This is a genomic window from Nereida sp. MMG025 (assembly GCF_021654165.1).
In the GTDB taxonomy this organism is placed as follows: domain Bacteria; phylum Pseudomonadota; class Alphaproteobacteria; order Rhodobacterales; family Rhodobacteraceae; genus Nereida.
This window is the reverse complement of sequence record NZ_JAKFZN010000006.1, coordinates 1-57,671: the sequence shown is the minus strand read 5'-3', so window position 1 is coordinate 57,671 and position 57,671 is coordinate 1. Positions and strand designations below refer to the sequence as shown.

The window sequence follows — 57,671 nt, the reverse complement described above, 5'->3', positions numbered from 1 at the left end:
AGTTCCGGCGAAGTAACGCTGTCCACAGGCGGCTCAATCGGCGGCACACTCGACAACAATGCAACCTTCAATTTCAACGATGGCGACCTTGGTGTGGTCGACAATGATGGCACTTTTGTTCTGAACAATTCAGGCACGACGGACGGCGCGTTCGACAATGGCGGCACTCTTGCAAGCGGCGGCGCGGGAAACACCCTGACCGTCACCAACGGGGATTTCACAACCAGTGGCGACATCGACACCACCGCGGGGGACATCACCATTGTCGCTGACACCATCAACATCGATGCGGGCGCAACCTTTGATGGGACCGATGATCTGGATGGCTCGGTCATCCTGAACGGCGCGATCAACAACGCCGCCGACATCGACATCACCGGCCCCTTCAGCCTGACAGACACGCTGACAAATACGGGCACTCTGGACGTGACTGGGGCGCTGACCTCTGGCAGCGCTTTACTCGACAATGATGGCGGAACACTGACTGTCGGAACAGGGGGCACCGTTATGGGATCAGGCGGGTTGACCAACCAGAATGGCGGAACACTGACCGTGGAAAACGGCGGGCAAGTCAACGATACCGTGACCAACACCGCAACCTTGAACCTGACCGACGGCACAATCGACACGCTGGATAACAACACGGGCGGCACAGTAAATGTGAACGGCGGCACAATCTCCAGCAGCGCCACCAACGAAGGCACACTTGATATCCAAACCGGAACGCTAACCGTAGGAACGGGCACAGGCACCATCACAAACGAAGCCAACGGCACATTGATCATCGGCGATGGAACACAGCTTGCCGGTTCGGTGGACAACCAAACTGACGGAACCGTCGACTTGCAAGGTGACGTCACAGGCGACGTCGCCAACGCAGCAGACGGGACGGTTGATGTCAGCACCACGTCCACAATCAACGGGCTGGTCAACAACAGCGGCGAGATGAACATCGCGGACGGAACAGACCTGACCGTCGATGGAACCTTCACAAACCAGGCCAACGCAGATCTCAATCTCGCTGGCGACATCACAACAACGACCGTTACAAACAACGGTGATCTGGTCCTGACCGACAGCGCGGCCTCTATTGACGGTGCACTGACCTCGGGGGGCAATGTTACCACAATGGCCGGCCAAACGCTGACCGTGACCGACCTGACAACGATTGTCGGGGGCACTTTGACAAACGATGGCACGCTTGTGGGCGACATCACCGTCAATTCAGGGGGCACATTGGCGTCCTCGGGCACATCCGTGTTCGGCGATGGGACACAAACCCTGACCAACAACGGCTCGGCCAACTTTGATCTGAACGGAACAGTTGACGGCAACTTTACCAACTCCGCAGGCGTCGCAACGATGGACGCCGACATCACTGGCGGGATGCTGGTCGAAGGCGGCACCGTGCACGTCAGCGATGGCAACACGATCACTGGCGACCTGACAATGACAGGCGGCACACTCGATCTGATCGACAATCCAAACCCAGACAGCAACTTTGCAGGAGGGGCAGAACAAACCACCCTGAACGTCGGCGGCAACGCGGACCTGAACGGCACACTGGCCTTTGACATCAGCCTTGGCGACGCATCGACACTGGGTGACAGCATTGCGGTCTCCAACAACATCTCGGGGAATGTGGACCTTGTGTTCAACACCGACGGACTTGATGGCAACATCGATAACGTTGACCTGATCAACTATGGCGGCACAAACGGGTTGACCATCGGTTCGATTACAAACTTGCCAGAGTTCGGGCAATTTCAATACTTCATCGACGATACAGGCGGGGCATTGACCCTTCAAAGTCAGGTGAACAGCGGTATCGCAAGCCTTGCGTCAACTGTTGGCCTGACACAGACAATCGTTGGTTCGATCATCAACCGCCCGACCAGCCCCTATGTCACCGACCTTGTGACCGATCCAGGTGATCGACCATGCGGCGCAGGTGCTTGGGCACGGGCAACAGCGGGTTCGGCAGATGCCGATGGGTCGTTCTTTGATCAGCGTAACGGTTCAGGCGGCTCGTCGCCTGTAACGACAAGCTATTCTGGCCTGCAAGCCGGTGGCGATTTTGCCTGCTTTGATGAGCGCTACGGTGGGTTTGATATGGCATTCGGTGCCATACTTGGCTTTAACACCGGCGACAGCACGAACCTAACGCGCGCACTTGATCCGCTGACAGGCCTGGCAACCGGAGCGGTTGAAAACCGCACAGACACAGACTTCGATCAAACCTACGCAGGTGTCTATATGACAGCTGCGCGCGACCGCTTCTTTGCTGACCTGCAAATCCGGTTCGAAGAAACCGATTTCTCCTCGACGAACGTGGCCGTCGGATCAGGGTCGGGCTTTGATCTGACAGATTCCAAATATACCACCACAGGGACGACTATTTCGGGTGCGGTCGGATATTCGTGGCCCATCAAGAATGTCGAAGGCCTCACCTTCGTGGGGACAGCAGGGTTTTCCTATTCGGACTTCGAGACCGATCTGATTGACATTGGCACAGATGGCAGCCTGCAACTGCTTGATAACACACTCGAACTGGGGTTTGTCTCGGGCACACTTTCGAAATCACGTGTGCTGCCTGATGAAATCAGTGCAATCAACTATTTCGGAACGCTCACGGCCTATAATGACTTCGCGTCAGATCCCGAAGCGATCTTCACAGATTCCAGTGGAACGGAAACACCAATTACCCTGTCCAATCTGGGCAGCTATGGTGAACTCAGCGTCGGCGTGAATTATATTCGTCTGCTGAACGTCGGATCAGAAGGCAAAGCCCGTCAGCTCAGCGCTGCAGGCCGTATCGACTACCGCCAAGGCGGCAACCTCGACAGCCTTGGTGTTACAGCGCAGATCCGCCTTCAGTTCTGATCGCATTTACGGTTTTCAGACCAACCAAAGGCCGTCCTTCGGGGCGGCCTTTGACGTTCAACCTCCCCTACCCCGTTGTGCCTAAAAAAATCCGCCCCAAAGGGCGGCACCTAACCGTCTTCACTGGCGGTTTGGGATCATACCATTTTAGTTGGCGATCCTGTGGTGATAACCCCGTTGTGTGATGTTTTTGATCCGATGTGCGCAACAGCCTTCCCATCCACTGTGCTGACAGGGCTTCCCGAGACAATGACCGCGCCGCAGGCGGTTTTATCGCCCACCCGAGCGATAGGAAGCCCATCACATGTGGACTGCGTCGAAACGCTTACAATCGCATTTGGCCCATGTGCGGGGCATACGTGTACATCTGTCAAACGTGCTGCTGGCTTCATCTTTTGTCTCCTTCGTTTCTTGTCTCACCCGTCAAAACGCCGCAAGAGACACGCTCCTACCGATTTTGCTCTGCAAAGGCGCGAAAGCGCAATGATTGCACTCTACGGCCCGCTCAGCCCCCCCGCGGGGCGGATTAGACGCTAACTTGCGCTGTCTTCCATCGGACAGTGCGATACAAACGGGGATCCCGCACCTGCCGCTGCTTCTAAAATCGCAGGGATCGCGGGGATCGCAGCTGCGCCCGGTGACGCACTCCCAACATGCAACACAGGGGCGACATTAACCGCGCCACCTTGAACGACCACCGCCGCGCCACCTGACACAAGTGTCACCTTGCTGGCATCCAACACGATCTCACCACCGGCTTTGATCGTCAGATCACCGCCTGTTTTAATCGAATAATCACCCGAAACATCCGCACCACGGCTCGCATCTGTCTTCTCGGCCCAATCGCCTTTGACGGTCACATCCATCTTGCCATCAATGCTTTCCAGACGGTTTGCAGCCACATCAAGATTGGAGTTGTTGCCAATCGACACATTGTCATCAAACTCAACACGACGCTTGGAGGAGTTCTTGACGTGCACGTCAAGGTTCTTCTGGGCGTGCATATAAATGAACTCTTCGCCCGACTGATCCTCAAAGGACAGCTCGTTGAATCCCTCACCCTGATGGCTTTTCGTTTTGAAAACCGAACGGGACTTGTTCGCAGGCAATTCCGCAGGGGGCATGTTGACAGCGTTATAGACACAGCCCGTGACGATCGGCTTGTCAGGATCGCCCTCCAAATGCTCGACAATCACTTCCATGCCGATGCGCGGCACAACCATACCGCCCCAACCACGCGCGGCCCAATTCTGACTGACACGACATCGCATCGAATACGCCTTGTCCAAATCCCAATGGTAACACACCAGAATGCGTCCAAATTCATCGCAATCAATCTCGCCGTCCCCGACAACATAGGCGGTCTGAGGGCCCTGAATACGCGGCACCGGCGTGACGCGCTCGGGGCGCAACGGCGTGTCATCAGGCATAAGGGTATATTCGGCCTGATATGCCCGCTCATCCCCGCCCACATCGCCCGTACGATAGGCTTGGGACCGGAAACGATGGGTCGTCTCAAGACAGATGTAACGCTTGCCGGTTGCATTGGCGACCTGATCGCCTGTCAACGAAACACACCAACCGGCCCCCAAAACAGGAATATCGCCCTTCGCATGATGACGCGGGCCCTGCCCCGCTTCCATCTGCTGGCGGCGGGAGGCAACATTCATACCTTCACCCTGATCCAGATAATCGCCCGGGTAATCATAACTCAGAATATCACCGCGGGCGTGACCGGCATCTTCCAATACCTGCGCCTCTTGAGTGGCATGGGGGGTCTTGAAGTTATACTCCGTCAACAGCACCGCATTGGTCGAAACACGCGCACCACCCTGCCAGTGCCAGAAATGCTCTTCGTCATGCATTTTCTGACCCTGCACGCCCCAAAAGGGTCTGGAGCCACCATCAACCTCAGGCAAGGAGGCCGCCAAATCCACCATCACCAGTGAATGGTTTCCACTGGTGTGCTTATAACACCACGAAATCCCAAAACGCTCCATCAAACGCGCCATAAAGGCAGCATCGCTTTCACCGTATTGAACGGTATATTCCAGCTTGGGGTATTCGCCGCTCAGGGCCTGCTCGTAATGGGGGCTTCCCAAATCAGCATAATCGCCCATCACCTCTTCGATGATTTCAACAACTGTCTTGTTATGAAAAATACGTTGATTACGGCGCAGACCCGCCAGATGCATCCAGGGACGCAATACCAGATCATAGCGGACACCACCGTCCGCAATGCCACCATTCACAGCCTCACAAACGATCCCGTCAAAATAGCGCGTGCCCTGCGCCATCTGGATTTCAACTGTAGCATGGGTGCCCAGAAGTGCGTTTAGGTCAAGCTGCGGCTGGTCAGACAAAGCCTCGACGCGCCATTCGAACGCCCGCGACATCGTCTCGGTGCCATCCATGCGCAAAAGCGACAAAGTATCACCGCCCAACGATGTGGTCAGCTTCCCACGACGTTCATTTTGGCTATGGGCACTCATCAAGACTTCTCCCAAAGATCCGCTGCTGGCCAAAAATACTGTGGGCCAACCTCACCCCGTAAACTTGCCACGTCAGCCGCTTTGTCACAAGTGTCAACTTGTCAAAACACTGTTCTGACAGATGTCGGCGGACTTAGGGGGCCTCCAGCTTGGCGCGAATTTCATCAAACAAGCTGTCCATCAAGTCGGCAGACAGGTTCTTGCCTGAAATATGGATTGAATATCCTTTCGAATCGCTCCCCTTGCGCAAAGTGATCCCGCTGGACAAACGCACGCTATCAGCGCTCACCCACCCCGCTTTGGGTACATGCACTTTGGGGCGTCCACCGCGGGCCTTGCGCCCGCTGCCCTCGTCCATGCCATCCAGCGTGGCTTCGATCAAATCCCATTCGCTCGCAGCATCAGACCCCTGCCCCGTGTCCAGCACTTCGCGCAAGCGTTCTTCGGCACCATCACGCAAGGCGCTGGCAATCCGCAGCCCGTCTTTCTCGCGCAGGTTCTCGGGAAATTGCAGAATATCCCCAAGCTCCTCAAAGATCATTGCAAACGAACGGATCTTTGATCGCTTCGCTTTGGACGCAGCGGGAAACATGGCCGCAACTGCGGCTTCGGTATTGGCAAAAACCCCTTGCTTGGCGGCAATGGCCGCAATGCGCCCGCGCTCGTAATGGGTAAGCTGTTGGCGAATTTCGTTTTCTTCGACCATCGCCGCAAAACGATCAGCGTCCTGCGCAGGCGCGCGTTCGATGGCACGCACGGTCGCAAAACTCTCAACGCCTGTTTTTTCGTATAGGCGGCGCAAGACAAACAGACGTCGATAGCCCGACAACAGGCCATAGCGCGCGGTCGGATGCGCCCCTTCAGCCAAGGCATAAACCTCAACAGGAAGCCGCATGCCGTTTTGCGCGATCGAGCGCTCCAATTCGTCCAAGGCCTCCCTGTCCATCACGCTGCGGTCACGCACCATGCTATCGGCGTCGATCTCGCTTAACGGGATGTCCAGCATGACCAGCCCATCCGCCTGCGCCTTGCGCAAGGTCTCGGCATCTGCTGCGTTGCGCGCTTGGGCGGCCCGCGCGGTGGGGTCAGCATATGTTAAGGCTTCTGCGGTTTCCTTGGCTACCTGAGCAATAGGTGCCCCCGCTTTGGATTTCGCGGGGTCAGGGGTTTCGCGGCGAAACTCCTCTTCCAACTTGCTCAGATCTTCCGCCGAAGGCGCTTCTAGTCTGCGTCTCTTAGCCATTTACCTCACCTCCTGCCCGGTTTGCATATCGCGCCACCAACTGCCCAGAATAACGGATTTCACCTCGGCCCACGTATGATCAAAAGTCTCCCGCCCCCGCACATAAGTATCGCGATTGAATTGCCTGTGATCGGCCTCATAAATCCCGTTCACCTGCTCGGCCGCCTGACCGACCATTGCCGTCAATTCTTGACGGTGTGCTGTCATGAAATCCCCGAAATAGGCCTGAATGACATTCGCCAAATCCGCCTGCTGCGAGGCATCATAGCGCGTAATCAACGTGCGCACGGCGTCCCATTCGAACTTGATTTCAGGCAGCCCGTCCCTGCGCCGCACTGCATTTTCACCGCTCTCAATCGACGAAAACGTCGAATAAAGCATGTCGAAAAAGCGCCCGGTCGAATCAAATTCAAGGAAAGACGCGCCCATCGGAACCACCAGGATATCCGCTGCGGCCAAGGCATTGATCGTCAGATACCCAAGGGCAGGGGGCGTATCCAGCAAGATGATATCATACTCATCAAGAACCCCGTCTGTCTCAAACGCATTGGCCAGAGCGTCCCAAAGCGGCCAGGATCTACTTTGAAGCCTCCAGACAGGAATCTGGAATTCGGCCCAATAAAGGTTCAGCTGCGCACCAATCAGATCGATGTTGGGCCAATGGGTTTCCTGGATGAGGTTTCGCGGCGAAACTGTCATGGCCTCTTTGATCGTCTCATCAAACAAGCCAGAGGCCTCAGGGTCCTCGCCCTGCATGCGCATCTCGGCTTCCATATGGCGGCCAAAGTCCTTTGCCAGCAGTGGGAAGGCCGTCTGCCATTCGTCTTCGACCTGTCCGCCCATGATTGAGGTCATTGACCCTTGGCTGTCCAGATCAACGACCAGAACCTTATACCCGTCCAGCGCAGCGCTCATCGCAAGATGGGCGCAGGTGGATGTTTTGCCGACACCGCCTTTGAAGTTTGCGACCGCAACGATCTTTGCAGGCACGCCATCGGGGCGCCAGCTTTTATATTCCTTGTTCGCTGCACCTTCTGCGTCAAAGAAGTCCCTCAGTTGCATGATCTCTTCGATGGTGAACCACTTGGTTCCGCCGCTGCCTTCGCCTTGGGGCAACTCGGGGTTGGCCTTGAGAACACGGCGGAAATGTGCAGGGGCCACTGGGATCAAATATCGGCAAATCTCCCACGTCGGAAAGCGGCGAAGTCGTTTCTTGCCATCCGGGGAATACCCGCGCTTGGCCAGATCCTCGCGTCCCTTTGCCCCGAAGGCCGCGGCTTTCGCGAATCGGGCCGTGTCTATAGGCTCGGACAGGCGTGCTGCGGCGTCGGACGGATTAATCCCAAAGTAGGGGGGGAGGGTTGTTTTGCCCGTAGATGTCATGTGACCTCACAGATGTACGTTGTTTTTCCGTATTTACGCAGTAAGTTCGCACATGGCTGTTGATTTGTGAACGTTATTCTTGGCGATCCAGTCGATCAGTGTCTATTCAAGCGAATAGAGACAAAAAAGAAGCACACAAAGGTTGTAGAGTCTTTCAGGTTCTTTAAGGACTTTAGCTGCGAAAAAAAATTTATTTTCAATAGGTTACGCCATTTTTGGTGCCAGAATACGGGACCAAGCGGACCAGGATACGGGATCAAAGGTACCCTGATTCGGGAGGAGCGGACCCGATTCGCGGGAATAAGGGTGCCAGACTTCGGTTTTGGCTGAATTAGACACTTAGTCTGCTGTATCTTTCAGAGTTGTCCACAGGTTGCGCCTGTATTCGGGTACCTTTTGCAGACCGCCAGAATTGAAAGGAACCAGTTTGCGGGATCAAGAAAAGGCCATGTTCTGGCACCCAAGCCACGCTTGCGATCAGGTGCCTTTCGCGCGATAATAGGGCAGACGCACGCAAGAGGCGCATAAAAGAGCAAACCCGTCAGCCCCGTGATCAGGGGCACAGGGACGTGAGGACTAAGGCATGAACGATGATATTGACCGTCAGGCGCTGACGGGGGCATTGCGGCGCAGTGCCGTCAAAAAGAACGTGGCGGCCATCCATGTGTCAGGCAAGCTGACACTGCTGCAACGAAAGCTGTCAAATGTCTTGCTGCTGAATGCATATGACACCCTGACCACCCAAGCGACGCACCGTATTGACGCGCGCACCCTGTGTATGATGATCGGTTACAATTCCAATGACATGGACACGCTGAAAGGATCGCTGCGCGGGCTGGCCGAAACTGTCGCGGAATGGGACATGCTGGATGCGCAAGGCGAGCAGGAGTGGGGTGTGTCGAGTTTGCTGTCTTATGCCAAGTTGAAGGGGGGTGTGTGTGAATACGCCTATTCACCTGCCTTGGCGGACAAGCTGAATGATCCCAAGGTGTTTGCCCTGATCAATCTGAACATCCAGCGCCGCTTTACCAGTGGCCACGCGCTGGCCCTTTATGAGAACTGCTATCGGTTTGTGCGCACGGGCAGCACAGGCTGGTGGAGCCTTGATCTGTTTCGCAGGCTGATGGGGGTTGGCGACAGCGCCTATTACGAGATCTACAAACACCTGAACGCCAAAATCATCAAACCAGCGGTGGCGGAGGTCAACAAAACCTCGAACATCATTGTGACCCCCGAGATCAGAAAACAGGGCAGGGCGGTCAGCGATATCCGCTTCAAGATCCGCGAGAACCCGCAGCTTGCGATCCTTGATATTGATGATGGGGCAGGGGTGCGCAATGCGCCCGTCTATGAGCGGCTGCGCGAACAAGGTGTCAGCGACCGTCTGGCGCGCCAATGGGTGACCGAGCATGGGGAGGCCTATGTGGCCGAAAAGCTGGCCTACATGGAAGGGCAGGGCGATCAGGTGCGCAACCGAGTGAGTTATTTGACGGCTGCGATGAAGTCGGATTTCAAGGCAGGACCGCAGACGGCCGTTGGCGGCTCTACAGGGCCACTGAGTGGGCGTGCGGCGCAACTGAAGGTCGTGCAAGAGTTGGTGGCTGCGCGCAGTCCCACGCAGCGGGACGCAGACAAGCGATTGTTTGTCGAAAGCATTTCGGATCCCGCGCATCGTGCGGATTTTGACAAACATGGCTGGATGTCGGGCCTATGCGCCGACGCCATCCGTGCCTTTTGGGAAGACTTCGCCCCTGATGCCTTTGACGGGCTTTAGGCCAGCGGGATCATCCCGATACGCAGGGCGCCGTCGGTGTCCCTGAAGAAGGCAACGGGGTATTCGTAGCCCGGTTTGTTCGTTTCAGGGTTAATTCGGTACAAAGGCGCAGGCAAAAAGCGTGCAAGTTTGCCATTTGCCATCAGTTCCAGGCGGTTCTGGCCCAGGGCCTTGAGGTCGGGTTGGGCAAGCGGGCCCGATCCCTCTCGTTGGCCTGTTACGATGCTTTCGGCTTCGCTGGCCACGATGAATTCATCGACAGAGTCGTAATTCATAATGTCCGCCGTATAGGTCCATGCGGGTAGAAAGTAGGGCTTGATCCGTGCGAAATCGCGCGAGGCGAGGGCGGCGTGCACGTCTGTGTATGTATCGGTGAGCTCGGCGCGCATTTCTGGCGTGTCGCGCAGGGGCTCTGCCGTTTCCCATGGGGCGGCCGGCAGGGTGTCTGGCAACATGAAGGACAGCTCGATGCGCCGCGTTGGGACAGATGGGCCGTTTTCCTGAATGAGATCGCCATCTGTTGTTTCAAACGGGCCGATGGCGCCGAAATCGGGGCGGGATGCTCCGCCAACGGCCATTCCTGCGGGGGTGCTGCCACGTTGTTCCAAAAGACCCGTTTCCGGATCGAACGCAAGGGACAAAAGCTGCACTTCGTCACGTTCGCGGGTCATAAGATTGAGGCGATACATGCTGATGTTCAGGCCGAAATTCGGATTTGGCGCTGCCCCGAGCACGCCGTCATGGGCGCTGGTGACAATGGTTGCCGACAGGGTGTTGAGCCCTGTGCGCAGATAGGTGTTTATGGGCATCGTGAAGTTGTCAGGGCGCGCATTGGACGCACGCGAGAACGTCACATCGTTGATGCGCACCATGTGCCATCCCCCGCTGACCATCAGTGTCATGTAGAAATCGATCGGGTCGGATGAACTGCTAGCCATAAGCGAATGTCCTGAAAACAGAGGGAGTGTGGCGATGCCTGCGAGAAGAGAGCGACGGGATGGATTTTCCATAGGGGGCATCAATATTTTTGCCATGGAGGATTGGAGGAAGTGACTTTTGGAACGGTAGGATCAACGATGAACCTGTCATCGGGATGCGGTTTGGTGAAGTCCATTCCTGAGTCGCTCCCGGTGCCCGCGACGGATTGACTGGCTTCGACACCTGTACTGCCAGAGAGCCCCTCGATGCTTGGGGCATCGTCGTCATCGCCCCGTCCAGAGTTGTCGCGCCCGATCGAGAGATCCGCATATAGGACAGCGCGTGCGCGGACACCTTCGAAGAAATACCGCCACTCGCGGCTTTCATCGCTTTTCTTGCGCATTTCCCATGTCCAGCTGGTGTGCACACCGCCTGCAGCCCCTGCCGAGGCTGTTGCGCGCCAGACCTTGGCTTCGGCGCGAATGGCGATTACGGCAGAGCCAGTGATCTGCACCTTGCCCTTGAGCTCTTGTTTGTAAGCGCCCGCGGTAAAAACATCCTCTCCATTGGCTACCATTTGATAGGTGCCGCCGACTTCGACCTCGTGTTCAAGTTTGCCGCCTGCACCGACGGTCAGATCGCAGCGTGCCTCGCCGCGGAAGGCGCGGTCGGACTTGTTGGCCTCTTCCCGAGCGCGGTTCAATGTGCGTGCGGCCGCAGGGGTGAGAAGGATGGCCACAGCAATCTCGATCAAATCGATTCGACCTTCGACCTTCAATTCGACAGAGCCAGTCACGCTGCCAAATTTGAGATCCAGATCGGGGCTTGCGCTTTTGGCCTTTAGTTCGATGCCTGTCGCGCCGATGGCGAAAATCATATCGAATTGCACGCCTGAGCCGACGTTGACCGATGTTCTGGGATCGCCGCCCGACGCGGAATCGGCGACGAACCCGCCCATCCGCTGGATCATGCTACCGACCATTTTCTTCATGCCGGATTCACCTTCGGGTGAATAGCTTTGAAGCTGGCTGCTACCGACGCTTTCGGCTTTGCCTTCGGCTTTCACTTCGAATTCCGAAGTGCCGAATTTGCCCTTGATATTGCCTTCTATTGTCGTGTTCGCCGAAATGCCACCCAGTGGGCGGAACTGTATCATGATGCCAGCCTTGCCTTCGCCTGTCAGTTTGACCTCGGGAACAGGGATCACAGTGAGGGACGCCCCCATACCCGCTTCGGGCATGCACATGACAGGGGTGAAGGTCGCCCCTTCGCCTGGATTGGCAACTGAAAATCCTGTGAGCAGCGCATCTACCGCAAAGGCCGCGGTCACGAATTTGTCGGGTAAAAACAGGGCTAGAAAATTGTTCGATGTGGTGACTACCCCGCCGCGGGCGCTGATCATACTCTCAGTTTGAGAGGTCGGCAATTTTTGTGTGCCGCCCAGAATACCGCGGGCGTTCAAGCCCTGTTCAATCGCAGGGGAAAGGCCGCAGGGGTCGGCCTCGATTTTTGTATCAACGCGTCCCACAAGGTTGCGCCCCTGCATGCGATTGGCGATCACATACATTTTGGTGGGGTCGCTGGATCCTGCAACGGGCCATGTCAGTTTGCGGCTGGAATCATCGGCATCGATAATTTCACCACCTGTCATGCAGCATGGCTCGCCCGGTTTGCAATTACATACGGCCGACGCAAATTCCGGGTCACTGGCCATTTGTCCAATGTCGGCTTGTTGCTTGGCTTCGCTGACGCGGCCCATGTGATGATCTATGATGCTTTCGTGCATCTGTCGCGACTGTGGATCAAGGCGGGGGTCCTGGAGCGCACGTTGACTGTTCATCAGCGGCACCATCGAATCGCCAACGCCACCGCCGTTTCCTGCAACCCAGAGGATTGCCTCATCTACTGTCAAATCCGCCATAGCAACTGTCCTTTGATCAAATCAAAGCACGAAATGTAACGAAACACAATTTCTTGCGGATCATCGCGGCGGCTGGTGGCAGATGAACATTTCGCTGTCTTGTCCCATACAGAAAAATACGCCGACACCTGCGATATTTTTGCCTGTCTGGGATGACACATACATAATCGGGTGATCCGAAGCGCGGACCATTCGCATATTGCTGCCAAAGCTGAGACGCGCGGTTTGAAACGCGCTACGCGAGGGTAGGGGGCGCAGTTCTTCACCTTCGCCGCCGCTGAGCGGAGGACCTGACAACGTCGCGTCAAGGGCTTCCTCTTCGCGGCCCTTGTAACCGCGCACGTAGGCAAAACGGTCGATGACTTCGCGCATCTGTGCGGCGTAAAGCGCGCGATCATTGTTCACATGTGCAGTGTAGAAGCGCGTGTAGGCGTCGTAGAGCTTGTCGCGCATTTCGGGGCTGTCGGTCAGCACAGGGGCGTCCTCGAAGGGCGGGGTGAGTGCTGACGGGTCGTCAATGTCCACGGTAACTGTCAGGCGGCGCGAGAATTCGCTTGAGGTGCGCCCCGAACTGAACGGGAACGGCTGTGGTTCAATGCTCAGTTGCGGTTGGACCGTGACGGTGCCTGCTGCGAGAACGAGGGGGCGGCCTGTGGTCAGGTTGGTATCGGACATTTCAAGGCGTTGTGTTTGTGGATTGAACCGACCGTTAAAGAGGTCGATGCGGAACACCTCGCGTGTTTGGGTCTCATGGCGGATCGCCAATTCGAGCCTGACGCCATCATGGGGGGTGAAACTTTCGGTTTCGACGTTGAAGGGTTCATAGTCGATGGTGATCGTGTTTTCCCCGTGGCGCATGACTTGTTCCATGCTCGGGTTGGCCTGAAAATCGCGTAGCCTGCCGTGGTAGGCGACGGGGGCGCCGTTGATATAGACGCGGGCAAACATGTTTTCGGCGCGAACTGAAAGCGAATAGTAGTTGTCGGGGCGATCAAACATGGTGGTGTCCTGTGCAGTACTGCGCGTGGTGGTCATAAAGATGATTGCAAGCGCAATGAGCCACGCCGCTGTCATATGAGAGAGTGTATTTCGGCTTATTATACGTCGTACCATGTGTCCCCGTCTCCTGCTGGTTCCAAAAGAATGGCGGTGAAACTGTTTTCACCCACATTGCTGCGAACGGCGGTGCCATCGCTGGACGATGTTTCGATTTCTGTGGGATCGGTATCATTGCCAAAGGTTTCTTCTGCTTCGACCTCGACGCGGGTGCCCACGCCCGCCTCAGCATATCCTGATACGATAAGGCCCTGAAATCCGTACATTTTTTGCCATTTTGTTGTGCCGTCCTGTTCGATTGCTCGGCCGCCAAAGTTCCAGCCTGTGCGTGCGCTGACGCCGGCGCTGGCGTAGGCGCTGATGATCCATGTGTTCAGTTCAACTTCCAGCTTTGCTTCTATTGTACCCGTGAGTTCCAGGCTGGCGGTGAATTGCAGTCCGATCTTGTCAAATTCAGCTTCCAGCTCGTCGCTGTCGCAAAGTTCGATTGTGGCTGCGGACAGGACCTCGAACGCCCCTTCGCCGTCACCGGAGATCGTGATTTCAAAATAGGCCTGGGCGCGCACGGCGTTGCCGTCACGTGCGAGTGTGCGGCGAATGGTGCCGCCACCCGGCACGTAGCGCAGCAAAAGTCCAAGAAGATCAATGGTGCCGGTGATGCCTGGATTGAGGCGAATATGGAACGGATCGACAACCAGCTCCAAATTGGGGCTGCCAGATTTAGGTTCAATTGCGATATTGCTGATGCCCACCGCGACCGTAAGCGACAGATCGAGCCCAAGCGCGCCATTTCCCGTTTGGCTGACTGTGCGGTTGAACGGGTTGTGCGACTGGTTGGCCGAAACCGAGTCCATTGAGCTTTGGATCTTATCCAGAAAATCGAACAAAGGGTGATTAATCGGGCCTTGTTCGGGGACGGACCGTTCGCGCGAGACAATGCCAGCCGATCCACTATAGGTGATCGACTGGTTGCCCACTTCCCCTTCGATGTCGATTGAGCAGCCTGCAGAAAACGTCGGCATACGGGTCAGGCTGAACGAGGCCCCGATGCGCCCTTGCATCTGCGCGTTAAAGGACGCGTGCGGGATGGCCATGACCTCGACCCCACGCGCGGTGGGGATCATACTTTGCGACGGGTTCACCTGTGCGGGACCGTGTTCACGGTAGGTTTTTGCCATGACCAACAACCCGCACAGATAGATCACGGTCATTGCCTGAGGTGGCAGCAAGGCGGAATAAAACGCCGGCATCAGAAACGGAGTGGTGACGGTAATATCGCCCGATGACAGGATGCCCTGGTTATCATGATCGGCGGATCCGATCATCACGGCCTTTGGCAGGGCATACCCGCGATGGCAGGGGTTGAAATCAGTCAACGTGACTTTGGCTTTGGCAGACGGGCGGCCAGCGTAGGGATCTTTGGCAACGACATACAGGCGTTTGGGCGCGCCCTCTTCTACGGGCCAGATGACATTGCGGCTGGCGTCGTCTGCATCTTCGACCTTCAGCTCTCGCAGGCAACAGGGCTCTCGCGGCGCGCAATCGGGGCAGACGGCGGCAAAGTCGGAATCTGTCAGCGCTTCTTGTGGACCGTTCGCAGCGTTGATGTCGTCGACTTGGTTCATCTGCGCTAGCGACGTCTGAGCTGCACTCTGCCAGTTTTCGCCGCCAATGGGTTCTGACCGCATTGTAGAGTTTGCTCCAGCCAGAATTCCGTATTGCGGCAAATCCATCTGGCCGTTGTTCGCCATGCTTCTGAGATAGCTTTCGGCGTTGCTCATAAAGTCGATTTGATCTTCAAAAGTTTCAAACATATTTGGCGCTAATTTCTGACAAGAGAAAAGGAAAAACGAATAATCATTTACGCGCGCGCCCGCTGAGGTTTTTTCTCGGCGCTCGGGCGGGGGTTGGTGACCATCCATTCAACAAGGTCGTTTTTCTTTTGCCATGCAAGACGTGTCTGGTTGTTGAGGATGGCGAGCGCTTCGGGGTGTTCGTCCCAGAATGCTTCACCGAACACCATGATTGCCCGCGCTATGATCGTTACTTGTCTTTGCGTATTCATATTGAATCGCTTGCCAGCTGCGGGGGCGGATTGCGCCACTTGGCGATAGGTTGCCCAAGGTCGATCCTTGAATTCAAGGCTCATCTTACGGGCCAGCGCGCGCTCTGCCTGTTTGCGTTGCAATCTTTCAAAGATCTGGAGTTCCCGGGGGGTGATGCTGAAAACACCGCGTGTTGTCTGCTCTTTGGGACGCGTTAGCGTAACCTTGGCCAGCCGCCCTTGAAGCCCTTCATCCAGATCAAAAGGCGTTGTCATTCGCGCGATCGTGGCGTGATCTGGCAGGATCGTTCTTGCGCTTATTGGCACATAGACCGCATGCAGCGGTTGCATCAGGCGTGTGATGTTCCCCGCGGATAGGGCGGCGATGCCGCTTAGGAAAACCCGAGGGTCATAGAACCGAAAATAGACGGGGGCGGGGTCTTGGTTGGGCAAATGCGCCATGGTAAAATGACGCAGATGGCGCCGCAGTTCTTTCAGGCTTGCGGTGCTTTCAAACAGGAGCCCTGTGTGGGTTCCATGCGCGCGCTCAAGAATATGATCCAGCATGGCGCCCCCTTGGATCAGTTGAACCAGCCAAGGCCCCGAGGCCAGGGTGCCTTCGTCAGTGGAGGTGTAGAGGCTGACATGGGGGTTGCCAGACGCCGCAAGAATGCCCGGCAAGCCCGGCCATGCGACCCCGTCCAGCACAGCCCAGAGGTTTTGAGAGGTCATGATCTGGTTGGCAGAGGCTTCGACCACGCTGCAAGGGTGCGTTTTTCGCGCATCGTGTAACCGCCCGAACAACATCGGCGCGTTGGCTTCTGCAGTCTGGGCGACGTCTTGCAATTCGGGGCTGTCGTGTTCGGTAATCGGGACAACTTCGCTGATCGAGACAATCGAAAGCCCGCGCGATTGCAATGCGGCGGTCAGTTCGGCGGCAAAGGTGTCTTTGCTGTCTGTGCGCAACACAAGGCAACAGGTAACCCGATCGGTATCAAGCGCCCAAAACCTTGCTTCCTCGGTGTTGGCGCGAATTTCCACACGCCCTATGCAAACTGACATGCCGATACCTTGCTATTGATCAACGGGGGCAAGCATGCCCCCAGATCAGCCGATTTACAATCGCGGTTAATGCTTAAACGAATAAGGATCCGCTGTCGTATAACACAATATCTGTTGCCAGAAGATTATTTAGATCCACGTTTTGCAATGTAGCTGTGTCACCAAAGGAAAAGGTGAAGACGACGTCGGATCCGACCTGAACTGCGAAAGTGTCGATGACTTGCTGTTCCGTTACGGTTCCGGTCCAAAGGCTGTCATCAAGTTGAAGTGTATCCAGACCTATTTCGAAGTCGGTGATGATCACATCGGATGGGATTGGATTGTAGTCGAACACGAAGGTGTCTGCTTGAGACCCGCCGGTGAGCGTATCAGTACCTGAGTTACCGTTCAGCGTATCTGTACCAACCCCACCGATCAGAGTGTCGTTTCCTGTGCCGCCAGACAGGATATCGCCACCGCTTCCGCCGATCATGAGGTCGTTACCGCCGTCTCCATACAGGGTGTCGCTCGCATCTTGACCATTGATGGTGTCATCATCATTGCCACCGTGGATCTCATCACGCCCTACGCCACCAAGCAAAGAGTCGTCGCCAGAACCACCGTAGATTACGTCGCTGCTCTGACCGCCGACGATATAGTCATCGCCGGAACCACCGTCTACGGAGTCACCTCCTCGACCACCAAAGATCGAGTCGTTATCGCTTCCGCCGCTGATGACATCTGAGCCAGAGTTGCCGAAGATGATGTCATTGCCGTCGCCACCATCAATTTGGTCCACGCCTTCGCCACCCGAAATGTCATCGACGCCGTCGCCACCCAAAATGCTATCAAAGCCAAAGTTTCCGGAGATGTCGTCGTCGCCATCACCGCCGTCGATCATATCAACAGACCCGTCGCCAGTGATGGTATCATTGCCTTCCCCACCGCTGATGGAATCCTGGCTGCTTCCGCCGGTTAGATCATCGTTACCTTGTCCACCATCTAGGGTGTCCGCTCCTGCACCACCATCGATGGTGTCGTCGCCGCGCATGCCCAGAATTTGGTTGTTCTGCCTGTTGCCGACGATCACGTCGTCGCCATCACCTGAGACAAGGTTCTCAAAGACATCCCCAACGGTTGTCAGGCTGCCCCAGACGGTGCCGTCAACCGAGAAGGTGCTTCCGGCTGTCATAGTAATATTCAGATCGCCATTGCCGACACCATCTGAGTTGATGCCCACGAAGTTGAGCCAATCGTTGCCGCCATTGGTGTCCGTCAGGACGGAACGCGTTGCATCGAAGGCGGTGAAGGCCAGAAAATCACGCGAGATAATGTGAACATCGTCTCTACTGATTTCGCTGCCGAAGAATTCAACTTCGAAGTCAGTGATCTGGCCGCCATCCAAACCAAAATTGTCCTCGACAAAAAATGACCATTCACCTGCGCTATCAAACCCAAGAAGTGCAGTGATTTTGAAGGTCCATGTCAGCCCACCCTCGAAGATGTCGTAATCTGGGATGGGATTTCCTAAAGCGTCAAACCCGAGAACGCCAGTTTCATTGACAAATACAGGCACGACCGTTCCATCAGGCGCAATCAGCCCGAACGACAAATCTTGGCTCCATGTGTGGTCCAGCTCAACGGTCAGATAGATTGTTTCGATCTGGATGTTTTGAGTGACATTGAATGCCACGGTTTGCTCGAAAGTGGATGAAGCGGGAATAATAATTGCAGGCCCGTCGTAATCAAAGGATACGATCTGCTCATTTGCCGAGGTTTCGGCTTCGTCGAACATGGTCAGCCAAACTTCAGCCATTCGAACAGCGGCAAAGGCATCCAGCATGCCAAAGCCGTAGTTCACATGGTAACTAAGCCCTCCGCCATTCCAGCTGGAGCCGCCATCACTTTGGGTGGTCTCCCATTCTCCAACTTCATCAACAAGCGGTCCTGAGCCAAGACCAGACCCTGTCTGCGACGCAGTAATCGCAAGGATGTTTTGAACATCGCGCCAGCCCAGGCCTTCTTCGGCTTCCAGCATCAAGGCAACCACGCCCGCCACTGTGGGTGTGGCGGCAGATGTGCCGTTGAAACCTGTGGTGTAATCACCGCTGCTATAGCCGTCGCTGCCTTCGAGGTCGGTTGTGACCGCCGAAGCAGGCGCTGCGATCAGCATGCCGACACCGAAGTTGGAATAGTCAGCGTTGAACCCGTTTGCCTCGGTCGCTGCGACCGAAATGACATGACGGCTTACGTTCAAAGAAGACCCATTCAGGTTTGCCGTCTCATTGCCTGATGCTTGCACCACGATGGTGCCAAGGCCATTGCGCCCGTCTTCCGCGACAGTCGCAAAAGCGAATGTCGACAGGTTGCTATTGAGATTTGGCCCTGCATACCCGGGAAAGACGCCCCAACTGTTCGACATGATGTCAAAATTCTGAGCATGCTCCAGAGCCGCAGTTATGAAAGCAAGGCTTTCTGCCTGAGACGCACCGGCGATCCCAAATTGGATGTCCTCAAGGAAATTGACGCCCGTGATCGTGACATCCCACGCGACACCAACGCCGCCTGAACCATTGCCTTGTTCTGCGCCGATGAGGCCCGCACAAGCGGTTCCATGCCCATCATTTGAACCGATGGGCATTGGGTCAAACACTTCGTCGATGCCGTCGCCATCCGTGTCATAGGCGAAGTGCATCGACGCATCGTAGTTATCGTCCAGATCGACGTGGGTATATTCCACACCGTCATCATAGACGACGACGCTTACGCCATCCCCTGTGTATTCTTCCCAGATGGTTTCGATATCGCCCAACAAAGCAAAGTGCCATTGTTGGCCATAGAGCGGGTCTGTTGGCGTGGTCATAATGAAATCCCCGAAAAAGCAGCAAGATAATTGTCCAATAATTAGCGCTTATGGCAAAATCATGGAAGTTAATTCTTTTTTTACCTCTTCGGGGTAGGGAGCGGCCCGACGCTATCTTTCCTCTATTTTGAAAGCCTGTGGCTGAAGCGTGATTTGACCGCCCGCAAAATCTGGCGTTGGCACCTTGATATCCACACCACCGTTTGATGACCGCTTGCTGGCTGCCAGCGGTTCGGGGGTCACCGATACGCCTGCGTAAAGGATCCTATGATTTGCTCCGGTGTCGGGAAAACCGTTCCAGCCTCCGACCTGATTTGAGTAATTCGGGAGCCAGAACACTTTGACAAAGGCAGTGCCGGGGGGGAAATTTTCGACCCTATTGGTGCCAGATTCGTCAACTCCGCCGATATGGTTTGTGCATCCGTACCATGTGTCGACCTGATCCAGGATCAGGCCAGAAAAGAATGAGTATTTATAGGTGCTTCCGCCCGAGCTGTTTGCAACCGAAGTGCCCGCTGGCCAACTGCCGTCGGAGGTATCGGGGTTACCCATTGAAGCGGGCAGGGGTGCGTTGAGCGTAACGGTGTTGGTCACCTTGTCCACGCCGCTCAGGTCGAACATGTCACGATCCGTATAGCGGCTGTAATGGCTATAGGTCTGCCCGCCTGTGCTTTTGTAAGCAAAGATTGTGATGCCGCGCCGCGCTGGACTGTTGTTGGTCGTGTTCCAGCCTGTCGCATCCGATAGTTGGACGACCGTGTCCCCCGGCTTGAGAGGGGCGGCGAGCGTGGTCATGCTGTCCACACCGTTTTCGGCATACCGTGTGTGATGCACGGCTTTGATTTCTTGCTTGTCCACGTCAAAGCACAGCAATCCCATCATCTGTTGATGACGTGCCCCGTTTGGAAAGGTGGACCAATCTCCCGCCGCGTCCTCTTGGCGAATATAGGTGCTGAGGCGGTAGACGAGGTTTGGATCGACGGGCAGAAACTCTTGCATCGTCTCAACGTCGTTGTAATGGCCCGTGTAGGCAAAGGACGTTGGTAAATTCGGGGAAAGCGCCTGCTCAAGCGTGAAGCTGGCAGGAAAATTATAGGTGTTGCCCAATAGTCCTGTGCCGTTGGTGAAAAGGTCTGTGCCACGTGCGGCCGCGTAGTCGGCTGTAATGGCAGGGCTGTCGCCAAAGCTTGGATCGGTCAGACCTGTTACGCCCGATGGAAAACTGGCAAGACCCGTTGCGCCATCGATGTAGAGCCCAGTTTTAAAAGTCGTGCCATCACTGCTCACTTTGACTTCCAGATTGTCGGACCCTGTGGTTCCGACCTCTGCACGGCCCGAAAAGCCCGTTTGAAACATCAGGCTTGCGAAGTCGGTCGTGGACGACTTATTCAGTTTCAGCTGATGGCCCGCGCCTGCGTGATTGAGCAAGGTTGCATCAGATGAGACGGAGAGACGGTTGGTGGTATCGAACGTCGTTCCAAGGCCAATGCCATCGAGATTGTTGAGTTCCGAAAGGTCGCCCGTCACCGGCGTCCAGACGGAACCATCCCAAACAATCAACGTGTTCAGGGCGCTGTTCCAGGCTTGCCAGCCCACTTGTGGGGGGAAAAAGGCCCATCCGCCAGATTTCGCTAATGCGATCGCATTGTCGCGTCCTGTCCAATCCGAGGTGGCATTTGCCGCGACCAGATACCTGTCGCCTTCGGTTACCCCAACAGGGGGCTCAGTGCGTTCGTCGATGATCGCAATTTGAGTCAGCGCATCGAGTGTGTCGATGGCTTCGTTGTGTGTGAGGTGCTTTTGCGCTTGCGCCGCCTGAATAAATGGAAGCCCGAGAATTACCGAATTTTGCGACATCACGCCCTGCCTTTGCTGATCTGAAGTTCAAGGCATCAGGGTGGTTGAAGACCATTAACAAGGTGTTAACCATGCGTACGGTGCTCGGGGACTGAAACGGGCTTACTTATTCCAAAACTCTACCTATATTGGCTGTGCTGTATGAAAGCCGCAGTCTAATCTGGTGTTGCGCAGGGGGCGTAGGTCGTGCTGTCTCGATTGAAAAACTTGTTTGGTGCCCGCAGAGCGGACATGGTTTTGCCCTTTGATGCCGCCATAGCCCCAGACCGCCCTGCCTATATAATCGGAGACGTGCATGGGTGTCTGGACTTGTTATCGCAAAAACTGGATTTGATTTCGCAAGAAAAACAAAGACGCCCCGAAATGCGCGATGCAGCGGTTGTTCTTTTGGGTGACTTGGTTGATCGGGGCCCGAAGTCTGCTCAAGTCCTGGCGTTGGCACATCAACTGTGCACTGACACGCCTGACGATGTGGTTTGTATCAAAGGCAACCATGAGGCAATGTTGTTGGATTTCATTGACGATCCGGCGGGGAGGGGGCGCAGATGGTTGCGCTTTGGTGGGGCGGATACCCTGGCGTCATACGGATTTGATCGCATAGACGATGGGGCGGATTTGGAAGATCTTGTTGACGCAAGCGGCGCCTTCGAAAAGGCCCTGGGCCAAGAGCGCCACGATTGGTTGCGCGATCTGCCAACCTGCTGGAGCACCGGGAATGTCCATTGCGTCCACGCGGGGATGGACCCCGAACGTCCGGTTCATCAACAAAAAAACCGTGTTATGGTTTGGGGGCATTCCGCGTTTGATCAAGTGGTCCGCACAGACGATCAATGGGTCGTTCATGGCCATACAATTGTGCCAAAGCCGCAGTGTCATTCAGGGCGGATTGCAACAGATACAGGGGCCTACAAAACGGGTACGCTGACAGCCGCTGCGATTTCTGCTGAAGGCGTGCGTTTTATCTAGTTGTTGTAGTATTTGCTGCCGTAGGCACCGTAGCTTCCATAGGTGTCGCCGTAGCCGTATTTCTTCATACCTGCCGCATCGATTTGACCCAGAACCAGGCCAGTCACCTTAAGGTTCACTTGTGCGAACATCTTGAGACCTTGGCGGACTTGAGCCTTGGTCGTGTGGTCCCATCGGACCGTGTAGATGATTGCGTCGACCGATTGACCGATCACACGCGCGTCGGGAACCACCAGCAAGGGCGGGGTATCGATGATGATTGTGTCGTAATGTTTACGTGCTTCTTCAAGCAGGCTTTTGAACGATTCGGATGAGAACACATCGGCGGCATTCATAGATCCGATTTCGCCGAACAAAACATCTGCGCCAAGATCATCTACCCGTTTTACCGCATCTTTCAGAGCAATTTTGTCTGACAAGACCGAGAGAATGCCGTGCTCTGGCTTGATATCAAAATATTGGGAAAAGACACGGCGCCGGATATCGCCTTCGATCAAGAGTACTTTCTGATCGAGGCTCGAAATATTTTGGGTCAAAGCGAGCGATTGGGTCGTTTTGCCTTCTGACGGCATCGATGATGTCGACATGATGATCTGGGGTTTTTTGTCGATGTTGGACAGTAAAACCGACGTGCGAAGATTGCGGATTGCTTCTGCCGCTGCTGAATTCGGTTTCTCGATCAGATATTTCAGAACATTTGCGCGTTTTCGCGCGGGGATCATCGGGATCTGGCCCAGAACGCTGATGCCGCTGAGTTCTTCGAGTTCATCGGCGGTGCGCACGCTGGTATTTCTGGTTTCGCGCAGAATCACAAAGGCGCTGCCCAACAAGCCACCTAAGATCAGTGAGATAAAAACGATAAAGCTTTTGCGGGGCGCGGATGGGGCTTTGGGCCGAATGGCTGGCGAAAGAAGGCGGCTATCGGCCTGCTGAATCCCTTGCTGAACCCGTGTTTCGCCAAGACGCGTTAGAAAATAACTGTAGATTTCACGCGCGGCTTCTGCTTCGCGTTCAAGCTGTTGCAACTGAACAAGCTCGGTCGATTGCGTCTGCTCCTGCTCTTCCAGTTGGGCGATCAGGGCATTGATGGAAACCAGTTGGTTTTCGGCGTTTCGAATCTCATTTTGAGTGCGCGCCTGAATGGTGCGCAAGCGGTCTTCGAATGTTTGCTTTGCGTTTTCATTTCCGCTGGAGATTTGCTCTGCCAATTGCAAAAGGGTGCGGTCATTGGTCAAAGTCGCGATCAGGTCATATCCGCTGGAGACATCGAAATTGGTTTGACTTTGCAACTGCGCAATCGTCTGTCGCAAGTTTGTGGCCCGTTCGCGCAAATCCTTGATCTGCACCCCAAGTCCTTCAAGGATTTCCGGACTGACGAGATTGCTGTTTGATGCGAAATCGCTGATGGCGGTTTCTGCTGCTTCAAGGTCGCTTTTCAGTTCGGTTACACGGTTCGCCAACCAGACGGTTGCCTGTTCAGTCGCCTCAAATTTCACGTCGATCTGGTCTTGGATATAGAGTTCGACCAAGGTGTTTGCCAAACGTGCCGATTTGCCCGGGCGTTCTGATGTTGCGGTGATTTGAAAGACAAAGCTTGTGCGGATGTTTGTCACAACGATTTTTCGGCGAACAGCGGTGATCACGTTTTGACGTATGGTTTCGGCATTTGGCTGAGACGGCTGGCTACCTGACAGCCACCGACGGATGGTCCCGATCGAAAATGAAGGGGCGTCACGCAAGGTCGCGTTGAATTCTGGATCATTCATCAAATCCAGCTCGTCGACCAACTTGCTGATCAGGTTGCGCGACCGGATCACCTCAACCTCTGTATTGATGGAGGCTTGGTCGCCCGACACACCGGAGGCAACGGTTTCCAGATCAACAATATTGTTGGGCTGGTTTTCCAGAACAACGACGGCACTTGCGGTGTAAAGCGGGGTGGAGCGCTCAAACGCTTGATAGACCCCAAGCGCCCCCGCAATCATCATAAATAATGCGATAATCCACTTTCCACGCCAAAGCGTGTAAATAAGTTGTGTGACGCTGATGTCGTCGGTCGGACTAAGAGCGGAGTTTGGTTGCATTGGTTACCACAGCCATCGGTTTCTAGACGCTGCCTTACATTTAATCGCATCAGAGTGGAACACCAATTTCAAACAAACGGATGACGGATGCGCTTATGTAAAGCGCTAAAAGCCAGATTCACCTTTCACAAAAGCGATCAAATATGTAAGAGGCGGCACGCGCGAGACATTGCGCTAACAGAAACACTCTTTGCCAAAATGGTGGCTTAGGCATTTTGCATCGTTTGGTTTTAGCGATGCGGCAAGCGAGCGCGGGTAGTATGTATACCGACGACAAAATAGTTTTCCTACAACTGCAAAAAACCGCGTCGACCCATATTGCACGCGTTTTGTCGGACTATGCCAAAGGGGCGCAGGTGGGTAAACACAACCAGCTTTTGAAAGCGCCGCGTGAAAAAATGGTGATTTGCTCCATTCGCAACCCTTGGGACTGGTATGTTTCCCTTTGGGCCTATGGGTGTTCGGGGCAGGGGCGTATTCTATCGGATGCAACTGCCAGCACACGCGAGGGTGTCAAGAAAGTCATTTCAATGGCGCGGCGCGACCGTGTCGTCCGTGCGCGTTTGTTGGGATTGCTGAAATCAGAGATGTCGCGTGATCGAGAATACTGGCAGGACTTATATTCCGACGAAAACAATGCAGAGAATTTTCGAACTTGGCTAAAAGGGTTGTTGGGGGAAAACCAAAGCCCGCTTTCACAATATGCCTATTGCCAATTGCCGGTTGCCAAAACGGTCGGGTTCTATTCCTTTCGCGCCGCCCGTATCGCAATTGAAAAACCGACTTGGGAAAAGAAGATTGTTGGCATTCGCACACCAGGTGCTTTTGCGGAGTTCTGGGAGGCTTACAGCTTGGTCAGGAAATATGTGCGGACGGAAAATCTTGACGATGATCTGACTGAGGTGCTGCGAGCGGTTGGCCACGACGTAACGGTTGACGATCTGAGGGCAGAAAAGACAAACACCTCCAAGCACAAGTCGTTCATTTCCTACTATGATGAAGAAACCATTGCGCTTGTGGCGCAGCGCGACAAACACTTGATTGCGAAGTTTGGTTATAAAGAGCCCACCATAAGCTGAGGCTTGAACCGATCTTATGACAAAAGACTCCTCAGACAAAAAACGAAGGCAATCAGCGGCAGGTATTTTGTTGCTCGGTCGTGTTGTCGGGATCCTGATTTCGGTACTCGTGAATGTCGTTCTGGCGCGCTCCATTGGTGCTGAAGGCTTGGGTGTCTTTACCTTGGTTGTCGCCTGGACCGCGATTGCCGGATTGGTTGTCACCTCTGGGCTGCCAACCTTGCTGACCCGTGAGATCGCCGCGAATATCGAAAGGCGGAATTACCCATTGGTCAAAGGCATTATTCGCTGGTCGGGATATCTCATCACCGTCCTGTGTATTTTGGCGTTAAGCCTAGGTGCTGTTTTACTGCTTTTGCAACCCGATCAAGAAAGCCGAACGGTCTTGTATACGGTCGCGCTTGGGGTGGCCGTTGTTTTGCCATTGGCCAGCATGTTGCAACGGATCAGTGGTATCTTGCGCGGTCTGGATCATGTTGTTTGGGGTACCTTGCCTGAACAGATTTTTAGACCTGCTTTCTTTTTGGCTGGCCTGAGCATCGGGGCATTGTTGTCTTGGCTGACAGTCGAGCACGTGGTCGTTCTCTATATCGGGGCAACGGTGTGCGCCTTAGGTCTGTCACATCTGGTTCTCATGCAAAAGATGCCGCCTTTTGTGCAGAGTGCAACGCCACAGATCACCAATCGCAAATGGATGATGGCCCTTGTGCCTCTTGCCGGGATTGCGTTGACGGCGACCTTCAAACATCAGACCGACATCGTGATGTTGGGGTTCCTTGGCACAACCAGTGATGTTGCCACTTATCGGATTGCATCGCAGGTGGCTGCACTGGCAGGGATGCTGATGGTTGCTCTGAATGCGGTTTATTCCCCAAAAGTTGCGGCTCTTTATGCGTCGCAGAAATTGGGGGACTTTCATTCGGTGCTTGTCAAAAGCGCGCGCCAGATGTTTGCAGCAGCTTTGCTGACCACAATAATTTTTGTTTTGGTCGGCAAGCCGCTTTTGGTCTTGGTGTTCGGGCCCGAATTCGAGGTTTCCTACCTATATGCGATTGTCTTGATGGTGGGTGTCATCATAAGCGCGTGGTGCGGTCAGACGGCGGTTGTTCTGAAGATGACGGATCATACCAAGGTTGTCTTTCGCGCGGGGATCGAGGCGACAGCGATTAATGTCATCTTGAACTTTGTGTTGATTTCAACGATGGGGCCGGTGGGGGCAGCGGTTGCGACCATGAGCGCGCTTATATGGGTTCAAGTGCGCCAACTGCTTGCTATTCGCTCGGCCCTACAAATGGACATCAGCGCGTTTGGCGGTCCAATGCGCAAGGAATATGAACGTGACGAATGATAAGTTTCCTGGCTTCTTTATTATCGGTGCGCCTAAATGCGGCACGACAACGTTATTCGACTGGTTAAACCAGCACCCCGACACTTATTTGACAGATAAAGAACCCAGTTTCTTTTCGCAGGACATCGTTCCGACCGACAAATTATTCGGAATGAACCGAACCCTTGACGACTATCTTTCGTTGATTTGCCCCGATGAAGCCGCGGGCCGTATGACCGGGGAAGCGACGCCGAAATATCTTTATTCTGATCACGCGCTTGAGGTTCTCTCTCAACACAAAGACCGCATTAGGATTGTGGTAACACTTCGCAATCCCGTGGACCTATGTATCTCGTTGCATGGGCAGTTTTTGAAACAGGGTGTTGAGACCGAAGCGAACTTTGAGAAAGCCTGGAACAATCCACACCCGACCGACATCAGACGGAATTATGCGTTTTGGGGCCAATTCGGAGAGAGACTGGAAAAGGTGTTTTCCATGTTTGACGCCGAGCAGGTCCTTGTGTTGATTTTGGAAGAGGAGATGAGCAAGTCGCCACAGAAGGCTTATTCTCGGCTTGTTGATTTCTTGGGGCTATCACAAGAGTTCACCCCAAATCTCAAGGTGTCCAATCCCGCTCAAAGCATTTCTCTCGTTTGGTTGAACGGGCTTGGAAATCGGGCGCGCCGCCGCCTTGCCCGAACGGGTTTGCGGTTCAGCGGAACAGGCGTGTTAAAGCTTTTGGCAAGGGCCAACCGGAAGCGGGCAAAACACACAAGTGTGTCCCCAGAGTTGCGAAAAGAGATGACGGCCCTGTTTGCGAGCGACGTGGACCGCGTGGCACAGTTGCTTGGGCGAGACAGCCTGCCTTGGCCGGACTTTTTCGAAACAGGGGAGCGGACAGATGAAGCCTAAGGTGCTCGTATTTGTGCGTCACTATTTACCCGGGTTCAAAAGTGGTGGTCCGCAAACAAGTGTTCGCAATCTCGTCGACGGGCTTAAAGACAGGTTCGACTTTTCGATTGTCACGCTTGATCATGACTTGGGGGATAGCGAACCCTACAGTGATGTTGAATGTGGAACCTGGAATGAAATGGATGGGTGTCGCGTCTTCTATTTGAGCGAAGAACAGCGAAAGTTGTCTTTCATCGCGCGACTACTGAAAGAAACAGATCACGACCTTCTGTATCTGAATGGCGTGTTCTCCTCGACGACGACCATTTTGCCTCTGCTCGCTCGGAAGCTGCATCGTCGTTTAACCAGTTCACCATGTATCGTTGTTCCACGGGGGTCATTTTCGGAGGCGGCAATGACGCTGAAGGCCCCTAAGAAACGCATTTTTTTAGCGATGACCAAGCTGTTTGGTTTGTTCAAAGGCGTCTACTGGCAGGCGTCCAGTGTTTATGAAGCCACTGACGTGCTGCGTTGGACTTCGGTCGAAAAAAACAGGGTGTTTGTTGCTCGAAACCTTCCCAAGACCGTGCCCGATGCCTTCGCAGATCGCGCGTTTGATGGGTCCGCTTTAAGAGTTATCTTCTTGGGGCGCGTCTCGCCCATGAAAAATTTGGCCTATGCTTTGGACGCCTTGTCATTTTGCAAGGCCGATGTGGATTTCAATATTTTCGGCCCGATGGAAGACATGGCCTATTGGCGCGAATGCGAAGAGAAAATCGAAGCGCTGCCATCGTCGATCAAGGTGACATATCACGGGGGCATTAATCCCAATGAAGTTTCGAGCAAACTTAGAGGTCATGACCTGATGTTCCTGCCCACAAGAGGTGAAAACTACGGTCACGTGATTTTTGAAGCATTGGCCAACGGCACGCCTGTTTTGATTTCTGACAAAACGCCTTGGCGGTCATTTCCCGTTGGGGTTGGAGAGGTTCTAAGCCTTGATGATCCAAGGTGTTTTGCAGGCTACATTGAGAAAATGGCGCAACTTTCACCTGAAAAAAAGCAAGAACGTTCAGAACAGGCGCACAGGTATGCTCTCGCTATTCAGGAAGAAAACGTTGATTTTGCGATCAATGAAAAGATGTTTGAAGCAGCTATAGAAAGGCGTGGTGCGCCCGAATGGTCCATTCCAGAGTGAACATTTCTGAAGAGTTCGGAAAATATGTGCCACGACGCGTGGTAATTGCGCGTGAGCAATCATTGTATTGGCCGACTGTTCTCAGCCAGGCAGTACTGATGCGCCATACCAAGAGCATTTGTATCAACGGATTTCAAAATTCAGGGACCAATTGGCTTTGTCAAATGACATCGCAATACTTTGATATACCAATTTTTGAAGCGTGGCATCGCTGGACCCCTTCTGTCTTGGGCTCTCATGTCCTTCATATGCATCGTTTTGTCGTCACCGCTCCGATGAATGAAAGAACAATTTATGCGGTGCGGGACGGTCGCGATACAATGGTTTCGCGGTTTTTCAAGGCGGCTGCCTCGCCACGCCAATCGTATTTACGCCGGCAAATAAAAGAGCAAGCCGGCTTTGAACTGGATGCCTCAAAGATCAAAGATCAATTGGCGGACTTTATTGAATGGGATTTCAACCACGCAAAACGCGCATCGGTGAATTGGGCAATCCATGTTCGCAAGGCGCATGAAATTGGCTATCCGATCGTGAAATTCGAGGCCCTCAAAGAGGATGCGGTCACGGTTCTCACGCCCGTTTTTGAACGGCTTTCGGGGCAAGAGGTTAACAAAACCAAGCTCGCACACGTTGTTGCAGCATGTTCGTTTGAAAACATGCGTGGAGATAAAGACAATTTCCACAAACGCAAAGGCGTTGCGGGGGAGTGGAAAGCGCTATTTGACCAGCGCAGCCGAGCGGCCTTTGCCAAATACGCGCAAGCCGAACTAGAATTGACTGGGTATGAAGAGGGCGATCAATGGGTCAACGCGTAGATCCGAGCCACATCATAATCAGTGGGCTGAGGCGGTCGGGCACGACCATTTTTTGGGAGGCCCTTCGGGATCATCCCGACGTCATAGGAATCGACGAGCCATTTCACCCAAGGCTAACAACCGGTGATCGACAAAATCGGAAAGGGACGTGGAGCGATTTAGCCCCGCTTTTGCGCCCCAAGGGACAGATCGAGCCTGTTGCGATTGAACCGATCGAAGAACTGGCAAACGGCTTGTCCGAAAACCATCGCGCATATCTGAGGGCATTGCTGAATTGTCATCCGCAGACGGTGACGGATGTTGTGCGGTGCTGGAATGTGACAGGCGAGATTGGCAATTTGGGTGATAATGTGCTGCCGATCCATCTGGTTCGAAGTGTTCAGGGATGGGTCCAGGCACAGCTTTTGCCTACAGGCCCGCGAAGATTGAGGAAACGGCTGTTTGATATCTATCGGGAATTCAGCTTTTTTCGTCGCCGGGGTCATTTTGATAACTACCATTATCAAAGTATTATCGACACGGCTCTGGCGGAACGGCACGCTGTTTGGCAGCACTCCAATCTATCGATTGAGGAACTGAAAGGTGCCCCCGCCTATGTTAAACTTATGGCGTTTTGGTGGGGCGCGAACCTTGTCAGCCATGCGAAACTTCGCGGTTCGAACGCACTTTTGGTAACATTGGAGGAGTTCAGTGAAGCGCCGTCCAAAATATTGAGCGAAGTCCTTGATGCGACCAGCTGGACACGTCACGACTTTTCAACTGGGCAAGTCCGCTCGGTGCGCGCGGCGCATCGATCCAACGCGACCGCCTGGAAAAAGGCGGGAGACGCGATTGGAATCCCGGTTGAGTTGATTTCAGGCGAACCTATTGGGGGGCAGGCCATGGCTGCAATTTTCGATAAAGCCTTGGACGAGGCGGCGCGATGACCTGCAAAATTCTATACATCGGAAACCTGCGCGACGGTGGCAACGGTTTGGACAGGGTCGCAGTTCTTCAAAAAAACGGGTTTTTGGTTCAGGGGTTCAATACACAACCCTACAGATTCAGTGGCCCGCGGATAAAGCGGAGTATTGAAGGGCGCTTGTTGAGCGGCCCGAGTGTATTCTCCATGAACCGCGATTTGGGCAGGATTGCCGACAAAGCAGATTTTGATATCGTTTTTGTCGACAAAGGTACTTGGTTGTGGCCCGAGACACTCGAGAAATTGAAAACCGCATCAAGCATGTCCTTGGCGTTGCACTTTACCCCGGATCCGCAATTCAAGTTTCATCGGTCACGTCATTTTTTCAAGTGTCTGCCGCTCTATGATCTGGCGGTGACAACCAAATCATACGAATTGGAAGATTATCGCGCTGGCTGTGAAAACGGAGAAACACTGTTCATTCAACAAGGATACAGCAGCCGTATTTTGGTCAATGAATCGAGCCGATCAGAAAAAGATGAGGATGTGATTTTTATCGGCCACCGCGAACCTCACTATGTGAAGTGCATCAAGGCCTCTCAGGAAGTAGCACCGCGGACAGCGGTCTGGGGGGCAGGGTGGCCCGCCAAGGCCAACCTAGACGGTTTGAGCAAGAAGAGTGTGGTCAAGGGCTCTGGGATTTACGGGCCTGGGTATTCTGAAAGAATTGCGGCTGCGGACATCGGTCTTGGATTGCTGTCGAAACTTGCGCCTGATGTCACCACGACCCGTACCTTTGAAATTCCAGCGATAGGAACTTTTATGTTGGCGGAACGGTCTGATGAACACCTTTCGCTGTTTGAGGAAGGCAAAGAAGCAGAGTTTTTCTCAAGCTATGATGAGCTTAAGGAGAAAATCACGTTCTATATTGGCAACCCCGCGGCGAGACAAAAAATAGCATCTGCTGGACATGATCGTTGTATGCGTAGCGGATATTCTACCGAGCAGCAATTCGGCAAAGTGGTTGATTGGATCAAACGACAGGTTCTGAAATAGAAACTTTATGTGCCTATCTTGGTGTAAATCTGTTCGTATTGCCGAGCGACGACATCCGGGGAAAAGCGTTTCGCGTTTTTCAAACCTAACGAAATCAGGTCATCCCGAAATGCTGTATCTTCGATAACTTTTTGGATCCCGTTTCGAATGCTCATCACATCCTTTGGATCAACGAGGCAAGCGGTTTGTCCAACCACTTCGTCGAACGGGCTGCCAAAACTTGTGACCACCGGTTTGGCGCAGGCTTGGCCCTCGACCGCGACCAGCCCGAAACCTTCAAACAATGACGGAAATGCAACCATATCGCAGCTTTGATATTGGGCAACAATCTCCTCATCTGTGAGATCGAAATGGTTGTCAAATACGACATCGTGCTGCGCGAGCAATCCCCTTTGAGCGTCACTCAGGTGGCCAATAATGACCAGGGTGCATGGCAGGGTCGAAACGGCTTCGATAACGCGTTCAAGGTTTTTGTTCTCACGGGTGCCAATGTGCAAAATACGCGGATTGCTACTGTTAAAGGGCGCCCCATTTGGGACAAAGGCGGTCGAAATGGGATTGTGAATGACCTCGATTTTCTGTCTGTCAAAACCAACAATTTCGACAAGGTCCGAACGCGTCTTTTCAGAAATGGTCGTGACTTGGGCGACACGCTTCATCGGCCACTCGAACCAGAGCTTTTTATATATCCAACCGCGAAACCCGTTTAGGTGCCTAAGACGTTCAATGTCATGGATTGTCAGGATTGTATTTTTTTTGGGGAGAGCCAAAGCGACAAATTGGATGTCACCCGAGATATGATTAATGTCGGTTCGAAGTTTATATGCCCAAAACAACAACCCCAAACGGCGGCCGACACCTTGGGATTTGTAGGGAGCGCTCACAATTTCGGTTTCAAATGCGGCGCTGAAGTTTGATTTCAGATCCGAAAAAACGCGCTCAATACTCCAGCGCTTGTTCAGCCGGGATCTCATAAAAATGTTGATTTTCACGGTGGTATCGCTTTGGTCTGGCTAAAACGTTTGTTATCTTGCTATCTAGCCGTTCGGCCACGTAACTACAAACAAGCTGTTATGTTCGTCGGAACGGGCGAGCCCTTGGTAGAATGATGGCTCGGATGCACAAGATGCGAGTTGTTCTGCTCGCGTAGTTTGGATTTTAAATGGCTGATGTTGCGGGCGCAATCATTCCAGATGACAGACGCTCAAACGGTGTGATTTTCAAGAGGTATTATTCGTTCGCAATTGCGGCGATGGCGCCACTTTGCGTGCTGCATTTTGTTTTCCCAACAGGAGCGGGGAATGCAGTTTTCGATTCATTTTTGAACAGTTTCGGTCAAATGTATATGGCCGCAATTTTCCTCATTCTTGCTGCCAAGATTGTTTTGAAAGAGGCAGACACAATTTGGACACCTCTTTTCTGGTTGCCGCTGCAATGTGGTATCTTTTTTGGTTTTGGTCCCTTGGTAGAGGTGTTCGGAGACGAACTTACGAGGCTCTATCTATCGCGCCATTTTTTGTCTGTGACCGATACTCAACTCGCCCAAGCCAACGGCCTGTCGGTTGTTGGCACAACTGCAATTTTGCTCGGCGTATATGCGCATTTAAGATATGCCGATCAAAAATGGGTCGAAGCGATTGAAAGGCCTGTTGCGCAAAGCGCTAATTTGCAGGGACTAAAGGTGACTGCGCTATTTTTCGTTTTGTTTGGTTTGTACCTGAAATACGGAGTCGTCGTTCCAGCTCAGCACGAAGGCCGCGTGGTCCCCGGCGTTATTACCAAAATGACCCCAATGGTTGATGCAGGCTATGCCATGCTTGCTTATCTTGTCGTTGCGCGCCGCGACTCTTTACTCGCTATAGTCTTTGCTTTGACATTTCCTGTGCATCTTACCCTGTCTGTTCTCAGCTTTTCAAAATCCGCAGTCGTCGTTGCTTTGTTGCTTCCAGTTTTAGGGGCCCATTTGGCGCGGCCGAGGCTGCGTCGGTTGGCACTCTCATTTCTTATTATTCTAATCGTCTATTCAACCTTGCAGCCATTGGTCGTCCACGGGCGGAATTCAATTTATATGAAAGCCGGCAATATCAGCCGCGCCACTCATTTGGAGCGCTTCGATATTGCGACAGACTTTTTCCTGAACCCGTCTTCGGCGGTCGGGCTGCCGTCGCTGGAAACTCAGCGGTGGTGGACGCGTTTCAGTTTTGTCGGTCAGCAGGCTATTGCCATCGAACTCCATGAACAGGGTCAAAAATCGGAATCGTTAAACAATGTGTGGATGTACTTTGTTCCGCGGGTGTTGTGGCCAAACAAACCAGTTCTGTATGCGCCAGGTTTGGAATTTTACCAAATGGTAACACAATCGGACCGGCGAAGTTTGATGCCTGCCACCGTGTTTGGTGATCTCTATTGGCAGTTCGGCTGGACCGGTGTCTTGGTAGGCTCGTTTTTGGTTGGATGGTTGTTCTCTTTATTGAGCATTCTTTGCTTCAGAATAGTCAGAAACCGGGATCTGGCCATGCTGCCAGTACTTGCCATCATCGTAGAGATGTCAGCGAATTCTTTGTCCAAATTTGTCATTAATGGCATCATCTCGCCTCTTCCGCTTATTGTGGCGTATTTTTTGCTGTTTACATTTATTTCGAAAATGTCACTTAGGCGGTGAAGATAAGCGTAGCTTTTTGCGAGCTTTGCATTGTGGGCGGCTTTTCAATTTGAAGTGCAAGTGCGCGGTGGAATTGATCGTCTGGAAAAACAGCGCATAACGGGCTCGAATTGAAGACTTAAGGAAAAGCGAATGCATCAACGCGCGGAGCACCATCTAAGAGTAGCAGTGGTTGGACTGGGCTATGTTGGCCTGCCTGTTGCGGTGAGGTTTGGTCAAAAAAAACAGACTTTGGGGTTTGATATCGACACGCAGCGCATTGCCGAACTACGAAATGGTATCGATCGAACCAACGAGATTACAGCGGATGAATTAGGTGCTGCGAGTGAGCTAACTTTTTCTGATCAAGAACAGGATCTTGCCGCCGCAAATTTCTATATTGTTACGGTGCCCACCCCAATAAATTCGGCAAAGGCTCCTGATCTTGGACCATTGCGATCCGCATCGGAGCTCGTCGGAAGGGCGATAGCGCCGGGCGACTTTGTTGTGTACGAGTCGACTGTATATCCAGGCGCGACAGAGGAGTATTGTGTTCCGATTCTGGAACGTGCCTCAGGTCTTAAATTGAATGAAGACTTTTTCGTTGGGTATTCGCCCGAGCGGATAAACCCAGGCGATCCATCGCGTGGTATCGCAGATATTGTCAAAGTTACATCTGGATCGACGCCTCAAGCCGCCGCGTTCGTTGATGAGACTTATCGCTCTATCATTTCGGCAGGGACACATCTGGCCCCGTCTATAGAGGTGGCTGAAGCCGCGAAGGTTATCGAGAATACCCAACGTGATTTGAACATTGCATTGGTGAATGAGTTCTCAATGATTTTTGATAGGTTGAACATCAACACTTACGATGTTCTTGCGGCGGCAGGTACGAAATGGAATTTCCTGAACTTCACGCCTGGCTTAGTCGGTGGCCACTGTATCGGGGTGGATCCATACTACCTTGCGTATAAGGCCGAGCAAGCGGGTCACCATCCCGAGATCATTTTGGCTGGCCGGAGAATTAATTCGCGCATGGCGGATCATGTAGCGTCCAAGTTGGTGAAGGCCATGATCGGGAAAGGGCTAGGGATACGCGGCCAACGGGTGCTTGTTCTTGGGCTCACTTTCAAAGAGAACTGTCCTGACGTTAGAAATACAAAGGTAGTAGACCTCATTGGCTCTCTTAAGGAATTTGGCCTCGATGTAGATGTGTTTGATCCTTGGGTAGAACCAGAAACGGCGCATCAAGAATTTGGAATAGAGCTTTTGGACAGCTTGCAGCCTGATGCTTATGAAGCAATCGTTTTAGCTGTGCCACACGCTGATTTTTTGACTTCCGACTGGCAAGATCTTTGCAAGCCTCTCAAAGTGGGGGGCGTGGTTATGGACCTAAAAAGTGTTTTGCCAGAACAGGCCAATGCTATCACCTTGTAAAAGAGCAATACCGTTTACGGGCCCCGTTTGGCTTTACCAGAATCGCAGCGCAAGCATGACCAACCCGGCGGGTCACATCCTGAAAGTTTCGGGGAGCAGGACACCGACATTTGAACCCAATATTGACCACCACGCTGTCCAATAATGGAAATTATGTTAAAATTTGAGCGGGATCAGATTGAACCCACCAGCGTTTTCCAATGGTCGATAGTGGCTTTGCGCGTATATGGATTGGCCACCGCAACTTTCTCTTTCTGCGTCTGGTCGGTTAGGAAAGTTTCCAGCGCACGGGAAATGGCTGCAGGTGTTCTATCGGTAGGGACGACGCCGATCCCTTTTGAACTCAGCTCATTGGCAAGTGCACTGTGGGGTTCTACGACTGCCAAAACTTTCAGGCCGAGCCCCAGATAGGTGAGGACCTTTGAAGGATAGGCGACGCGATAAAGGTCAGGCGAAAGCGACACCAATCCGATATCAGCCCCGGAAATGAGATGTTTGGCCTGCGCAAAGGGCATAAACGGCGCAAAGACGACCTGCGGGTGATCGCCCCATTTCGCCTTTAATTCCTGTTCGGCGTTACCGGATCCCAAGAACATGAGTTCGAGATTGGGGTGTCTATCGAAACAGGTTGCGACCCCCTCTGCCAGTTCGGGGAGGTCCTGGAAGCGGCCCAAATTCCCTGCAAAAATCGCGCGCACCTTTGTCTCTTCTTTGGCGAAGGCCGCAACTTCAACAGGGTCTGATGCCTCGGAACTCGAGAGATCAAAATTGTTGATCACTTGGACTGGAAGCGCGCCAATGCCTCTGTTTTCCAAAGTTTCAGCCATGTCTTGTGACAGTACAATGATGGCTGCCGATCGCCGCAACGTTTGATTGTCAAGCCATGTGAAAACGCGCCGCACCAAGCCGCGCCCCATTATTCCCCCAGAATAAACAGAGACTTCGGGGTGAATATCTTGCATGTGATAAATGAACTTCGCGCCAACTATTTTTGCCGCAAGGCTGGCACACCACGCAGCGGCCACGGGCGGGAATGTCGATGCTGTGACGATATCGGGGCGTAGTCGCAAGATGCGCCACATCAGCGCCAAGCAATATAGAATCACATTTGCAATGCGTTTAGCAGGATTTTTCTTTTCCCCCTGAAACGCAAAACACCGGGTGATTTCCAAATCTAAATGCTCAGTATCATTCCCGCCAGCCGTCCCATCACGATACGACGGGCGAGAGGCAAAAACATGCACGTCGTGGCCATCTTCGGCAAAAGCCGCTGCGATATCGCGCAGCATCAACGCATAGGGCGGTGTATCTGGCCAAAAGAACCGGTGGGTGAAAAGCAATTTCAACGCACTTAGGCCGCTTTGAGGAATTCGGCGATGCGGTCAATGACTTCGCCTTGTTCGGTGACGGTCATGTCGCTTCCTGATGGCAGACAAAGCCCAGTTTCGAACAGCCCTTCGTCAACGCCCTGCCCATAATATAACGTGCCTTCAAACACAGGCTGCATATGCATTGGCTTCCAAAGTGGTCGTGCTTCGATTTTATGCTCCATCAACATCTGACGAATGTCTTCGCGGCTGCGCCCGCACGCATTTGGATCAAAACTCACGGCGGTTAGCCAATGGCTTGAATAGGCTCCGTCTGGTTCTGGCATAAAGGTGACACCCGCCTGCCCCGCAAAGGCTCCAACATAGCGATCGAACACAGCGCGCCTTGCCGTTACACGCTCATCCAGGACTTCCATTTGCCCAAGTCCGATTGCGGCGGGGACGTTACCCAAACGATAGTTATACCCATAGGTCGAATGCTCGTAATGCGGCGCGGGATCACGCGCTTGCGTTGATAGTTTGCGTGCTTCCTCCAGCATCTCATGATCTCGCGACACCAGCATACCACCGCCGCCCGTTGTGATAATCTTGTTGCCGTTGAACGACAGGATCGCTGCATCCCCGCCTGTGCCACAAGCGCGCCCCGATGCATCGCGCGCGCCAAGGCTTTCCGCGCTATCGACAATCAGCTTCACGCCATATTGCGCGCACAGCCGTTCAATCGGTTCCATCTCGACACTTTGGCCGTATAGATCTGTTGGCACCAACGCCTTGGGCAACGTGTTCGTATCATTTGCAGCCTTCAAATGCGCCTCAAGCGTTTCAACGCATATCGTCCAGCTGTCTGCACTCAGATCAATGAACACGGGACGGGCATTTTGATAGAGGACAGGGAAAACCCCCCCCGCGAATGTCATCGAGCAAACCCATACATCATCACCAGCTTCAACACCCGCCAGACGCAATGCCAGATGCAAAGCAGCCGAGCCTGATGATAGCCCAACGCACCCGACATCGCCGCCCAAATACGTGGCGACGCAGTCTTCGAATGCATTGAGTTGCGGCCCCAAAGGCGCGATGAAATTGCTCTCGAAGGCTTGCGCGATATACGCTTGTTCAGTGCCCGACATATGGGGTTTCGATAGCCAAATTCGCATTTTTAAACTCCGTATCCATACGCGCGGCATTCCGCGTCTAATATCGGTTTCAACTCTTCACGCAGTTTTCCGCGCGCTGCAAAGGATGCGGGCTTGCGCCTGACCGCAGCCACGGCTTTTGGCAAATCGACTTGCGTGCCATCATAGCCGATATCATCCAAAATGCGCCGCGTCTCGCCTTCGGGATCTGCCAGATAAGATTCATAATGAACCAAAGTCTGCGGCAGGGTTAAAGTTTCCAAATCCTGCCGCGTATGGCGCACGCAGGCCGCCCATTGGCGGGCGCAAATCTCATCCAAGGGCGCGTTTTGCACTGCATCCAGGCCGTCCCAAATTGGGCCCCATGTGCGCAACCGTTGGGACACGCCGCGCAGTTTATCGATACGGTTCGAGACAAACCGCCCCGCGTAAACAGGGAGGTCGACCAGCGGAATGAACCGCGCCTTGGCCGCGAAATATGACAAAGGGGGGACTTCCAGTTTGCCCTCCCATCGGGCTATTGCCGACGATACAACATCTTCACCGTGGCGCACGATTGTCACGTAATGGGCCTCAGGGAAAATTTTGGCCACAAACGGCACTCGCAAGGTATTTGCGCAAGTCTTTTCGATCAAAATCCGTGGTCGCCCGCGCGCTTTCCATTGGCGCACGAAGGCGCGACGCACAAAGGCCACAACATCAGGCGTTGCCATATCGGCGGTGAACTGATCCGTTGGCTGCCCCAAATTACCATGCCGCCAAATAGGCTGAATTTCATCGCAAGGCCATGTGTTGATGTCGGGTAATGCCGTCAGCGCATCACGCAGCATGTTCGTGCCCGAGCGCCCTGCCCCAAGAATGATCACTGGTTTGAATTCAAGATCCGTCATTTCAAAATGGTCTCTTTGATCAGACGTAGGTCGGTGGCCAACGACCAATTGGCGAGATACTCGCGGTTGATGCGGACCTTGTCAGGCCAGATGACCGTGTCGTTATAAGCCTGCGGGTCATCTTGCTGCGCCAAAACCTCTTCCTCACGGCGGTATTTCAACGTCGCAGGACCAGTGATGCCCGGACGCAAGCTTAGCAAGACGCGGTCCTCTTCGGGAAGAAGATCCATATAACCTGCCACATCGGGGCGCGGCCCGACAAAAGACATCTCGCCCTTCAAGACATTCCAAAGTTGCGGCAATTCATCCAGCTTATAACGCCGCAACTTGGCCCCAAGCGGGGTGATGCGGGCGTCATTCGCGGTGGTCACAGTGGTGCCGCCCACGTTGCGCATTGTGCGCAGTTTGACCACCCGAAACGGTTGCCCGTGCTGCCCGATACGTTCTTGCACGAAAAAGCCGCTGGCGCCTGTGTCACGGCGGGCCAACACCCAGGTAACGGCGATGACAGGCCACAAGACCAACAATCCGCACAGCGCAACCGTGAAATCAAACCCACGTTTTATGACTTTGTCGCGTTCGGTCATTGCGTGGAATCGTTTAGGCGAATGCCATCCCACTGATTGCTGAGCTTGGCAGTGCCAAGGATCAATGACACGACCCGCTCGGATGTGTTGCTCACTTGGTAGTCTACTGGCACAGGGTGCGGCGTTCCCGCGGTTTCGCGTTCTGCAAACATTTGGGTAACGGCTGCGACCCCGTTCAAGATCGTATCGCTGTTCAGCCCCGTCATGATGATGCACCCGACATCCACGCCTTCAGGGCGCTCAATCGCATCGCGTGGTGTGATTGCAGGGAACCCAAGCATCGAGGATTCTTCGGCAATCGTCCCGCTATCTGAAATAGCGCAAAACGCGTTCATTTGCAGGCTGTTATAGTCGTGAAATCCAAAGGGTTTCATGTCCTGCACGCGCGGATCAAAAGTGAGCCCAAAGGCCTCCAACCGCTTGCGGGTGCGCGGGTGGGTCGACAAGATCACTGGCATATCATGGACTTGCGCCAGCGTGTTCAGTGCCGTCACCAGCTGTTCTAGTCGCGCGCGATTGTCTACGTTTTCTTCCCTATGCAGGGAAGCAATGAAATAACCCCGTGTTTTTAGGTTCAGACGGTCCACAACATCCGATGCCTCGATCTGGTCTCGGTAATGTTCCAGAACCTCACGCATCGGCGAGCCTGTCAGGTTGATCCGACGGTGTTCCAACCCTTCGGACAACAAATGGCGCCGCGCGTGTTCTGTATAAACCAGATTGAAATCGGCGATGTGGTCCACAAGCCGGCGGTTCGTTTCTTCGGGCACGTTGCGATCGAACGAGCGGTTGCCCGCTTCCATATGATACACAGGGATCTTCATGCGCCGCGCCATGATCGCCGAAATGGCCGAGTTTGTATCCCCAAGCACCAGAACCGCGTCAGGCTTTTCCTGCACCAGCACCTTTTCGGTCTCGGTCAGGATACCACCAAGCGTTTCGCCAAGGCTGCCGCCCCCAACTCCAAGGAAATGATCGGGCTTACGCACGCCAAGATCTTCGAAAAAGACCTCGTTCAGCTCGTAATCCCAGTTCTGGCCTGTATGGGTTATGATGTGATCGGTGTATTGATCCAACCGCGCCATAACGCGCGCCAGCCGAATAATCTCGGGGCGGGTGCCCAGAATGGTCATGACCTTCAATTTGTTCATGTCAGCACCTTATCTGCGAATGTATCGGGGTTTTGCGGATCAAACAAATCATGCGTCCAAAAGAGCGTGAGCAACGGACCCTGGCCCACATTTTCAATAGAGTGGGTATGGAGCGTGGGCATATCCACTGGGGCTGGTGCATCTCCGCTCACGGGGTATTCCCAGACCTCGTCTGTCAGCACCTTACGAATGCGGATCACCGCCTTGCCTTGAACAACCAGGAACCGCTCGACCTTGTCTAAGTGAAAGTGATCGCCACGCGTCACGCCGGGTTCGGTCGTCGATAGGAACGTCTGGCCCCCGCCGCCCCCTTTGACCACTTCAAACAACGTGCCCCGCGCATCGGTGTTCAACTTCAACGGGCGTGGCCATCCGTCTGGATAGCTGGCAGCGCGGTAGCTGTTGAACAGGGCTACATCAAAGGGGTCCGTCAGATCAGGATAGATATTCGCGCCGTAGCTGTCGTGAAATCCTTGCAGTTTGCCCAATAGATCAGGCACCGACATGGGCCGCGCATCAGGCTCTAACACACCGGTATGGCCGCCAAGAACCGCATCAATCGCGGCCTGTGCTGCCGCCCCTGCATGACACAAGATCACACGGCCTTCGGGGTTCACATCTGGGGTTTCACCTGCCAGCAGTTTATCAATCAATGTGGCGGTGACGTTGTTGTAATAGGGGCGTGCCCCTTCGCCAAAAATATGCGGCAACACCAGGTCAGTGTAGCGTCCTGCACCTTTTGCCAAGACCTCGCCCGCGATCCGTTTGCCACGTCCATAGGGGGTGTCAGACGCCGCGTGTGTGGAATTGGCATAAACGATATGAGGTGTGGCGCCCACCGCATTGCAGGCGGCGATCAACCGACGCGCAATCGCCGGGTTTGCGGCTTCCACTTCATCGTCGGGCGCGCGATTAACACCTGCGAAATGAAGGACAGCATCTGCCCCTGTCAGGGCGTCTTCGAGTTTCGCATCATCTTTAAAATCAGTATGACCTAGTGGCGCGATTTCGTAAGGGGTATCACTTCCTTGAAATGACGCCGCACAATTGGCCGCGTAGAGGCGCGCATGTGCATGCCAGCCAATCAACCCGCGCGCGCCCGTCACGACAATCTTCATCACCCTAGCCCTCAGCCAGTTCGGCCTGCACCTCTGGCAAGCTAAGAAGCAATGCTTTCACGCCCTCAACATCCAACTGCTCGGTATTGTGTGAATGGTAGTCCTCAAGGCGCACGGTCTGCTGATCGCCTTCGCTAAAGAACGGTTTATAATCGAGCCCGCGTTGATCCATCTTGATACGGTAATAGTCGCCCAGATCATCCGACTGGCCCAGTTCTTGCGCGCTGGCCAAAGTCTCATAGAGCTTTTCTGCATGGCGCCAGCCAATAATTTCGACGGGATGATCAGGCACTCCGAACAGTTGCTTTATAGCTTCAACAAGATCGATGATCGTGGATGCGGGGGCCTTTTTGATAAACAAATCCCCCTGCCCTGCGTTTTCAAACGCATAGCGCACCAAAGCCACACTATCGCGCAGCGGCATCAGAAAACGGGTCATTGTGGGTTCAGTCACAGTAATCGGTTTGCCCGCCTTGATCTGGCGAATGAACAGCGGAATGGCCGAGCCTCGCGAATACATAACGTTGCCATATCGTACACAGCTGATCGTTGTGGCTGCGTTTGGACCCAGATCGCGTGCAGCGGCCTGCGCTGTTTTTTCCATCATCGCTTTTGACATGCCCATGGCGTTGACGGGGAACACGGCCTTGTCGGTCGACAAACAAACAAGACTGCGCACTTTCGCCTCAACGGCGGCGCGGATCACATTATCGGATCCCATTACATTTGTGCGAACCGCCTCCATCGGGAAAAACTCGCAAGATGGCACCTGTTTCAAAGCGGCGGCATGAAACACGCAGTCTACGCCCGCGACCGCACGGCGGATACTATCAATATCGCGCACATCACCGATGTAGTAGCGCACCCGTTCGTCGCGCAAATCGTTGCGCAGAGCATCTTGTTTTTCTTCATCGCGGCTTAGAATGCGCAATTCGGGAGTGCTGTCGTCTAGTAATTGACGCAGCATCGTTTTGCCAAAAGAGCCTGTACCACCCGTAATCAGTACTGATTTAATTTCGTTCATCATCGATACCCTGGTGTGCGCGATGGCGCGGTTTTACAAGCTTACTAGGCTGTTCTATTCATTAACAAAAGGCGTGTACCGATAATCTTTCGGGGTTTCAAACTGTAGAAACCTCAAAACAACAGGGTAGCTTGTCTACCATCGCTCGAAACCAAAGCCACTTTTGTTTCTAGCGATAAAGCCGCCAACCCCCAGTGGTTTCGGGTTGAATTCAAGTGCTATTGTTTGAAATCAGATTTTGGAACCCTGGGCCGCTTGGCGTCGATTTCGTCGTTGTTCTGTTGACGGCTACCTGTGCAATGCGCAATGATTTTCTCGTAAACAGGAAAATCCATTATGAATACGCCCATTAATGATCTGGATCAGGATTACACAATCCCCCCAACCCCGGCGCTTCGCTTTGCGAACCCAAATGAATTATATCAGAAAATTCCCGAGATCAGCGGGTTTACCAAACACCGCCCGACAGAGGGTGAAGATGCCTTTGCCTTTTTTGAAAGGTTGCGCGGCTCCACAACACCAGAAGATGCGATCACCTATACCTCCTTTGCTGTTGAACCTGTGATCGCAATTAACTGGGCCATGGAAGCCGTTCGTATCACCTTGCCTGAAATACCCCCCAACGAAATGCCCCTGTTTACGTGGGTATCCCAATGGATTGATCACCCGAGTGCGGAAAACCGTTGGCGCACGATGCAAACGGCGCTGTTTGCGCCCCGCCGCTCGGCCACCGTATATTTGGGATTGGCAGTTGGTTGGTCGGGCGGGGCATTGGCCCCCAATGATCCCGTGACGATGCCGGAGTGGCGGTGTCCAAAGGCTGTTAACGCCGCTGTGCTGCGCGCTTTGGGGCAAGTTAGCCTCGATCAAAGGTCGGTATCCATGGCGAGGGTACTAGACCTCGCGGCAGGGTTGTTTAGAGTGTACGACTAGCTCCTCCGTTTTTTTAAGGATATTTGTCTGCAATGACGACCCTCGTGCTGCGTATTGAAAACCACCCGACACTAGATACTGGTGGCCCCATATCCTTGCGCCTTGACCAAAAGGGCGCACAAGTAGGTCGTAAGGCAGGAAATGATTGGGTTCTGCCCGATGCATCACGCCATATTTCTGGCCATCACTTTGATATCCATTTTGAACATGGGCAATACACGCTGGTTGATGTTTCGAGCAACGGTACCTTTCTGCACGGAGAGCGGTATCGAATAGACCAAGCGCACCCTATCAAGAACGGGGATCGCTTTACCGTCGGGCAATATATCATTGTCGCCGAGCTGGTCGAAGCCGAGCAGCCGCAACCTGTTGCGCCGCCGCCCCCTGCGGCTGTGCCGTCACCGCCTCCACCGCCGGCCGCTCCTTATCAACATGAAGGCTATGCCGCGCCAATGTCCGCGCCCGCAGATGAATTTGACGATGTTTGGGGGGATTTAGGGGCGGGATCCGAAGGGGTTGCGCAGAATTTGCAAACGCCAAGCTACTCAACACCCGCAGAACAGGCGCCATTGAATTCACCGCGCACCATGCAGCCTGATTATAATGCGGCTCTTAATACTCCGTCGGCAGCCTTAACGACGCCGCCTCAGTTTGCGCTATCGGGGAACTCTTCTGTTTCGACCCCTCCGTCTTTTGGGCAACAGGTTGCAGCGCCGCCGCTTCAGCCATCGGCACCAGTCCCAACCCCGCCGCCCCCTGCCCCGACGCCTCCGCCAGCGCAATCATATGCGCACAATGGCGACGGGTTTGGCGCAGAAATTCCGTTGTCCGCAGCACCGGCCCCGTCCCCCCAACCCCCTATGGCGCCAGCAGGCTCTGCAAACCCTCAGGCAGATGCGTTCTTGCGGGGGTTCATGGAAGGGGCGGAAATCACCGATACGTCGCAACTTCAAATACCGCCCGAAGCTTTGGGCCGCATTCTTGGACAAGTCGCCCGTGTAGGAACCAAAGAACTCATGCGAATGTTGCAGGATCGAACGGCTGTAAAGCTTTTCGTCAGCAATGAAGATCGCACAATGCGGGTCGCCACCGGCAATAACCCCATGAAATTTCTTTTGAACCCCGACGAAGCCTTTGAAGCACTCTTTTTGAGACCGCGCGATGGGTATCAAACTGGCGCAGACGGATTTGAAAATGCACTTGTCGATATCAGATGCCACCAAGCGGCAGTGATCGCCGCGTTGCAACCCGCGTTGGCGGAAATGCTTGGTGGTTTGTCGCCATCCGAAATTGAAGCCGAAATTGGCGGTGGTTTGATGGGCGGTGGTGGGCGCAAAGCGTGGGATGAGTTCAGTAAACGTTGGGAGACGCGCGCATCCGAGGGTGAGAACGGAATGCTAGATGCCTTTATCAAAGCATTTTCCCGTCATTATGCCGACGCATTAAAAAAGATGTAATGAGCGGACTGTCCCGTTTGGAAAGTGGCCTAAGATGAGTCTCGAATGGATTAAAGACGCAGTTTCCGATGATTCCCCCTCGGGGCCGGACCTGTGGATGGAAGATGACCCAACTTTTTCAGAGTATTATTTTGATGCGCTAGGTCGCCTGCCAGAGGCAGATGATTACGTCAAACTTGGCCTCGCAATCGGCGAAGGTCAAAAAGCACCAGACAAAATATTTGATCCAAAGACCGTTGCGCTGAAGACAGAGCTGAAGGCGATTGATGCGCTTCTAAAAAAGACGCGGGACGTTCGCTTGCTCACTTTGCGTGCGCAATGGGCTGCATTGGCAAGTAACCCCAAAACCTTGGATGAGAGCATCGCGGCGATGGCCGACCTTATCGAAGCGATGCCAGAGGACGCACACCCAAATATCGAAGAAGCGCCCCGCGACCGACTTGAGGCGATCAATGATCTTGGAATCATGGGCGCAATGATCCTTCCATTGCGCTATCACGATATTGCCCAAAGCGGAGCGACGCGCAGACGGGTCATGGTTTGCAACGGGTCTGTCACCCGCCACGATGGTGAGGATGATCTCAATCTGGAGTCGATGTTAGGCCATCTTTCAAAAGTGAAGGATGTCGCAAAACAAGAGTTTGAGTATTTCGATAATATCTTGCGCAATCTCGGGCGGATCGAGGTTGCTTGTCTGTCAGCGAGCAAGCCGCATACCCCGCAGCTCCAAACGCTCAAAGATGAAATTACCGCCGTGATGGATGTGATTTCGATGTCACTTCCAGAGTTAAAGGCGGAAAGCACCGAAAACGATACTACCAGCGATGCTGAAGAAAGCGGGCCGACTGGTCCCGATGCCAAGGTGCCAGATGTCAAAAGTCATGATGAAGCCCGCCGTCGCTTGGCAGCGGTCGAGACGTACTTTGGCCTAAACGAACCTTCCTCTGCGGCCGTGTTATTGGTCACGCAAGCCCGCCTTTTGATTGGTAAATCGCTAATTGATGCCTTTGATATCCTGATGCCAAATTCGGCGGAGCGGGCGAAAGTTGATTTCATTTCCGACAACGGATTTCAACTGGCCCACGGGCAACTGCGCAGTCTCGCCAATGAGGTTTTGATTGAAGAAGTCGCCGAATCTGTTTGGGAGACAGAGCCCGTTGCTCAACCAGAGCCAGAACCCGAGGTTGTTCCCGCCGAAAACGAAAGTGACCAGGATGAAGTGACGACGGACGATACTGATGCAGGCTTGCCAGATGCGGACGCTACCGTCGAAGTTGGTGATGAACAAAGTCCAGATGTTAGTGAAACGGACCAGGAAGCTGTTCCCGACGTCGAACCTGAGCCCGCGCCCGAACCAGACCCAATTCCAGCGTCCGTCAGTCCACTCCCAATGGAGCAAAGCAAAAGCGCGATCGTTGTGCGCGATGCCGCCGCCGCTGGAACGCAAATCCTTGCCGTGGAAACATATTTTCGAACGGTCGAGCGCTCCTCACCTATCCCAATGCTGCTTAAACGCGCCCGCAGTTACATCGGTAAGGACTTTGAGGCGCTTTTGAAAGAATTCGTCCCCAAGCAAGATTATTAATTCGTCAGGATTTCATGCTTCGCCCCAAAAGTCTGGCGAGAGGCAATTGACGATGCGCTGCTCACGTTACCATTGTTTACCATTTCGAAGCATTCACCCACGGTTACGTGCCCTATGGGAAAGGAAATTGATTGTATTTGCCCTATAACTCAGCTTACGATTGTTTTGAGTTACTTACAGAGTTGACACTTAACTCGCTTCATCGTCTTCTTACCAAAAGAAATTATTGGAGATACTGCATTGGCTTCTGATACAGGCTCGGGACATATCCGCCGCAACCGTCCACCACGTGTACACATTGCGTATACAGACCCTATCGATTCCGAAAAGAACGTAGAGCTTCCTTTTGTAATGGGTGTTATGAGTGACCTATCTGGGAACAACGCAGGTGTCGAAAAAGCCCCCATCGATCAGCGCACATTTGAAAAAGTTACCAATGCTACGCTGGACAGCTTTATGGAGCAAAAAGTTCAGCCTGGATTGTCCGTTTTGGTGGACAGCAAACTGAAAGATAGCAGCGGCGAAAAAATGGGCGTGAACCTGCGCTTTAATTCTATGGACGACTTTGAGCCCGCAAATATCGCGCGCCAAGTTCCTGCTTTGAACGAACTGCTTCAAGCGCGTCAGCAACTGGCTGATTTGTTGCTGTACATGACATCAAAGCCTAAGGCACAAGAGCAAATCAAAGAATTGCTTAATGACCCTGCTAGGTTAAAGGTTTTGGCAGAACAGGCTAAAGCCGAAGCTGATGCACAAAAAGCGGCGGATGAAGCTGCGCAAACATCTGAAGGCGACAACACTTAACCGTGCGCGTGTTTCAGACATAGGGAGATAGAACATTGGCTGAAGACTCACAGGTACAGTCAGCAAAAGATCAAGGCGCGCTGAGCGAGCTTGAAGATTTTTCCGCTATTCTCAAGCAAACGATTAACCCAACAACCGAGAATGCCGAGAAGGCAATCGATAATGCTTTGTCAACGGTCGTTCAGGCCGCGGTTGCAGATGAAAATCTCATTGACGAAGACGTAATCGATACAATTCAAGGTATGATCGCCGGGCTTGACAAAGAGCTAAGCAGTCAAATCAACGAAATTTTGCACAACGAAGAATTCCAGCAACTGGAGTCGTCTTGGCGTGGCTTGGCCTATACCCTCAATAATTCTGAGACGGGCGCATCTCTCCAAGTAGAGGTTCTGAACACGTCAAAGAAAGAACTCGCTGGTATGATGAAGCGCTTCCCAGGGGCTAAATGGGATAGGTCACCACTCTATCGTCAGATTTATGAACGCAAAATTGGTACCCTTGGCGGGGATCCAATGGGCGCGATTGTAGGCGATTTCTACTTTGATCATTCATCAGCCGATGTTGCGCTGTTGACATCAATGTCCAAGATTTCGGAAGCGGCACTCGCCCCATTTATTTCGGCAGCCGGTCCGCGACTTCTCGGCCTTGATAGCTGGAATGATCTCTCGAACCCCCCTGATATCGAAGAGCTGTTCACGGCGTCTGATTACGCGGGTTGGAACTCACTGCGCGATAGTGAAAACGCGCGCTTCCTCGGCCTCACTTTGCCCCGCGTTCTTGCGCGTGAGCCTTATGGTCCCGACAGCACCATGACCGTGGAGGAATTCAACTTCACGGAAGATACAGATGGACACGGCTCTGAGAACTATTCGTGGATGAACGCGGCTCACGCTATGGCTGTAAACATCAACCGTGCTTTCAAAGAGCATGGCTGGACTGTTCGTATCCGTGGTGTTCAGTCGGGTGGTGAAGTTGCACAATTGCCAACACACCATTTTGACACGGGTTCGGGTGAGAAAGACCTGAAATGCCCAACCGAAGTCAGTATTGATGACCGTCGCGAAGGCGAATTGTCGAAAGTAGGCCTTCTTGGCTTGGTCCACCGACAAAACACCGACAAGGCAGTCTTCCTTGGTGGCCAATCGTTGTACAAGCCGAAATCCTATGTGGATCCGCAAGCCACGGCATCAGACAACATGTCGTCGCGACTTCCATATATGTTCGCGATTTCGCGGTTTAGTCACTATTTGAAGGCAATGATCCGTGACCAAATCGGCTCTAGTGCCGACAAGGACCAGATCCGTATGAATTTGCAGGAGTGGATTGATCAGTACGTAACTCTCAATCCCGAAAATGCAGATGAACGTGAGAAGGCCAAAAAGCCGCTCGCTGATGCCAAGGTTGAAGTTGTGGAAGACGAGCTTAACCCTGGTTACTACATGGGTAAGTTTTACCTTAAACCACACTTCCAGATGGAGGGTATGGACATCGGGATGAGCCTGGTATCCAAAATTCCGCCCCCTAAGTAATCTAATTTTAACTAGCATGATCAAGGAGTTACATCATGGCAGTCGATATTTTTCTGAAATTGGACAAAATCAAAGGCGAGTCGGTCGACGACAAGTACGCTGGCGAAATTGATGTCTTGCAATGGTCCTGGGGCATGTCCCAGTCGGGCACAACACACCTCGGCCCAGGCGGCGGTGCTGGTAAAGTAAACGTCCGTGACATGACGCTCACGAAATATGTTGATATGGCGACACACGAGCTGCTCAAAGCTTGTGCTTCGGGCACACACATCGCGACAGGCGAACTGATTGTTCGCAAAGCCGGCAACGTGCCTCTCGAGTATCTTCGCGTAAAAATGACCGACATCATGATCTCTTCGTATGAGACAGGCGGTTCGGGCGACGGCATGGACCGTGTTATGGAAACAGTAACACTGAACTTCGCGAAATATGAAGTTGTCTACGCATCGCAAAAAGCCGACGGTTCGAAAGGCCCCGAGGGCAACGCAGGCTTCGACATCGCGAAAAACAAGCCAGTCTGATACTGAACTAACGGTCGACCGCTTCTCGTGGTCGACCGTTTTTTGATGATAAAATGGCGTCTCGCTCCTCCTCTTCCAAAGCGCCGCGCCAGCGGCAGTCGCGTCGCATACATGAGCGTTCGCGCATCGCTTTATTTGACGTCTTTCGTCACGCATTCGAGGAAAACGACAGCTCGGCTACGGCCAAGTCATCAACCGAAGCGGACGGCCTGAACACAATTTCCGAAATTAGTGGGCGATCAAATGCGCGGCGAATTGGCGTAGACGAAGAGACGCTTCGCCAACATGTGCGAGTGCACCTCGCGACATTGATGAACACGATCCGCCTCGATGCCGCCGTTGACCTTAGCGAAGCTCCGCATGTTGCATCCTCTATCCTAAACTACGGGTTTCAGGATCTGAGCAATCTGACGCGAAAAGAATTGACGAGCCACAACATCGAGCAATCCATTAAAGATTCTTTGTCCAGACATGAACCGCGACTATTGAAAGAAAGCATTCATGTTCGCGTCGGTTTGTTGGAAAGTGAAAATAGCCAGCGCGTTGAAGTTCATGTCACCGCTGACCTGATCGCCGACCCTGCAGACATACCGGTTGAGTTCAATGCCGATGTCGATATGGGCGCTGGCAAAGTCGTCCTGAATTCCGCGCGGCTTTAAGTCATGAAGAAGGATTTCAAAGAAGCCTATGAGCGCGAATTGTTGCTTCTCAAGGAGCGCGCGGCGCAATTCGCCAAAACCTATCCTGGGCTCGCAGACCGTCTGGGGGGATTGCTCGAAGAAAACCTTGACCCATCCATAGCTGGACTTTTGGAGGGCTCTGCGTTTTTGGCTGCGCGTGTCCAGCTCAACATCGACCAGCAGTTCCGCACTTTTTCAAACGAGCTCCTCGAACAAGTAAACCCCGAGATGACAGCCCCCCTCGCTTCCGCGATACTTGTCGAGGGATCAACACCCGAAAAGCCGGCAGATTTGATCAAAGGCCGAACTCTCGAAGCAGGGTCCTACATCGAGGCTACCTTTAGCGAAGCCTCTCGCCGCGTGGCTTGTCGGTTCCGGTTGGCAGAGCCAATCACCTTTTGGCCTATTGCACTACCCGCTGCCGATTATCATGCAACCGCAACCCCATTGAATGCGCTTGGCTGTGATAACAACATGGCGTCGGATCATAGCCAACGCACTGCGGCAGGGCTTGTTATTTCTTTCAAGAATACTGCGGAAACACCGTTCTCGACCTTACAAGCAGACAGCCTACCCGTTCATTTTACGGGACCCATTCAAGAAGCGCAGGCGCTTTACGAACAAATTTTTAGCCGCCTTTTGCGTGTATCTTTGCGTTGGGAAGATAACATGGGCACGCCTATTTTTCATCGCATTCCAAACTCCGACATTCAGCAGGTAGGGTTCGATTCTGAAAATTCGCTTTATGGCCGTGACGAGCGACTATTCCCTGGTGTCAGCACGTTGCTCGAATTTTTTGCCTTTCCGCGCAAGTTTCTAGGCTTTCGTATCGCCAATTTAACCAATCATATCAAAGGCGTCACGGGCACCACCGCACAGTTGGTTTTTGAATTCGATCAGCCAAACAAACATCTAAAGTCCCATTTCGATCAAAAGAATTTGACGATTTTTTGTGCGCCTGCGGTCAACCTTTTCGAAGATGACGCAAAACCAATTGCGCTGGACAGCGGAGCACATAAGCATCTCGTCGCCCCGAATAGAACACCAAATGTGAACTACGAGGTGCAGCGCATCCTGGATGTCCGTGCGCAATATGACGCCGCACGAGACAAGATGCCAGTTCATCCGCTCTACGGCATCCCGTCGTCCTCCGCCTCACCTCGCCAAGCACTTTACTACACTTCGGAACGCGAAAAACGCTCGCTGTCCCAATCAGAGCGGCGTGTTGGCGGTACACGGTTCAGATACGAAGGAACCGAAACATGGATCACCTTTTATGAACCTCCAGAGGCCGATCCTGCTAATTTACTTTTTGTAAAAACATTGTGCTCGAACCGGCATCTACCAGAGGTCTTGCCTCTACTAGAGGCAACATTCCATCTGCTTGATAACCGTATTATCACTTTTAAGCTAAAATCTGGTCCCACTGCGCCCCGAGAGGCCGTTGCTGACTTGGAAAACGATGGGCCCCACCGCATGAAAGCTGGTGATAATTATTGGCGCCTTATCTCTCTCATTTCCTTAAGTTATCGAGGTTTCACTGGTGCGCATGGAAAAGGTGATATTGATGCCGTACGTGAGGTTCTGCGCCTATTTTCGGATGTTTCAGACCAGCTCACGGATTCGCAGATCAATGCGCTCACCGACATAAAGGTACGCCCACGAACACGCACCATCAAACGCCCTGATGGGTTTCATCCTGCCCGTGGAATGGAAATCACTTTGGTGTTCGACGAATATGTAATGGAACCTGCCGTTATGATCACAATGAGCGCCGCACTAGATCGGTTCTTTGCGGATTACGCTGCGGTTAATTCCTTTACACAATGCATCGTTACAAATTCCAAGAACCAAATCCTAAAGACATGGCCGCCGCGCGGCGGATCAGGACCGTTGCTTTGACTGAGGCCAACGATAAGCCCCAAAAACGCTGGAGCTTTTTGCAAGCGATGCGTTTAGTTGAACGCAGGGGGCAATCCAAGCCACGTATCGGGCAAAGCGCAAGGGTCGCACAAGATATCGTGGAAATGGGTCAAGACCCATACACTGGGTTTGCGAGTGACGAAGTTTCGCAAATGGATCTTGATGCGGCACCCCCAAAGATCAGACCACGTTTCCTCGGATTTTATGGTCCTTTTGGCCCCCTGCCTCATGCTATGACTCGCGAGGTTGACAGGTGGGTCCGTCGCGGTGATCGCGCCTTTGTAAAATTCACGGACATCTTCACGGTTCGTTTCCAACAGCTCTTTTACCGATCGTGGTCAGACGCGCGCCCGATTACGCAATTTGACCACCCGAGTGGCGGCAATTTTCCAAGTCTTCTGAGGTCATTAACAGGAGACGCTAGCGCTCATCTGGCGGAAAAATCCCCAGTCGATGATATCATCCGCTTGCGCTATACTGCTCTTGCGATGGGTCGCGTGCGCAGCCCTGTTAAGCTTCGCCAGATTTTATCGGCTCATTTCTCAATTCCTATCCGCATCGATGAGTTTGTAACCAGCTGGTTGGAATTCGACGAAGAAGATCGCTCGATACTTGGTGCCCAAGGGATGGGCCTTGGACAGGATTTTCGGATTGGGAAACGCGCCCCATCGATTAGCGAAAAGATCATTGTGCACATCGAGTGCCGCACAATCAAAGAATACCGCAGCTATTTGCCCGGCCGCGATCGACAAGCTGAATTAAAAGATCTCATTTTGGCGTATCTGGGGCCTTTTTACGAAGTTGATGTCGCTCTTTGGTTGCCACATGCAAAACTTGCGCCCATGCAGCTTGGAAAAATTACAGAGCTTGGCTGGACGAGCGCTTTTCAAATTAGCAAGGCGCCTTCCGCTGGCACGGATGCCGTCAGAGCCACACAATATCAAATTTCAATGGAAAACGCATAAGGGATAGCTAACATGGCTGCGGAGATTCAGGTTGAAAAGTATGCGGGAAAACTCAACCGCACAGGGTATGACGCTTTTATTCAGGCAATGAGCTTGTCGCGGGGCGAAGGCCACCGCCATGTAGACGTTCTACACTGGCTATATCACATTGTTTCAAACCAGCATTCGGACATTTCGGTCATGCTTGCTGCGATGAACCTTGATCGCACTACTGTCCTGCGGGATTTGACAGCAGCCCTCGGCAAACTGGATAAGAACGTCACTGAAACCCCTGCCATTTCCGATAGCATGGCCCAAATGCTCAAAAACGGGTGGGTCTACGCCACCCTGCTGTTCGGCGAAGTTCAAGTGCGTTCGGGGCATGCCCTTGTTGCTTTACTTTCGTCTTCTGAACAAAAACGTGTTCTGGATCGTCTGTCGCCAACCCTTGGATCGCTGTCCGCCGATCAATTGGCAAAAGAAGCTCAGACAATTTGGGCCGACAGTGAAGAAGAAGACATGCGCCCGATGGATGGCGCCGGTCTGTCCTCTGGCCCAGGTGGGAAAGAGTCGGGGTCTGGTGCAAGCACGGCCTTGGGACGATTTGCAAAAGACATGACCGCCGCAGCGGCCGAGATGGATCCGATCGTGGGGCGTGATGACGAAATCCGCCAGATCGTTGATGTCTTGCTGCGCCGTCGCCAAAACAACCCGATCCTCACAGGCGAAGCAGGTGTTGGCAAAACTGCCGTCGTTGAAGGCTTCGCACAGCGTCTTGCGGAAAACGATGTGCCGCCTTTGCTGCAAGGCACCAAGCTTTACGAACTGGATATTCAATCCATGCAGGCGGGCGCGTCGATGAAGGGCGAGTTTGAGCAACGTCTCAAATCGGTGATTGACGAAGTTCAAGCCTCACCCACCCCGATTATTCTTTTTATTGACGAAGCCCACACGCTGATCGGGGCCGGCGGAGCGGCTGGAACGGGTGATGCCGCCAACTTGCTGAAACCCGCTCTGGCACGCGGCACATTGCGCACAATCGCGGCGACCACTTGGTCGGAATATCGGAATTACTTTGAAAAAGACCCCGCGCTGACCCGCCGCTTCCAACCCGTTGATATCGAAGAACCCGACGTGGAACGTTGTTGCTTCATGTTGCGCGGCATTCTCGGCCCGATGGAAGCACACCACGGCGTGCGAATTTCGGATGAAGCCATCGAAGCGGCCGTCAGCCTATCGGCCCGCTACATTCCTGCCCGCCAACTACCGGACAAAGCGGTTTCCCTGCTCGATACCGCTTGTGCCCGTGTCGCAGTTTCCCAAGCCTCGACACCCGCGCGCATTGGTGATCTGCGCCAAGCAATCAGAGCCCTCGAAACCGAAATCGCTTCTAAAGAGGCCGAGCGCGAATTGGGCAAGACCAACGAAGATCGCCTGACAGAAGCCAAAGAAGAAAAGACCATTCGTGAGGGGGAACTGAGCGAATTGGAAACAAAATATGCGGCCGAAAAAGAGCTTGTCGAGAGTATCCTCGCCCTTCGCAAAAGCCTGGCAAGTGGTGATGATGCCGACGACGGTGGCGAAGCGGACGATAAGGACGAAACGACCTTTGCCGACCTTGCGGCAAAAATGTCGGAACTAGACGGCGGCAACCCGGATGATCGCATGGTCTATTCCCATGTCGATGCCCAATCAGTGGCGACTGTCATCTCCGATTGGACGGGTATTCCCGCAGGACGAATGGTTCAGGATGAGATGGCCGCGGTTTTGACTTTGGCCGAGCGTTTGAAAGAGCGGGTCATCGGACAGGATCACGGTTTAAAAACCATTGCAAAGCGGATCGAAACAAGCCGCGCCGGGCTGGCCAACCCCGAAAAACCGATCGGTGTCTTTATGCTCTGTGGTCCGTCGGGTGTAGGGAAGACGGAAACAGCTTTGGCCCTGGCAGAAACGCTTTATGGCGGGGAACAGAACATCATCACCATCAACATGTCGGAATTTCAGGAGGCTCATTCTGTCTCGCTTCTGAAAGGGGCCCCTCCCGGATATGTAGGGTATGGCGAAGGTGGTCGCCTGACCGAAGCTGTCCGTCGCAAACCCTATTCAGTCGTGCTGCTTGACGAGATCGAAAAAGCACATCCCGATATTCATGAGCTTTTCTTTCAGGTCTTTGACAAAGGCATTATGGAAGACGGCAACGGAAGGGCGATCAACTTTAAAAACACCTTGATCCTTCTCACCTCTAACGTGGGGACAGAGGTCATCATGGAAATGGCCGAGGGCGGTGTCGCGGAACCTGATGTCGATGAATTGGCAACCGCACTTCGACCGTTCCAGTTGGATGTCTTCCCGCCTGCCTTGCTTGGGCGGATCGTTTCAATTCCCTATTACCCATTGGGCAAGCCCGCGCTGGCAGATATCACCAAGCTGAAACTGCGTTCGGTCGCAAAACGATTAGCCGCCAGTCACAATGCTGAAATGGTATACGGGGATGACGTGCTCGACCATATCACCGAGCAATGCAAAGACCCTGACAGCGGCGGGCGTATGATCGACAATATCATCACAAACTCGATCCTTCCCGAAATGTCGCGGAAGGTGTTGGAAAAAATGGTGGCCGGAGAAGAATTCAATTCATTGACTGTAACCCATGGCGACGGTGGGTTCGGCTACGTATTTTCGTAAATCCTTGTTGTTCAAAATTCTAGTGAAGGAAAAATCATGAACCAGTGTGTAATGCCGCGCCAGGACTTTCTGAGCAGCCAACGTGCGTTCCGTTATCAAGTGAGTAAGCCGCAGACCTGTTCAACAGAAAAGGACAAGGTTGCCAATTTACGTGCATTGGTCAGGGATGCCGAAGCCCAGATCAGAGAAGTCGAACGGCTCTCGGACAAGCTTGAATTCCTCGCCACGGGTGAGTTGGTTGCCGCTTTGGTCATGGAGACATCTATTGGCTTTCTGGACCTTGCCGCCTCCGCCTTTTCAAGCATCAATCCTGCCGCCGCGAAATATGCCAAAGCGGGGGTCACAGCGATCGAATCGAGTGGATCGATTGCGCAAGCCGTAAGTGGACAAAAGTCGTATGGCCAAGCCTTTTCTGAAGTCGGAGACAAAAGCGTCGATCTGACATTCTCTTTGGCTGGATCGTCCAAGAACGCGTCTTTGGGCAAAAAAGCCCTGCTGAACACGGCCAAGGCACACTACGATACGGCCGTGATCGGAATAAAGTCTGCAATGGGAACCTCAGAAGAGGAAATCCGAAAAGATGGCATCCAATTTCTTAAGGATCGAAGTGGTTCGACGGCCGGGCTTATCGCAGATGGGCTTAAGGAAAGTGATCTGACCAAGACCGGAAACACCCTTAGCAGCCTCGTGATTGTTGGTGAAATGTATGATTCTGCGATGCGCTATGAAACGGCGTTGAACCAAAGATTCGATAACTATCTGGCAGCTCGGGAAAACGATCAAACCTGGGTCATGAACGCCAAGATGAATTTACGTTCGCTTTTGACCAACTTGCAAAACAAACTTAACAAAGCCGTTTCAGATCTCGAAGCATGCGAATTACAAGGATAATCGGTGCCAAGGGTGCTTCGCTTGCACTTGCCGGTCAAACGCATCACTCTAATGGTCTCACAGCATTTATCGCATTGGCCCTGACACGACCCTTGGGCGCGATTTCGTCTTTTTGGCCTTTCGCGATAAAACAGAGCTAACAATTCGGCCCCACCCTGAGCCCAATTGGAATTTTCACGATTTAGGCAAACCCGGGTGAGTTTGAGATACCACGACAACGAATTTAAAGGATTGATCCATTGCAGCATAATTTCTCCCACGCATTTAGCCGGTATGACGCAGAAATGTGTTTTGACGACGCGAAGGCCGAAAACATCAACCTGACCCTAAAGCTCAAAATCGGGATGACCCAGATCAACCCGGACGGCGGTAAGGATACAGGCCAGTTCCCACACTACGGGCGAAAGGGGGAAAAGCTTGCCGACATTCGAAAATGGGAAGCGGCCGCTTGGAAGACATGGAAAACCAAATTTGAAAAAGACGTAGAAAGCTTTTGGAGCGGTGCGTTTTCCCTCAAAAATACCGGGTTTTTCTTTTTGGTCTGCGCAGACGGCGAATTGCTCGCCCCACATGTGGACTGCAGCCTTGATCTACAGATCATGGATAACAAAGAC

General features: G+C 53.4%; 43 protein-coding genes and 1 pseudogene (1 of these 44 running past the window's edge). 24 read left to right on the top strand and 20 right to left on the bottom strand.

The window, feature by feature from the left end:
- Positions 1-2,883, top strand: partial view of a hypothetical protein gene (locus L1065_RS13410; protein ID WP_237096016.1) — the 3' portion only. 777 nt of this gene lie to the left of the window's left edge; 2,883 of the gene's 3,660 nt are visible here — the last part of the coding sequence; its start codon lies beyond the left edge, outside the window; it ends in the stop codon at positions 2,881-2,883.
- 137 nt (positions 2,884-3,020) lie between these two features.
- Here L1065_RS13410 and L1065_RS15945 read toward each other — a convergent pair whose 3' ends face one another.
- From L1065_RS15945 to L1065_RS13395, 4 genes are all read right to left on the bottom strand, one after another.
- Positions 3,021-3,275, bottom strand: coding sequence for a PAAR domain-containing protein (locus tag L1065_RS15945; protein ID WP_370641192.1), 255 nt, complete (start codon positions 3,273-3,275; stop codon positions 3,021-3,023).
- 141 nt (positions 3,276-3,416) lie between these two features.
- Positions 3,417-5,375 carry a type VI secretion system Vgr family protein gene (locus L1065_RS13405; protein WP_237096015.1) on the bottom strand — a complete coding sequence of 653 codons (1,959 nt, stop codon included), beginning with the start codon at positions 5,373-5,375 and terminating at the stop codon, positions 3,417-3,419.
- Between the two features lie 133 nt (positions 5,376-5,508).
- Complete coding sequence (locus L1065_RS13400) at positions 5,509-6,618, bottom strand: ParB N-terminal domain-containing protein (RefSeq protein ID WP_237096014.1); 1,110 nt, start codon at positions 6,616-6,618, stop codon at positions 5,509-5,511.
- Positions 6,619-8,001, bottom strand: coding sequence for an AAA family ATPase (locus tag L1065_RS13395; protein ID WP_237096013.1), 1,383 nt, complete (start codon positions 7,999-8,001; stop codon positions 6,619-6,621). It abuts the gene before it with no gap.
- Positions 8,002-8,584: 583 nt separating this feature from the next.
- Here L1065_RS13395 and L1065_RS13390 point away from each other — a divergent pair.
- Positions 8,585-9,775, top strand: coding sequence for a replication initiation protein (locus L1065_RS13390; protein ID WP_237096012.1), 1,191 nt, complete (start codon positions 8,585-8,587; stop codon positions 9,773-9,775).
- On the opposite strand, the gene L1065_RS13385 is transcribed toward L1065_RS13390, so the two are convergent.
- From L1065_RS13385 to L1065_RS13355, 7 genes are all read right to left on the bottom strand, one after another.
- On the bottom strand, positions 9,772-10,713 hold the full coding sequence (locus L1065_RS13385; protein ID WP_237096011.1) for a hypothetical protein: 942 nt from the start codon (positions 10,711-10,713) through the stop codon (positions 9,772-9,774). The genes L1065_RS13390 and L1065_RS13385 overlap by 4 nt on opposite strands.
- Positions 10,714-10,793: 80 nt before the next feature.
- Positions 10,794-12,614 carry a hypothetical protein gene (locus L1065_RS13380; RefSeq protein WP_237096010.1) on the bottom strand — a complete coding sequence of 607 codons (1,821 nt, stop codon included), beginning with the start codon at positions 12,612-12,614 and terminating at the stop codon, positions 10,794-10,796.
- A gap of 60 nt (positions 12,615-12,674) precedes the next feature.
- Positions 12,675-13,649: a hypothetical protein gene (locus L1065_RS13375; RefSeq protein ID WP_237096009.1), complete on the bottom strand. Its 975-nt coding sequence runs from the start codon at positions 13,647-13,649 to the stop codon at positions 12,675-12,677.
- Between the two features lie 62 nt (positions 13,650-13,711).
- On the bottom strand, positions 13,712-15,451 hold the full coding sequence (locus tag L1065_RS13370) for a hypothetical protein (protein WP_237096008.1): 1,740 nt from the start codon (positions 15,449-15,451) through the stop codon (positions 13,712-13,714).
- An 80-nt stretch (positions 15,452-15,531) separates the two neighbouring features.
- Complete coding sequence (locus L1065_RS13365; protein WP_237096007.1) at positions 15,532-16,776, bottom strand: DUF4123 domain-containing protein; 1,245 nt, start codon at positions 16,774-16,776, stop codon at positions 15,532-15,534.
- A gap of 73 nt (positions 16,777-16,849) precedes the next feature.
- The gene (locus L1065_RS13360; protein ID WP_237096006.1) at positions 16,850-19,618 is read right to left on the bottom strand and encodes a S8 family serine peptidase; all 2,769 of its coding nucleotides are present in this window, start codon (positions 19,616-19,618) and stop codon (positions 16,850-16,852) included.
- Positions 19,619-19,729: 111 nt separating this feature from the next.
- A complete protein-coding gene (locus L1065_RS13355; protein WP_237096005.1) occupies positions 19,730-21,475 on the bottom strand; it encodes a DUF2793 domain-containing protein in 1,746 nt (581 codons plus the stop codon).
- 231 nt (positions 21,476-21,706) lie between these two features.
- Here L1065_RS13355 and L1065_RS13350 point away from each other — a divergent pair, with 231 nt between their 5' ends.
- Positions 21,707-22,441, top strand: coding sequence for a metallophosphoesterase family protein (locus tag L1065_RS13350; protein ID WP_237096004.1), 735 nt, complete (start codon positions 21,707-21,709; stop codon positions 22,439-22,441).
- Here the strand turns inward: L1065_RS13350 and L1065_RS13345 are convergent.
- Positions 22,438-24,525 carry a polysaccharide biosynthesis tyrosine autokinase gene (locus L1065_RS13345; protein ID WP_237096003.1) on the bottom strand — a complete coding sequence of 696 codons (2,088 nt, stop codon included), beginning with the start codon at positions 24,523-24,525 and terminating at the stop codon, positions 22,438-22,440. The two genes, L1065_RS13350 and L1065_RS13345, sit on opposite strands and share 4 nt — an antisense overlap.
- Before the next feature lie 329 nt (positions 24,526-24,854).
- On the opposite strand from L1065_RS13345, the gene L1065_RS13340 reads away from it, so the two are divergent.
- The 7 genes from L1065_RS13340 to L1065_RS13310 all read left to right on the top strand — a co-directional run bounded on the left by L1065_RS13340 (position 24,855) and on the right by L1065_RS13310 (position 31,793).
- A complete protein-coding gene (locus L1065_RS13340; protein WP_237096002.1) occupies positions 24,855-25,604 on the top strand; it encodes a hypothetical protein in 750 nt (249 codons plus the stop codon).
- A 16-nt stretch (positions 25,605-25,620) separates the two neighbouring features.
- Positions 25,621-26,952, top strand: coding sequence for an oligosaccharide flippase family protein (locus tag L1065_RS13335; RefSeq protein ID WP_237096001.1), 1,332 nt, complete (start codon positions 25,621-25,623; stop codon positions 26,950-26,952).
- A complete protein-coding gene (locus tag L1065_RS13330) occupies positions 26,942-27,844 on the top strand; it encodes a sulfotransferase domain-containing protein (RefSeq protein WP_237096000.1) in 903 nt (300 codons plus the stop codon). The genes L1065_RS13335 and L1065_RS13330 overlap by 11 nt, the downstream gene beginning before the upstream one ends.
- Positions 27,834-29,021 carry a glycosyltransferase family 4 protein gene (locus L1065_RS13325; RefSeq protein WP_237095999.1) on the top strand — a complete coding sequence of 396 codons (1,188 nt, stop codon included), beginning with the start codon at positions 27,834-27,836 and terminating at the stop codon, positions 29,019-29,021. Before L1065_RS13330 ends, L1065_RS13325 begins: the two co-directional genes overlap by 11 nt.
- Positions 29,018-29,836, top strand: a complete 819-nt coding sequence (locus tag L1065_RS15780) for a sulfotransferase domain-containing protein (RefSeq protein ID WP_237095998.1) — start codon at positions 29,018-29,020, stop codon at positions 29,834-29,836. The genes L1065_RS13325 and L1065_RS15780 overlap by 4 nt, the downstream gene beginning before the upstream one ends.
- Before the next feature lie 290 nt (positions 29,837-30,126).
- Positions 30,127-30,762 carry a hypothetical protein gene (locus L1065_RS13315; protein WP_237095997.1) on the top strand — a complete coding sequence of 212 codons (636 nt, stop codon included), beginning with the start codon at positions 30,127-30,129 and terminating at the stop codon, positions 30,760-30,762.
- Positions 30,759-31,793: a glycosyltransferase gene (locus L1065_RS13310; RefSeq protein ID WP_237095996.1), complete on the top strand. Its 1,035-nt coding sequence runs from the start codon at positions 30,759-30,761 to the stop codon at positions 31,791-31,793. The genes L1065_RS13315 and L1065_RS13310 overlap by 4 nt, the downstream gene beginning before the upstream one ends.
- 5 nt (positions 31,794-31,798) lie before the next feature.
- On the opposite strand, the gene L1065_RS13305 is transcribed toward L1065_RS13310, so the two are convergent.
- Complete coding sequence (locus L1065_RS13305; protein WP_237095995.1) at positions 31,799-32,677, bottom strand: glycosyltransferase; 879 nt, start codon at positions 32,675-32,677, stop codon at positions 31,799-31,801.
- 278 nt (positions 32,678-32,955) lie between these two features.
- On the opposite strand from L1065_RS13305, the gene L1065_RS13300 reads away from it, so the two are divergent.
- Both L1065_RS13300 and L1065_RS13295 read left to right on the top strand, forming a co-directional pair.
- Positions 32,956-34,455, top strand: a complete 1,500-nt coding sequence (locus L1065_RS13300; protein ID WP_237095994.1) for a hypothetical protein — start codon at positions 32,956-32,958, stop codon at positions 34,453-34,455.
- 132 nt (positions 34,456-34,587) lie between these two features.
- Complete coding sequence (locus L1065_RS13295) at positions 34,588-35,871, top strand: nucleotide sugar dehydrogenase (protein WP_237095993.1); 1,284 nt, start codon at positions 34,588-34,590, stop codon at positions 35,869-35,871.
- Positions 35,872-36,044: 173 nt separating this feature from the next.
- On the opposite strand, the gene L1065_RS13290 is transcribed toward L1065_RS13295, so the two are convergent.
- From L1065_RS13290 to L1065_RS13260, 7 genes are read right to left on the bottom strand one after another with little or no spacing between them, the layout of a single operon-like run.
- Positions 36,045-37,211, bottom strand: coding sequence for a glycosyltransferase family 4 protein (locus L1065_RS13290; RefSeq protein WP_237095992.1), 1,167 nt, complete (start codon positions 37,209-37,211; stop codon positions 36,045-36,047).
- An 11-nt stretch (positions 37,212-37,222) separates the two neighbouring features.
- Positions 37,223-38,356: an aminotransferase class I/II-fold pyridoxal phosphate-dependent enzyme gene (locus L1065_RS13285; protein ID WP_305082558.1), complete on the bottom strand. Its 1,134-nt coding sequence runs from the start codon at positions 38,354-38,356 to the stop codon at positions 37,223-37,225.
- Positions 38,357-38,358: 2 nt separating this feature from the next.
- Complete coding sequence (locus L1065_RS13280) at positions 38,359-39,225, bottom strand: sulfotransferase (RefSeq protein ID WP_237095990.1); 867 nt, start codon at positions 39,223-39,225, stop codon at positions 38,359-38,361.
- On the bottom strand, positions 39,222-39,812 hold the full coding sequence (locus L1065_RS13275; protein ID WP_237095989.1) for a sugar transferase: 591 nt from the start codon (positions 39,810-39,812) through the stop codon (positions 39,222-39,224). The genes L1065_RS13280 and L1065_RS13275 overlap by 4 nt, the downstream gene beginning before the upstream one ends.
- Positions 39,809-40,963 (bottom strand): non-hydrolyzing UDP-N-acetylglucosamine 2-epimerase, encoded by a 1,155-nt coding sequence (gene wecB / locus L1065_RS13270; protein ID WP_237095988.1) that lies wholly within the window; start codon positions 40,961-40,963, stop codon positions 39,809-39,811. The genes L1065_RS13275 and wecB overlap by 4 nt, the downstream gene beginning before the upstream one ends.
- Entirely contained in the window at positions 40,960-42,081 is a 1,122-nt protein-coding gene (locus tag L1065_RS13265; RefSeq protein WP_237095987.1) for an NAD-dependent epimerase/dehydratase family protein, read from the bottom strand. The genes wecB and L1065_RS13265 overlap by 4 nt, the downstream gene beginning before the upstream one ends.
- A gap of 4 nt (positions 42,082-42,085) precedes the next feature.
- Complete coding sequence (locus L1065_RS13260; protein ID WP_305082557.1) at positions 42,086-43,108, bottom strand: polysaccharide biosynthesis protein; 1,023 nt, start codon at positions 43,106-43,108, stop codon at positions 42,086-42,088.
- A 333-nt stretch (positions 43,109-43,441) separates the two neighbouring features.
- Between L1065_RS13260 and L1065_RS13255 the strand changes: the two genes are divergently transcribed.
- The 12 genes and pseudogenes from L1065_RS13255 to L1065_RS13200 form a co-directional block, all read left to right on the top strand.
- On the top strand, positions 43,442-44,038 hold the full coding sequence (locus tag L1065_RS13255) for a hypothetical protein (protein ID WP_237095986.1): 597 nt from the start codon (positions 43,442-43,444) through the stop codon (positions 44,036-44,038).
- A gap of 32 nt (positions 44,039-44,070) precedes the next feature.
- On the top strand, positions 44,071-45,495 hold the full coding sequence (tagH, locus tag L1065_RS13250; protein WP_237095985.1) for a type VI secretion system-associated FHA domain protein TagH: 1,425 nt from the start codon (positions 44,071-44,073) through the stop codon (positions 45,493-45,495).
- Between the two features lie 34 nt (positions 45,496-45,529).
- The gene (locus L1065_RS13245) at positions 45,530-47,080 is read left to right on the top strand and encodes an ImpA family type VI secretion system protein (RefSeq protein ID WP_237095984.1); all 1,551 of its coding nucleotides are present in this window, start codon (positions 45,530-45,532) and stop codon (positions 47,078-47,080) included.
- A 240-nt stretch (positions 47,081-47,320) separates the two neighbouring features.
- The gene (gene tssB, locus L1065_RS13240) at positions 47,321-47,884 is read left to right on the top strand and encodes a type VI secretion system contractile sheath small subunit (RefSeq protein ID WP_237095983.1); all 564 of its coding nucleotides are present in this window, start codon (positions 47,321-47,323) and stop codon (positions 47,882-47,884) included.
- 35 nt (positions 47,885-47,919) lie between these two features.
- Positions 47,920-49,413: a type VI secretion system contractile sheath large subunit gene (gene tssC, locus L1065_RS13235; protein ID WP_237095982.1), complete on the top strand. Its 1,494-nt coding sequence runs from the start codon at positions 47,920-47,922 to the stop codon at positions 49,411-49,413.
- A gap of 35 nt (positions 49,414-49,448) precedes the next feature.
- The gene (locus tag L1065_RS13230; RefSeq protein WP_237095981.1) at positions 49,449-49,934 is read left to right on the top strand and encodes a type VI secretion system tube protein Hcp; all 486 of its coding nucleotides are present in this window, start codon (positions 49,449-49,451) and stop codon (positions 49,932-49,934) included.
- Positions 49,935-49,987: 53 nt separating this feature from the next.
- A complete protein-coding gene (gene tssE, locus L1065_RS13225; RefSeq protein ID WP_237095980.1) occupies positions 49,988-50,593 on the top strand; it encodes a type VI secretion system baseplate subunit TssE in 606 nt (201 codons plus the stop codon).
- Between the two features lie 3 nt (positions 50,594-50,596).
- Positions 50,597-52,516 (top strand): type VI secretion system baseplate subunit TssF, encoded by a 1,920-nt coding sequence (gene tssF, locus L1065_RS13220; protein ID WP_237095979.1) that lies wholly within the window; start codon positions 50,597-50,599, stop codon positions 52,514-52,516.
- On the top strand, positions 52,513-53,502 hold the full coding sequence (gene tssG / locus L1065_RS13215; RefSeq protein ID WP_237095978.1) for a type VI secretion system baseplate subunit TssG: 990 nt from the start codon (positions 52,513-52,515) through the stop codon (positions 53,500-53,502). The genes tssF and tssG overlap by 4 nt, the downstream gene beginning before the upstream one ends.
- A 12-nt stretch (positions 53,503-53,514) precedes the next feature.
- Positions 53,515-56,166, top strand: a complete 2,652-nt coding sequence (gene tssH / locus L1065_RS13210) for a type VI secretion system ATPase TssH (protein ID WP_237095977.1) — start codon at positions 53,515-53,517, stop codon at positions 56,164-56,166.
- 36 nt (positions 56,167-56,202) lie between these two features.
- The gene (locus tag L1065_RS13205) at positions 56,203-57,057 is read left to right on the top strand and encodes a hypothetical protein (protein WP_237095976.1); all 855 of its coding nucleotides are present in this window, start codon (positions 56,203-56,205) and stop codon (positions 57,055-57,057) included.
- A gap of 239 nt (positions 57,058-57,296) precedes the next feature.
- Positions 57,297-57,671: pseudogene (locus L1065_RS13200) on the top strand (hypothetical protein); the annotation flags it as partial.

What these genes read in the sequence shown, in the direction of transcription:
- L1065_RS13265 (WP_237095987.1), bottom strand. Translation starts at nt 42,081, where the DNA reads ATGAAGATTGTCGTGACGGGCGCGCGCGGGTTGATTGGCTGGCATGCA.
- L1065_RS13370 (WP_237096008.1), bottom strand. Translation starts at nt 15,451, where the DNA reads ATGAGCAACGCCGAAAGCTATCTCAGAAGCATGGCGAACAACGGCCAG.
- L1065_RS13345 (WP_237096003.1), bottom strand. Translation starts at nt 24,525, where the DNA reads ATGCAACCAAACTCCGCTCTTAGTCCGACCGACGACATCAGCGTCACA.
- L1065_RS13350 (WP_237096004.1), top strand. Translation starts at nt 21,707, where the DNA reads ATGGTTTTGCCCTTTGATGCCGCCATAGCCCCAGACCGCCCTGCCTAT.
- L1065_RS13285 (WP_305082558.1), bottom strand. Translation starts at nt 38,356, where the DNA reads ATGCGAATTTGGCTATCGAAACCCCATATGTCGGGCACTGAACAAGCG.
- L1065_RS13375 (WP_237096009.1), bottom strand. Translation starts at nt 13,649, where the DNA reads ATGACCACCACGCGCAGTACTGCACAGGACACCACCATGTTTGATCGC.
- L1065_RS13365 (WP_237096007.1), bottom strand. Translation starts at nt 16,776, where the DNA reads ATGTCAGTTTGCATAGGGCGTGTGGAAATTCGCGCCAACACCGAGGAA.
- L1065_RS13205 (WP_237095976.1), top strand. Translation starts at nt 56,203, where the DNA reads ATGAACCAGTGTGTAATGCCGCGCCAGGACTTTCTGAGCAGCCAACGT.
- L1065_RS13355 (WP_237096005.1), bottom strand. Translation starts at nt 21,475, where the DNA reads ATGTCGCAAAATTCGGTAATTCTCGGGCTTCCATTTATTCAGGCGGCG.
- L1065_RS13310 (WP_237095996.1), top strand. Translation starts at nt 30,759, where the DNA reads ATGACCTGCAAAATTCTATACATCGGAAACCTGCGCGACGGTGGCAAC.
- L1065_RS13295 (WP_237095993.1), top strand. Translation starts at nt 34,588, where the DNA reads ATGCATCAACGCGCGGAGCACCATCTAAGAGTAGCAGTGGTTGGACTG.
- tssE (WP_237095980.1), top strand. Translation starts at nt 49,988, where the DNA reads ATGGCGTCTCGCTCCTCCTCTTCCAAAGCGCCGCGCCAGCGGCAGTCG.
- L1065_RS15945 (WP_370641192.1), bottom strand. Translation starts at nt 3,275, where the DNA reads ATGAAGCCAGCAGCACGTTTGACAGATGTACACGTATGCCCCGCACAT.
- L1065_RS13300 (WP_237095994.1), top strand. Translation starts at nt 32,956, where the DNA reads ATGGCTGATGTTGCGGGCGCAATCATTCCAGATGACAGACGCTCAAAC.
- tagH (WP_237095985.1), top strand. Translation starts at nt 44,071, where the DNA reads ATGACGACCCTCGTGCTGCGTATTGAAAACCACCCGACACTAGATACT.
- tssH (WP_237095977.1), top strand. Translation starts at nt 53,515, where the DNA reads ATGGCTGCGGAGATTCAGGTTGAAAAGTATGCGGGAAAACTCAACCGC.
- L1065_RS13385 (WP_237096011.1), bottom strand. Translation starts at nt 10,713, where the DNA reads ATGGCTAGCAGTTCATCCGACCCGATCGATTTCTACATGACACTGATG.
- tssF (WP_237095979.1), top strand. Translation starts at nt 50,597, where the DNA reads ATGAAGAAGGATTTCAAAGAAGCCTATGAGCGCGAATTGTTGCTTCTC.
- L1065_RS13390 (WP_237096012.1), top strand. Translation starts at nt 8,585, where the DNA reads ATGAACGATGATATTGACCGTCAGGCGCTGACGGGGGCATTGCGGCGC.
- L1065_RS13405 (WP_237096015.1), bottom strand. Translation starts at nt 5,375, where the DNA reads ATGAGTGCCCATAGCCAAAATGAACGTCGTGGGAAGCTGACCACATCG.
- L1065_RS13400 (WP_237096014.1), bottom strand. Translation starts at nt 6,618, where the DNA reads ATGGCTAAGAGACGCAGACTAGAAGCGCCTTCGGCGGAAGATCTGAGC.
- L1065_RS13325 (WP_237095999.1), top strand. Translation starts at nt 27,834, where the DNA reads ATGAAGCCTAAGGTGCTCGTATTTGTGCGTCACTATTTACCCGGGTTC.
- L1065_RS13275 (WP_237095989.1), bottom strand. Translation starts at nt 39,812, where the DNA reads ATGACCGAACGCGACAAAGTCATAAAACGTGGGTTTGATTTCACGGTT.
- L1065_RS13260 (WP_305082557.1), bottom strand. Translation starts at nt 43,108, where the DNA reads ATGATGAACGAAATTAAATCAGTACTGATTACGGGTGGTACAGGCTCT.
- L1065_RS13280 (WP_237095990.1), bottom strand. Translation starts at nt 39,225, where the DNA reads ATGACGGATCTTGAATTCAAACCAGTGATCATTCTTGGGGCAGGGCGC.
- L1065_RS13255 (WP_237095986.1), top strand. Translation starts at nt 43,442, where the DNA reads ATGAATACGCCCATTAATGATCTGGATCAGGATTACACAATCCCCCCA.
- L1065_RS13380 (WP_237096010.1), bottom strand. Translation starts at nt 12,614, where the DNA reads ATGGCGGATTTGACAGTAGATGAGGCAATCCTCTGGGTTGCAGGAAAC.
- L1065_RS13395 (WP_237096013.1), bottom strand. Translation starts at nt 8,001, where the DNA reads ATGACATCTACGGGCAAAACAACCCTCCCCCCCTACTTTGGGATTAAT.
- L1065_RS13245 (WP_237095984.1), top strand. Translation starts at nt 45,530, where the DNA reads ATGAGTCTCGAATGGATTAAAGACGCAGTTTCCGATGATTCCCCCTCG.
- L1065_RS13360 (WP_237096006.1), bottom strand. Translation starts at nt 19,618, where the DNA reads ATGACCACGCCAACAGACCCGCTCTATGGCCAACAATGGCACTTTGCT.
- L1065_RS13335 (WP_237096001.1), top strand. Translation starts at nt 25,621, where the DNA reads ATGACAAAAGACTCCTCAGACAAAAAACGAAGGCAATCAGCGGCAGGT.
- L1065_RS13230 (WP_237095981.1), top strand. Translation starts at nt 49,449, where the DNA reads ATGGCAGTCGATATTTTTCTGAAATTGGACAAAATCAAAGGCGAGTCG.
- wecB (WP_237095988.1), bottom strand. Translation starts at nt 40,963, where the DNA reads ATGAACAAATTGAAGGTCATGACCATTCTGGGCACCCGCCCCGAGATT.